53 protein-coding genes (2 of these 53 cut by a window edge) are annotated in these 56,652 nt (G+C 63.5%); 37 read left to right on the forward strand and 16 right to left on the reverse strand.

Annotated features, from left to right (window positions below; genetic code table 11):
* The 6 genes from dapF to ACFE70_RS00600 all read left to right on the forward strand — a co-directional run.
* On the forward strand, positions 1-535 hold the 3' portion of the coding sequence (dapF, locus tag ACFE70_RS00575) for a diaminopimelate epimerase (RefSeq protein ID WP_375415751.1). It extends 254 nt beyond the left edge of the window; the window shows 535 of its 789 coding nt (coding positions 255-789); its start codon lies off the left edge, out of view; it ends in the stop codon at positions 533-535.
* 23 nt (positions 536-558) lie between these two features.
* Positions 559-1,089, forward strand: a complete 531-nt coding sequence (locus tag ACFE70_RS00580) for a GNAT family N-acetyltransferase (RefSeq protein ID WP_375415752.1) — start codon at positions 559-561, stop codon at positions 1,087-1,089.
* Positions 1,090-1,511: 422 nt separating this feature from the next.
* Positions 1,512-2,747, forward strand: a complete 1,236-nt coding sequence (locus ACFE70_RS00585; protein WP_375415753.1) for a glycosyltransferase family 1 protein — start codon at positions 1,512-1,514, stop codon at positions 2,745-2,747.
* Positions 2,748-2,873: 126 nt separating this feature from the next.
* On the forward strand, positions 2,874-4,052 hold the full coding sequence (gene glf, locus ACFE70_RS00590) for a UDP-galactopyranose mutase (RefSeq protein WP_375415754.1): 1,179 nt from the start codon (positions 2,874-2,876) through the stop codon (positions 4,050-4,052).
* Positions 4,053-4,281: 229 nt separating this feature from the next.
* Positions 4,282-5,598, forward strand: a complete 1,317-nt coding sequence (locus ACFE70_RS00595; protein ID WP_375415755.1) for a family 1 glycosylhydrolase — start codon at positions 4,282-4,284, stop codon at positions 5,596-5,598.
* Between the two features lie 159 nt (positions 5,599-5,757).
* Positions 5,758-6,618, forward strand: a complete 861-nt coding sequence (locus ACFE70_RS00600; protein ID WP_375415756.1) for an SDR family oxidoreductase — start codon at positions 5,758-5,760, stop codon at positions 6,616-6,618.
* A 45-nt stretch (positions 6,619-6,663) separates the two neighbouring features.
* On the opposite strand, the gene ACFE70_RS00605 is transcribed toward ACFE70_RS00600, so the two are convergent.
* Entirely contained in the window at positions 6,664-7,560 is an 897-nt protein-coding gene (locus tag ACFE70_RS00605) for a PhzF family phenazine biosynthesis protein (RefSeq protein WP_375415757.1), read from the reverse strand.
* A 315-nt stretch (positions 7,561-7,875) separates the two neighbouring features.
* Between ACFE70_RS00605 and secA the strand changes: the two genes are divergently transcribed.
* From secA to ACFE70_RS00650, 9 genes are all read left to right on the forward strand, one after another.
* Complete coding sequence (secA, locus tag ACFE70_RS00610) at positions 7,876-11,298, forward strand: preprotein translocase subunit SecA (RefSeq protein WP_375415758.1); 3,423 nt, start codon at positions 7,876-7,878, stop codon at positions 11,296-11,298.
* Positions 11,299-11,511: 213 nt separating this feature from the next.
* Positions 11,512-12,696 (forward strand): AAA family ATPase, encoded by a 1,185-nt coding sequence (locus ACFE70_RS00615; protein ID WP_375415759.1) that lies wholly within the window; start codon positions 11,512-11,514, stop codon positions 12,694-12,696.
* Between the two features lie 3 nt (positions 12,697-12,699).
* Positions 12,700-13,251, forward strand: a complete 552-nt coding sequence (locus ACFE70_RS00620; protein WP_375415760.1) for a DUF4276 family protein — start codon at positions 12,700-12,702, stop codon at positions 13,249-13,251.
* Positions 13,252-13,285: 34 nt separating this feature from the next.
* The gene (gene deoC / locus ACFE70_RS00625; protein WP_375415761.1) at positions 13,286-13,954 is read left to right on the forward strand and encodes a deoxyribose-phosphate aldolase; all 669 of its coding nucleotides are present in this window, start codon (positions 13,286-13,288) and stop codon (positions 13,952-13,954) included.
* Positions 13,932-14,507, forward strand: coding sequence for a hypothetical protein (locus ACFE70_RS00630; protein ID WP_375415762.1), 576 nt, complete (start codon positions 13,932-13,934; stop codon positions 14,505-14,507). The genes deoC and ACFE70_RS00630 overlap by 23 nt, the downstream gene beginning before the upstream one ends.
* 156 nt (positions 14,508-14,663) lie before the next feature.
* Positions 14,664-15,848 carry a M20 family metallopeptidase gene (locus tag ACFE70_RS00635; protein WP_375415763.1) on the forward strand — a complete coding sequence of 395 codons (1,185 nt, stop codon included), beginning with the start codon at positions 14,664-14,666 and terminating at the stop codon, positions 15,846-15,848.
* A 41-nt stretch (positions 15,849-15,889) separates the two neighbouring features.
* Positions 15,890-16,723 (forward strand): hypothetical protein, encoded by an 834-nt coding sequence (locus ACFE70_RS00640; RefSeq protein WP_375415764.1) that lies wholly within the window; start codon positions 15,890-15,892, stop codon positions 16,721-16,723.
* Between the two features lie 254 nt (positions 16,724-16,977).
* Positions 16,978-17,421 (forward strand): Hsp20/alpha crystallin family protein, encoded by a 444-nt coding sequence (locus ACFE70_RS00645; RefSeq protein WP_375415765.1) that lies wholly within the window; start codon positions 16,978-16,980, stop codon positions 17,419-17,421.
* Between the two features lie 237 nt (positions 17,422-17,658).
* A complete protein-coding gene (locus tag ACFE70_RS00650) occupies positions 17,659-19,197 on the forward strand; it encodes a S1C family serine protease (RefSeq protein WP_375415766.1) in 1,539 nt (512 codons plus the stop codon).
* A gap of 182 nt (positions 19,198-19,379) precedes the next feature.
* On the opposite strand, the gene ACFE70_RS00655 is transcribed toward ACFE70_RS00650, so the two are convergent.
* Positions 19,380-20,333: a bestrophin family protein gene (locus ACFE70_RS00655; protein ID WP_375415767.1), complete on the reverse strand. Its 954-nt coding sequence runs from the start codon at positions 20,331-20,333 to the stop codon at positions 19,380-19,382.
* A 37-nt stretch (positions 20,334-20,370) separates the two neighbouring features.
* On the opposite strand from ACFE70_RS00655, the gene ACFE70_RS00660 reads away from it, so the two are divergent.
* From ACFE70_RS00660 to ACFE70_RS00670, 3 genes are all read left to right on the forward strand, one after another.
* Entirely contained in the window at positions 20,371-20,559 is a 189-nt protein-coding gene (locus ACFE70_RS00660; RefSeq protein ID WP_375415768.1) for a hypothetical protein, read from the forward strand.
* A gap of 170 nt (positions 20,560-20,729) precedes the next feature.
* A complete protein-coding gene (locus tag ACFE70_RS00665) occupies positions 20,730-21,605 on the forward strand; it encodes an energy transducer TonB (protein ID WP_375415769.1) in 876 nt (291 codons plus the stop codon).
* 128 nt (positions 21,606-21,733) lie between these two features.
* Complete coding sequence (locus tag ACFE70_RS00670; protein ID WP_375415770.1) at positions 21,734-23,263, forward strand: diadenylate cyclase; 1,530 nt, start codon at positions 21,734-21,736, stop codon at positions 23,261-23,263.
* A 601-nt stretch (positions 23,264-23,864) separates the two neighbouring features.
* On the opposite strand, the gene ACFE70_RS00675 is transcribed toward ACFE70_RS00670, so the two are convergent.
* The 9 genes from ACFE70_RS00675 to ACFE70_RS00715 all read right to left on the reverse strand — a co-directional run bounded on the left by ACFE70_RS00675 (position 23,865) and on the right by ACFE70_RS00715 (position 33,220).
* Entirely contained in the window at positions 23,865-24,170 is a 306-nt protein-coding gene (locus ACFE70_RS00675) for a hypothetical protein (RefSeq protein WP_375415771.1), read from the reverse strand.
* A 106-nt stretch (positions 24,171-24,276) separates the two neighbouring features.
* On the reverse strand, positions 24,277-24,780 hold the full coding sequence (locus tag ACFE70_RS00680; RefSeq protein ID WP_375415772.1) for a PaaI family thioesterase: 504 nt from the start codon (positions 24,778-24,780) through the stop codon (positions 24,277-24,279).
* A gap of 50 nt (positions 24,781-24,830) precedes the next feature.
* Positions 24,831-26,831, reverse strand: coding sequence for a DUF3857 domain-containing protein (locus tag ACFE70_RS00685; RefSeq protein WP_375415773.1), 2,001 nt, complete (start codon positions 26,829-26,831; stop codon positions 24,831-24,833).
* 224 nt (positions 26,832-27,055) lie between these two features.
* Positions 27,056-28,990, reverse strand: a complete 1,935-nt coding sequence (locus ACFE70_RS00690) for a DUF3857 domain-containing protein (protein ID WP_375415774.1) — start codon at positions 28,988-28,990, stop codon at positions 27,056-27,058.
* Between the two features lie 113 nt (positions 28,991-29,103).
* On the reverse strand, positions 29,104-29,544 hold the full coding sequence (locus ACFE70_RS00695; RefSeq protein WP_375415775.1) for a hypothetical protein: 441 nt from the start codon (positions 29,542-29,544) through the stop codon (positions 29,104-29,106).
* Between the two features lie 267 nt (positions 29,545-29,811).
* The gene (locus ACFE70_RS00700) at positions 29,812-30,267 is read right to left on the reverse strand and encodes a PPC domain-containing DNA-binding protein (RefSeq protein ID WP_375415776.1); all 456 of its coding nucleotides are present in this window, start codon (positions 30,265-30,267) and stop codon (positions 29,812-29,814) included.
* A gap of 137 nt (positions 30,268-30,404) precedes the next feature.
* Complete coding sequence (locus ACFE70_RS00705; protein ID WP_375415777.1) at positions 30,405-31,562, reverse strand: hypothetical protein; 1,158 nt, start codon at positions 31,560-31,562, stop codon at positions 30,405-30,407.
* 122 nt (positions 31,563-31,684) lie between these two features.
* Positions 31,685-32,449 (reverse strand): hypothetical protein, encoded by a 765-nt coding sequence (locus ACFE70_RS00710; RefSeq protein WP_375415778.1) that lies wholly within the window; start codon positions 32,447-32,449, stop codon positions 31,685-31,687.
* A gap of 192 nt (positions 32,450-32,641) precedes the next feature.
* A complete protein-coding gene (locus ACFE70_RS00715; protein ID WP_375415779.1) occupies positions 32,642-33,220 on the reverse strand; it encodes an RNA polymerase sigma factor in 579 nt (192 codons plus the stop codon).
* Between the two features lie 196 nt (positions 33,221-33,416).
* On the opposite strand from ACFE70_RS00715, the gene ACFE70_RS00720 reads away from it, so the two are divergent.
* From ACFE70_RS00720 to ACFE70_RS00745, 6 genes are all read left to right on the forward strand, one after another.
* Positions 33,417-34,487 (forward strand): NAD-dependent epimerase/dehydratase family protein, encoded by a 1,071-nt coding sequence (locus tag ACFE70_RS00720; RefSeq protein WP_375415780.1) that lies wholly within the window; start codon positions 33,417-33,419, stop codon positions 34,485-34,487.
* 21 nt (positions 34,488-34,508) lie between these two features.
* Positions 34,509-35,588, forward strand: a complete 1,080-nt coding sequence (locus ACFE70_RS00725) for an NAD-dependent epimerase/dehydratase family protein (protein WP_375415781.1) — start codon at positions 34,509-34,511, stop codon at positions 35,586-35,588.
* A gap of 54 nt (positions 35,589-35,642) precedes the next feature.
* Positions 35,643-36,410, forward strand: coding sequence for a glycosyltransferase family 2 protein (locus ACFE70_RS00730; RefSeq protein WP_375415939.1), 768 nt, complete (start codon positions 35,643-35,645; stop codon positions 36,408-36,410).
* A gap of 2 nt (positions 36,411-36,412) precedes the next feature.
* On the forward strand, positions 36,413-37,858 hold the full coding sequence (locus ACFE70_RS00735) for a hypothetical protein (protein WP_375415782.1): 1,446 nt from the start codon (positions 36,413-36,415) through the stop codon (positions 37,856-37,858).
* A gap of 148 nt (positions 37,859-38,006) precedes the next feature.
* Positions 38,007-38,210 carry a hypothetical protein gene (locus ACFE70_RS00740; protein ID WP_375415783.1) on the forward strand — a complete coding sequence of 68 codons (204 nt, stop codon included), beginning with the start codon at positions 38,007-38,009 and terminating at the stop codon, positions 38,208-38,210.
* A 5-nt stretch (positions 38,211-38,215) separates the two neighbouring features.
* Positions 38,216-38,506, forward strand: a complete 291-nt coding sequence (locus ACFE70_RS00745) for a type II toxin-antitoxin system RelE/ParE family toxin (RefSeq protein WP_375415784.1) — start codon at positions 38,216-38,218, stop codon at positions 38,504-38,506.
* A gap of 78 nt (positions 38,507-38,584) precedes the next feature.
* On the opposite strand, the gene ACFE70_RS00750 is transcribed toward ACFE70_RS00745, so the two are convergent.
* The 3 genes from ACFE70_RS00750 to ACFE70_RS00760 all read right to left on the reverse strand — a co-directional run bounded on the left by ACFE70_RS00750 (position 38,585) and on the right by ACFE70_RS00760 (position 41,308).
* Positions 38,585-40,189, reverse strand: a complete 1,605-nt coding sequence (locus ACFE70_RS00750; protein WP_375415785.1) for an aldehyde dehydrogenase family protein — start codon at positions 40,187-40,189, stop codon at positions 38,585-38,587.
* 238 nt (positions 40,190-40,427) lie between these two features.
* A complete protein-coding gene (locus ACFE70_RS00755; RefSeq protein WP_375415786.1) occupies positions 40,428-40,550 on the reverse strand; it encodes a hypothetical protein in 123 nt (40 codons plus the stop codon).
* A gap of 329 nt (positions 40,551-40,879) precedes the next feature.
* Positions 40,880-41,308 carry a hypothetical protein gene (locus tag ACFE70_RS00760; RefSeq protein ID WP_375415787.1) on the reverse strand — a complete coding sequence of 143 codons (429 nt, stop codon included), beginning with the start codon at positions 41,306-41,308 and terminating at the stop codon, positions 40,880-40,882.
* Positions 41,309-41,595: 287 nt separating this feature from the next.
* Between ACFE70_RS00760 and ACFE70_RS00765 the strand changes: the two genes are divergently transcribed.
* From ACFE70_RS00765 to ACFE70_RS00825, 13 genes are all read left to right on the forward strand, one after another.
* A complete protein-coding gene (locus tag ACFE70_RS00765; RefSeq protein ID WP_375415788.1) occupies positions 41,596-42,294 on the forward strand; it encodes an MlaE family ABC transporter permease in 699 nt (232 codons plus the stop codon).
* Positions 42,295-42,394: 100 nt separating this feature from the next.
* Positions 42,395-43,990, forward strand: coding sequence for an FAD-dependent oxidoreductase (locus ACFE70_RS00770; RefSeq protein WP_375415789.1), 1,596 nt, complete (start codon positions 42,395-42,397; stop codon positions 43,988-43,990).
* 122 nt (positions 43,991-44,112) lie between these two features.
* Positions 44,113-45,006, forward strand: coding sequence for a cyanophycinase (locus ACFE70_RS00775; RefSeq protein ID WP_375415790.1), 894 nt, complete (start codon positions 44,113-44,115; stop codon positions 45,004-45,006).
* A 192-nt stretch (positions 45,007-45,198) separates the two neighbouring features.
* Entirely contained in the window at positions 45,199-45,453 is a 255-nt protein-coding gene (locus ACFE70_RS00780; RefSeq protein WP_375415791.1) for a hypothetical protein, read from the forward strand.
* Positions 45,454-45,489: 36 nt separating this feature from the next.
* Positions 45,490-46,224: a hypothetical protein gene (locus ACFE70_RS00785; protein ID WP_375415792.1), complete on the forward strand. Its 735-nt coding sequence runs from the start codon at positions 45,490-45,492 to the stop codon at positions 46,222-46,224.
* Between the two features lie 30 nt (positions 46,225-46,254).
* Positions 46,255-47,850: a hypothetical protein gene (locus ACFE70_RS00790; RefSeq protein ID WP_375415793.1), complete on the forward strand. Its 1,596-nt coding sequence runs from the start codon at positions 46,255-46,257 to the stop codon at positions 47,848-47,850.
* Between the two features lie 220 nt (positions 47,851-48,070).
* The gene (locus ACFE70_RS00795; protein WP_375415794.1) at positions 48,071-48,337 is read left to right on the forward strand and encodes a hypothetical protein; all 267 of its coding nucleotides are present in this window, start codon (positions 48,071-48,073) and stop codon (positions 48,335-48,337) included.
* A 21-nt stretch (positions 48,338-48,358) separates the two neighbouring features.
* The gene (locus ACFE70_RS00800) at positions 48,359-49,324 is read left to right on the forward strand and encodes a YitT family protein (RefSeq protein WP_375415795.1); all 966 of its coding nucleotides are present in this window, start codon (positions 48,359-48,361) and stop codon (positions 49,322-49,324) included.
* A gap of 367 nt (positions 49,325-49,691) precedes the next feature.
* Positions 49,692-51,425, forward strand: a complete 1,734-nt coding sequence (gene kaiC / locus ACFE70_RS00805) for a circadian clock protein KaiC (RefSeq protein ID WP_375415796.1) — start codon at positions 49,692-49,694, stop codon at positions 51,423-51,425.
* A gap of 62 nt (positions 51,426-51,487) precedes the next feature.
* Positions 51,488-51,799, forward strand: coding sequence for a circadian clock KaiB family protein (locus tag ACFE70_RS00810; RefSeq protein ID WP_375415797.1), 312 nt, complete (start codon positions 51,488-51,490; stop codon positions 51,797-51,799).
* An 11-nt stretch (positions 51,800-51,810) separates the two neighbouring features.
* Complete coding sequence (locus tag ACFE70_RS00815; RefSeq protein WP_375415798.1) at positions 51,811-52,173, forward strand: circadian clock KaiB family protein; 363 nt, start codon at positions 51,811-51,813, stop codon at positions 52,171-52,173.
* Positions 52,166-53,920, forward strand: coding sequence for an ATP-binding protein (locus tag ACFE70_RS00820; RefSeq protein WP_375415799.1), 1,755 nt, complete (start codon positions 52,166-52,168; stop codon positions 53,918-53,920). The genes ACFE70_RS00815 and ACFE70_RS00820 overlap by 8 nt, the downstream gene beginning before the upstream one ends.
* A 45-nt stretch (positions 53,921-53,965) precedes the next feature.
* The gene (locus ACFE70_RS00825; RefSeq protein WP_375415800.1) at positions 53,966-54,388 is read left to right on the forward strand and encodes a response regulator; all 423 of its coding nucleotides are present in this window, start codon (positions 53,966-53,968) and stop codon (positions 54,386-54,388) included.
* A gap of 211 nt (positions 54,389-54,599) precedes the next feature.
* Here ACFE70_RS00825 and ACFE70_RS00830 read toward each other — a convergent pair whose 3' ends face one another.
* Both ACFE70_RS00830 and ACFE70_RS00835 read right to left on the reverse strand, forming a co-directional pair.
* Complete coding sequence (locus ACFE70_RS00830) at positions 54,600-55,379, reverse strand: hypothetical protein (protein WP_375415801.1); 780 nt, start codon at positions 55,377-55,379, stop codon at positions 54,600-54,602.
* A protein-coding gene (locus tag ACFE70_RS00835; protein ID WP_375415802.1) for a hypothetical protein crosses the window boundary here: on the reverse strand, positions 55,376-56,652 show its 3' portion. Its footprint extends 199 nt past the window's final position; the window shows 1,277 of its 1,476 coding nt (coding positions 200-1,476); its start codon lies off the right edge, out of view — the gene reads right to left on this strand; its stop codon occupies positions 55,376-55,378. Before ACFE70_RS00835 ends, ACFE70_RS00830 begins: the two co-directional genes overlap by 4 nt.

Genomic DNA, 56,652 nt, shown 5'->3' on the forward strand with positions numbered 1-56,652 from the left:
GCTCGGCGTCATCGGCCAGAAAGCGAGGTTTATGGCCGCCGACGGCCCCCACGAGGCGCTGGTGGAAGCCGACGGCACGGTGCGCCTGAAAATGAGTGACGTGGCCGCCGCCGAGCCTATAGCCGCGGAAGCCGGCGACGTGTTTCTGGATACCGGCTCGCCGCACTACGTGCGTTTCCTACCCCCCGGTGCGGGCGCGGCGCTGGCCGAGCTGGACGTGCTGGCCGAGGGCCGCGCCCTGCGCGGCAGCCGCCCCCACGGCACCAACGTCAATTTCGTAGAAGCGCCGGCCACTGCTTCGCAGCCTTGGGCGGTGCGCACCTACGAGCGGGGCGTGGAAGATGAAACCTACTCCTGCGGCACCGGCGTGACAGCCGTGGCCCTGGCCGCCGCCGGGCGCGGGGCGGCCTCGCCGGTGCGCCTGCGCACGCCCGGCGGCGAGCTGGAAGTCGCCTTCGAGGCGCGGGCCGATGGCTCATTTGCCAACGTGTGGCTCAGCGGGCCGGCCGTGCTGGTGTTTCAAGGCCGGCTGTAGCACGGCGTTCTTTGCTGCTCAGCATGACATTCTTTCACGCAACCCCTCCTGTTTCCCTCCGTGCCCTCGAACCCGATGACCTGGAATTTCTCTATTCCCTGGAGAATGACCCGGCCATCTGGGCGGTGTCGGACACGCTGGCGCCGGTCTCGCGCCACGCCCTGCGCGAGTACCTACGCCACGCCGGCACCAATTTTTACGAAGCCCGGCAGCTGCGCCTGCTGGTTTGCGTCGGGCCGGAGCGCCGGCCGGTGGGCACAGTAGACTTGTTTGAGTTCGAGCCTTTGCACCAGCGGGCGGGGGTAGGGATTACAATTCTGGCGGCCGAGCGGCGGCGCGGCTACGCCCGCGCTGCTTTGGCCCAACTGCTGCTCTACGCCCGCCAAACCCTGCGCCTGCACCAGCTTTTCTGCACCGTCGGAGCCAGCAATCGGGCCAGCCTGGCCCTGTTTCGGGTGGCGGGGTTTCGACGGGTGGGCGTGCGGCGAGAATGGCTGCGCGGCCCCACTGCCGGGCAGTGGCTCGATGCCGTGGAGCTGCAATGCCTGCTCTGAGGTGGGCTTGAATAGGGGGGGTAGGGATTGGGGCGGCGGCCCATTGAGTGAGCGAACGCTAAAAATTCAGGCGCTGCCAGCTGGCCAATATACTTAGCATCAGGTCAGATTGCAGAAGCAGTCAATGGCCCGAACACGCCCCGCTCAGAGCCCGACTATTGCCGGAGAAAGATATTTTAAATCAGAATAGTAGTCAGGTCGACCGCCGAGGTGTTTTAAGGATACAAAAAAAGCGAATTTATCAAATATATTATCATATCAAAGCCTGTTTGCCTGAAATAGCGTGAGCCACTGTGGCGCTGGCGGGAGAGGGAGCTGTATCCTTTTTGGGGGCTGGACCGTAAAAGTCGGGCAGGTGTCCCCGGCGGGCAATTATCGATAGCAAGCCGGCGGGGCGCTGCCCTTTTCCTACCCCCCTTCTCATGCCGCTCTCTACTCTGGCGGGGGCATCGGTGCGCCCCCAAGCCGCCGGGCCCGTGTCCACCGAACCAACTCCGTCTTATACCCTGCCCGACCTTGTGTGCTTCGCGCACCTGCACTGGGACTTTGTGTGGCAGCGCCCGCAGCATCTGCTTTCCCGCTTCGCGCAGCACGGCCGCGTTTTTTACGTCGAAGACCCGTTCGTACACCCCGACCAGGTAGCGCCGCACCTCGAAATCAAAGAGCGGCAGGATGGTAAGATTAAAGTGGTGGTGCCGCACCTGCCGGCGGACCTGAGTCAGGAAGAATCGGAGCAGACGCAAGAAGAGTTGCTGACGCGCTTTTTTAGGGAACAAAAGATAGAACAATATATATTCTGGTACTACACTCCCATGTCCATTGGCCGCTCGCGCAGTTTCCGGCCGGTGCTGACGGTGTACGACTGCATGGACGAGTTGGCGGCCTTCAAATTTGCGCCGCCCGAGTTGCGGTCCCGCGAGCAGGAGTTGTTTAGGAAGGCTGATTTAGTGTTTACCGGTGGCCAGACCCTCTACGAAGCCAAAAGCCAGCAGCACGCCGACGCCCACGCCTTTCCGTCGTCGATTGACAAAGAGCACTTCGGCCAGGCGCGGCAGCCCGGCGACGACCCCGTTGACCAGGCTAAAATTGCGCACCCGCGGGTTGGCTTTTTCGGCGTGGTAGATGAGCGGCTCGACATCAAGCTGCTGGGCGAACTGGCCACGGCCCACCCCGAATGGCAGTTCGTTATTATCGGGCCGGTGGTAAAAATTGATAGGGCGGATTTGCCCCAGAATAAGAATATTCACTATCTCGGAGGCAAGGATTATAAGGAACTTCCGGGCTACTTGCGGGGTTGGGATGTAGCGACGCTTTTATTCGCTGATAATGAAAGCACTAAGTTCATTTCGCCTACCAAAACCCCTGAGTATCTGGCCGCTGGCAAGCCCGTGGTCAGCACCCCCATCCGGGACGTAGTGCGGCCTTACGGCGAGTTGAACCTGGTACAGATTGCGGCGGACGCGCCATCATTTGGAGGGGCTATTACCCAGGCGCTGGCCCAGCGCGATGACCCGGACTGGCGGCGTCGCACGGATGAGTATCTGGCGACGATTTCCTGGGACCTGACCTGGCAGGCTATGGTGAGCCTGATGCAAGAGCGCCTAGCCGCCAGGTCCGGCCAGCCGGCCGATGCTACGGTTGATAATTCGCTTAGCTGACTAAGCTTTGCCTAGCTAGTGCGGAAGAGCTACGATATTTAATATTTAAGTCTTCTGGTCTAACAGTTCGTTCTTTAGTTTTGTCCCTTCCCATTACTTCTCTACCACCTTCATCACCTCCAAACTATGTTTGACTATCTCATCGTCGGGGCCGGATTTGCCGGCAGTGTGCTGGCCGAGCGGCTAGCAACCCGCTCCAACAAAAAAGTGCTTGTAGTCGATAAGCGCAACCATATTGCTGGTAACGCCTACGACCACTACAACGAAGACGGCATTCTCATCCACAAATACGGCCCGCATATTTTCCACACCAACTCCAAAGACGTATTCGACTACCTGGGCAACTTCACCGATTGGCGCCCTTATGAGCACCGCGTGCTGGCGTCCGTCGATGGCCAACTCGTGCCGATGCCCATTAACCTCGATACGATTAACAAGCTCTATGGCTTGTCGCTGACCAGCTTCGAGCTGGACGCCTTTTTCGAGTCGGTAGCCGAGCAGGTGCCCGTCATCCGCACGTCGGAAGACGTGGTAGTGAGCAAGGTGGGCCGGGAGTTGTACAACAAGTTCTTTAAGAACTATACCAACAAGCAGTGGGGCCTCGACCCTTCGCAGTTGGATAAGAGTGTGACGAGCCGTGTGCCGACCCGCACCAACCGCGATGACCGCTACTTCACCGACACGTTTCAGGCCATGCCGCTGCACGGCTACACCCGGATGTTCGAGAAGATGCTCGACCACCCCAACATTAAGGTGATGCTCAACACCGACTACCACGACATCATGGACTTCATTCCGTTCAAGGAAATGATTTTCACGGGCCCCGTGGATGAGTATTTCGACTTTAAGTTCGGCAAGCTGCCCTACCGCTCGCTGGAATTCAAGCACGAGACGCTCAGCACCGAAAAGCACTTGGCCGCGCCGGTGGTAAACTTTCCCAACGAGCATCCCTACACTCGCATCACCGAGTTCAAGGCGCTCACCGGGCAGCAGCACCCCAAAACGGCCATCGTGTACGAGTTTCCGCAGGCCGAGGGTGACCCCTACTACCCCGTGCCGCAGCCCGAAAACGCCGAGCTATACAACAAGTACAAGAAGCTGGCCGACGAGACGCCCAACGTACACTTCGTGGGCCGCCTGGCGACTTACAAGTACTACAACATGGACCAGGTAGTCGCCCAGGCCCTGACGCTTTACAAGAAGCTGACGGAGAAGTCGGAGGAAGCCAAGGCGAAAAAGCCGGCTATTTCGGGTACCACCTCGCTGGTCGATAAACTGGTGAGCCGTGCCCCGCAGCAGGGGTAGCAGCCTGAAGTCTGCCGGAGGATAAGCACTGACGAATAGGACGCTGTGAATGCGACAAGCAACTATTTGTAACCTTCGAGTGCTAGTTTTTCGTTATTTAGTACACTTTCTCGTATCTGTCATCCTCTACTCGTGCGCCACCGGCGCCGAGTTGGGGATGACAGATTCGTTTCGGGCGTTACCAACCTCCACACTAGACGCTCGCTATCCTTCCACCAACCCTGAAAATATGACTGACTTACAACTCTGGGGCGGCATTGAATGCAGCCATTGCCGAGTCGGCGACACTTGGTCGGACCAGCTCACGCGCAACGGCCACCGCGACCGGATTTCGGACTTGGATGCCATTGCTGACCTCGGCATCAAGCGCCTGCGCTACCCCGTGCTGTGGGAGCACACCGCGCCTGAGCACCCCGACCAGCGCGACTGGCGCTGGGCCGACGTCCGCCTACCCCGCCTGCGGGAGCTGGGCATCGAGCCTATTATCGGGCTGGTGCACCACGGTAGCGGCCCCCACTACACGGCGCTTCATCAGCCTAATTTCGCCCCCGGCCTGGCCGCTCACGCCGCCGCCGTGGCCCGCCGCTACCCCTGGCTCACCGACTACACGCCCGTCAATGAGCCCCTGACTACGGCCCGCTTCAGCGCCCTTTACGGCCTCTGGTACCCGCATACCCACGACGACCGCACGTTTATCCGGGCCTTGCTCAATCAGTTGCAGGCCACGAAGCTGAGCATGAAGGCCATTCGGGAAGTAAATCCGGCCGCCCGGCTTATTCAGACCGAAGACCTGGGGCAGAGCCACGGTACGCCCGCCATGCGGAGCCAGGTTGAATTTGAGAATGACCGCCGCTGGCTCAGCTTTGACATCCTGGCTGGCCGCGTAAACCGGGAGCATCCGCTCTGGGACTACCTGCGCCACCACGGCGCCGAAGAAGCCGAACTGCTGGCCTGGACCGACGACCCTCTACCCCCCGATGTGATGGGCATCAATCACTACCTGACCAGCGAGCGGTTTCTGGACGAAGAGTGGGAGCGCTACCCGCCCGCCAACTGGGCCGGGCAGCCCGCCCGGTACGCCGACACCGAGGCCGTGCGCGTTGACTTTGGCCCCCACGGCGAGATGTCGGGTGTCCAGCGGCTGCTCAGCGACGTATGGCAGCGCTACGGCCTGCCCATCGCCGTGACCGAAGCTCACCTGGGCTGCACCCGCGAGGAGCAGCTGCGCTGGCTTCAGCACGTGTGGCAGGCCGCGCAGGCCGCTCGGGAAGAAGATGGTGCCGACGTACAAGCCGTTACGGTGTGGTCATTGCTAGGCACTTATGATTGGAACAGCTTGCTCACCCGCGACGCGGGCTACTATGAAACGGGCGTGTTTGACGTGCGCAGCGGGCAGCTGCGGCCCACGGCCCTGGCCGGACTGGTGCGGGCGCTGGCCACGGGCGCGCCCTATCGCCACCCGGTGTTGAGCGCGCCCGGCTGGTGGCAGCGCGACGAGCTGCGGCTGCACTTCCGCCACCACGCCGAGCAGTTGGTAGCGGTGTAGCGCCCCGTTCTGCTAATCACTTAATCAGGGCAGTTCCCTACCCCCTCATTCCGGGCGAAAGAGGGGGTAGGGAATCGTCCTAACCGATAAAGCTTAAGGTGCTGACTAGCAGGCACAGAGCCTGGCATAGCTTATTTCCTACCCCCTCAATTACCTATTATGGCCGCCAAACCTCTCCTCATTACCGGTGCCCACGGCACCCTGGCGCGCGCCTTTGAGCGGATTTGCCACACGCGGGGCCTGGCCGCCGTCACGCTGGCGCGGGCCGAGCTGGACATTGCCGAGCCGGCCAGCATTGCCGCCGCGCTGCGCCGTCATAAGCCCTGGGCAGTGGTGAATACCGCCGGCTACGTGCGCGTCGACGAAGCGGAGGCCGACGAGGCGCGCTGCTTTCGGGAGAATACCGAGGGCCCGGCCGCGCTGGCCCTGGCCTGCGCCGCGCACGAGCTGCCGCTGCTCACGTTTTCTTCCGACCTCGTGTTTGATGGCCAGCAGGCCGAGCCCTATGTCGAAAGTGCCCCGACCAGCCCGCTCAACGTGTATGGCCGCAGCAAGGCCGAGGCTGAAAAGCAGGTGCTGGCGCAGCATCCGGACGCCCTGGTGGTGCGCACCAGCGCCTTTTTCGGGCCCTGGGACGCTTATAATTTCGTGTGTTCGGCCTTGCAGGCCGGGCGAGCCGGCCAGCCGTTTGCCGCGGCCGACGACGTGCGCATCAGCCCGACCTACGTGCCGGATTTGGTGAACACCAGCCTGGATTTGCTGATTGACGAGGCCAGCGGCATCTGGCACGTGGCCAACCAAACAGCCTGCACCTGGGCCGAGTTCGCGCAGGCCGCTGCCCGCGCCGCCGGCCTGCGTCCCGATTTTATCCGGCCCCAGCCGATGGCCAGCTTCGGCCTGCCCGCTGCCCGCCCCGCCCAAACGATGCTCCTGAGTGAGCGTGGCATGGTGCTGCCCTCGCTGGAAGATGCCCTGGGCCGCTGCGTGTGGGAAATGCGCCTGGAGGGCCAGTTGGCGTAGCCCAGCCTCTTTGACTTTGGTCGGCCGAAGGGAGGTAGGCGCAGCTCACGGGCGCAGGGTGCCCTCGACCACGACTACGCCCGTGCCGCTAATCTGCACGCTCTCAATAGCTTCGCGCGGCCCATTAACCCGCACGGCAATGGTGCCGGGACGGCCGAGCCAGTGGCCTTGCTCGGCCATAAAGCTGGGCTCTTGCAGGTAGCCGTAGTGCCACAGATAAGCAGCCATGCTGCCGGTGGCCGAGCCGGTGACGGGGTCTTCGGCCAAATCGGGGGGTAGGCCGAACTGCCGGGCAAACGTGGCGCCCGCCGGCGTAGCGCCGCCCAGGCAAAACAGGTGGGGGCTGAAAAAACCCGAGGTGGCGCGGTAGCGGGCCAGCGCCGCCGGGTCGGGCACGTGGGCGCGGCGCAGGGCCGCGTGGTCGCGCACGAAAAGCATGAGCATGGGCGTGCCGGTGCTCACGGTTTGAATAATGGAATCTGGGTAAATGTCGGCCGGCGTCAGGCCGAAGAGCGGCGCTACTACCGCCGGGTCGTGCACGGCGCCAAACACTGGCCTCCGCTGCGTCATCTGAATTTGCGGCAGTGGATTAGCGGGCGTCGGCGCCCGCACGTCGATACGAATGGGGCCGTGCCGCAGCTCCAGGTGCAGGGTGCTTGGCGTGCCGGAGAGGGGTAGGCGGCCGGTGTGCAGCAGCGCGGCCACCACGGCAATAGTGGGGTGGCCAGCGAGTGGAATCTCCTCGGCCGGCGTGAAGAAGCGCACGGCAAATTCAGCCACGGCGGAGCGGCGCACGAAGGCCGTTTCCGCCTGGTTGAACTCGCGGGCCAGGCGCTGCATCTGCTCATCAGTGAGGTCGTCGGCGTCGAGCACTACAGCGCAGGGGTTGCCGCCGAGGGGGGTAGGGGTGAAGGCATCGACGAGCAGAAACGGGTAGGGCATGGCAGTTGATAAGTGGGGTATTGGCGCGGGGCTCTGCCCCGTGCCGGCTTCTACCCGGCTCCTGGCCGGGCCGCGCCGTTAGGTTGGCTGTTCAGGTATCGGTCCGGCGTTATCGTTCTTCCGGCCAGAGGCCCGATAGTAAACAGTCACGGGGCAGAGCCCCGCGCCATTGTTCTGCCAAACTTACCGCTCGCTTAACTGCGCACTCTTTTTGCCGCCAGTCTGTTTCCGCTTGTGCTTCAAAAAGCGGTTTAGGGAAAAGACCGTAATTTTGGGCAGCGCCGTGGCGTTAATTCTAAAGGTAAATAGCCTCTCATGTTAGATTTTCTAGGGAAAACCATCGCCAAGGTATTCGGCTCCAAGTCGGAGCGCGACTTGAAGGAGATTGTCCCATACGTGGCGCTGATTAACGCCGAATATGCCAAGCTGGCACCGTTGTCTGACGATGAGCTGCGCAACCAGACCCGGCAGGTGCGCGAGCGTCTCAGCCAGCGCCTGGCGGGCATCGACGGCCAGATTGGCGCGCTGCACCAGCGCATCGCCGACGAGCCCGCCCTGCACATCGACCAGAAAGAGGCCATCTTTTTGCAGATTGACGCCCTCGAAAAGCAGCGGAACAAGGAGCTGGAAGTGGTGCTGCTCGAAGTCCTACCCCCCGCCTTCGCCATCGTGAAGGAAACCGCCCGCCGCTACGCCGAAAACGGGCAGCTTACGGTCACGGCCACGGACTACGACCGCGACTACGCCCGCCGCAAGGGCAACTGCACGATTCAGGGCGAGCAGGCCATTTGGTCGAATAAGTGGACTGCCGGCGGTGCCGAAATCACCTGGGATATGGTGCACTACGACGTGCAGCTGATTGGCGGCGTGGTCTTGCACCAGGGCAAAATCGCCGAAATGGCCACGGGGGAGGGCAAAACGTTGGTTTCGACGCTGCCTGCGTTCCTGAACTCGCTCTCCGGCCGTGGCGTGCACGTGGTGACGGTGAACGACTACTTGGCCAAGCGCGACTCGGAGTGGAACGCGCCGCTGTTTGAGTTTCACGGCATCACCGTCGATTGCATCGACAAGCACCAGCCGAATACCGAGGAGCGCCGCCGGGCCTACCTGGCCGACATCACCTACGGCACCAACAATGAGTTCGGCTTCGACTACCTGCGCGACAACATGACGCGCGAGCCCGAAGAGCTGGTGCAGCGCAAGCACCACTACGCTATGGTGGACGAAGTGGACTCGGTGCTGATTGACGATGCGCGCACGCCGCTCATCATCTCCGGCCCGGTGCCGCGCGGCGACGAGCACGAGTTCTACCAGCTCAAGCCGCGCATTCAGCGCCTCGTGGACGAGCAGAAAAAGGTGGTGCAGAACTACCTCGTGCAGGCCCGCAAGCTCATCGCCGACGGCAAAACCGGCAGTGAGGAAGGCGACAAAAACGGCGAAGGCGGCCTGATGCTGTTCCGCGCCTACCGCGGTTTGCCCAAAAGCAAGCCGCTGATTAAATACCTGTCGGAAACCGGCATCCGGGCCGTGCTGCAAAAGACGGAAAACTTCTATTTGCAGGATAACTCCCGACAAATGCCGAAGGCGGATATGCCGCTGTTTTTCACCATTGACGAGAAAAACAATCAGATTGAGCTGACCGAGAAAGGCATCGATTTGATTACGGCGCAGGGCGAAGACCCGCAGCTGTTCATCATGCCCGACATCGGGGTGGAAATTGCTAACATCGAGAAAAACGCCAGCCTCACGGCCGAGGAAAAGCTGCACCAGAAGGAGCAGCTGATGAGTGAGTACAACGACAAGTCGGAGCGGGTGCACACCGTCAATCAGCTCCTGAAGGCCTACACGCTGTTCGAGAAGGACGACCAGTACATCCTGACCGACGACGGCAAGGTCAAGATTGTAGACGAGCAAACCGGCCGCGTGATGGAAGGCCGCCGCTACTCCGACGGCTTGCACCAGGCCATCGAGGCCAAGGAAAACGTGCGCATCGAGGACGCCACGCAGACCTACGCCACGGTGACCTTGCAGAACTACTTCCGCATGTACCACAAGCTGGCGGGCATGACCGGCACGGCCGAAACGGAGGCGGGCGAGTTCTGGGAAATCTACAAACTCGACGTAGTGGTTATTCCCACGAACCGCGCCATCTCGCGCCAGGACTCTGACGACCAGGTGTACAAGACCGTGCGCGAGAAGTATAACGCCGTGGCCGACGAAATTCAGAAGCTGGTGGCCGCCGGCCGGCCGGTGCTGGTCGGTACGACTTCGGTGGAAATCAGCGAATTGGTTAGCCGAATGCTCAAGTTCAAAGGCATCGAGCACCAGGTACTAAATGCCAAGCAGAACCAGCGCGAGGCCGAAATTGTGGCCGGCGCGGGATATCCCGGCACCGTGACCATCGCCACCAACATGGCGGGTAGGGGCACCGACATCAAGTTGCGCGAAACTTCACGCGGGTCGGGCGGTCTGGCCATTATCGGCACCGAGCGCCATGAAAGCCGCCGCGTGGACCGCCAGCTGCGGGGCCGCGCCGGCCGCCAGGGCGACCCCGGCACCTCGCAGTTTTTCGTCTCGCTTGAGGATAACCTGATGCGCTTGTTCGGCTCCGACCGCATCGCCGGCCTCATGGACCGCATGGGTCTGGAAGAGGGCGAAGTGATTCAGGCCCCGATGATTACCAAGAGTATTGAGCGGGCGCAGAAGAAGGTGGAGGAAAACAACTTCGGTACCCGCAAGCGCCTGCTGGAGTACGACGACGTGATGAACTCGCAGCGCGAGGTGGTGTACAAGCGCCGCCGCAACGCCCTGCACGGCGAGCGCCTAGAGCTGGACTTGCTCGACATGATATTCAGTCTAAGCGACGACCTCGTTTCGGCTCACAAAGCGACTAACGACTTCGAGGACTTCAAGCTGGCTATCATCCGCGTCTTCGGCTATGACACGCACCTGACGGCCCAGCAACTCAGCGCCACGCCCGCCCCACAGTTCACGCAGCTGCTCTACGAAGAGGCGTTGGGCTACTTCCAGAGCAAGAATGAGCACATCGCCGGCAACGCCCTACCCCTGGTTAACGACCTGCTGAGCCAGCACGCGCCCTACGAGAACTTGGCCGTGCCCTTCACCGATGGCCGCAAGCAGGTGCAGGCCATTGCTAATCTGAAGAAAGCCCAGGCCAGCGGCGGCGCCGAGATTCTGCGCTCGATGGAGAAGATTGTGGTCCTAAGCACGATTGACACCGCCTGGACCCAGCACCTGCGCCAGATGGACGACCTCAAGCAAGTCGTGCAGAACGCGGTGTACGAGCAGAAGGACCCGCTGCTGGTGTACAAGTTCGAGAGCTTCGAGCTGTTCAAGCGCATGATTGCCAAGGTCAACGAAGAAACCGCCTCGTTCCTGTTCCGCGCCGACGTGCCGGTGCAGGAAGACATGGTGGGCACCAACGACGAAGCCGACATGTACTTTGAAGAGGAAGAGCACCAGCCGCAGCTCACGGTGCAGAAAGAGGTATCATCGGTTTCGCTCGGCGCCGGTCCCGAAGACCTCGACGACCGCAACCCCGTGGGCATCGCGCCCGCGCTAGTACTGGAAAAGCAAACGCCCGTCCGCAGCCAGAAAGTCGCCAACCGCAACGACAAGGTCAGCGTGCAGTACATGGACGGCCGCATCGTGCGCGACGTGAAGTATAAGACCGTGGAGCAAGACGTGCTGAGTAATAGGTGCGTGCTGATGGACTGAGAAGGGTTGGATGTCGAGTTTTGAATTGAAAAGGCGGCTTTCCCGGTGTGGGGGGCCGCCTTCTTGTTGGGGGGTAGGGGCGAGGCTTGTCCCCGCCCGGCGTCCGCGCTGAGATAACGAATCGTTGAATCGTTCAGGCACCGGGCGGGGGCAAGCCCCGCGCCCTGCCCGTATCTTCGCCGTAGCCCGTTTAGCCGCCAAAGTGCACCCGCCATGATTAAGTCCGTCCGCCTCGTCAACTTCTTCAGCTTCGGCGACTGCACCATTGAGTTGGAGCCTGACCTGAACGTGCTGGTCGGCATCAATGGCAGCGGCAAGAGCAATTTCCTGCGTGCTTTTCAACTGCTGAAAGCGGGAATGGAAGGTCGCTTGCAGGAGCAGATTGCGCAGTGGGGCGGAATCGATGAAATCCGGCAGAAGAACACGGTTAGGCCATATAAAAATCATCCGGTTGAGCTACAGTTCACTATCTCCGGAGAATGGAAAGGGCAAGGTGGAGATGGATATGAAGGCGACATTACTTACCGAGTATTTCTGATTAATCAACCTAATAATAAGTTTACAGTTGACGAGACCGTGTCACGAGTAGATAATAAAGTTTATTTTGATTCCCTTGGAGGCAACATATTTGAGTCAGAAATTGCTGCGGGGGACAATGATTTAAAAGGGCGGACACAATATGGTGAAGCAAATGAATTGTGGTTACCCCTAATTGCTGCTAGTGGAACATTTTGGCAGTTGTTTTCCATTTACCGCTTCCTCCGCAGCCTCGACATCTACCGCCTCTTCAACACCACGGAAGAATCCCCTATGCGCACCACAGTCCGCGCAACTGGCGTGGATAAATTGCTGCCCAACGGTGACAATATGTTTCAGGTGCTCAACGTCACGGGCCTGAAATCTACGGCTGCATATGATGCTATCGAGGCGGGTTTGCACGACGTGAACGAGCATTTCCAGCGGTTTCGGATGAATGTGTACGGACAGGGCAGCGTCGAATTCTACTTGCAGGAAAAGGGACTGGAAACGCCTATTCACGCGGCGCAGGTGTCCGACGGCACGCTCTCGTATCTGTGTCTGCTCGTGGCGTTACATCAGCCCGGTCGGGGGCGCGTGGTCATCTTTGACGAGCCGGAGCGCAACCTGCACCCCGATATGCTGCTGGAATTGGGCAAGCAGTTCGAGAAAGCCAGTGAGCAGAGCCAGCTAATCGTGACTACTCATGCGCCGGGCTTGCTCAATCAGTTTCCTTTGCGGGCCGTGCGGGTGTTTGAGAAGGACGAAAACAACCAAACCCAGGTGCGGCAATTCACTGAAGAAAGCTTTGCCGGCTGGTATGAGGAGTTCGCGCCCGGTCAAATGTGGCGCGACGGCGCATTAGGCGGCAACCGCTACTAGCGCATGGCGGACTGCGTACTCTTCGTGGAAGGCAGCAGCAAGACCGATAATGGCGACTTGCGCAACGGATTCGGGCGGCTGTTGGGACAGGCTAATCTGCGTCAGAAGCCGCTTATCGTTATGTGCAATGACACGGATGGGGCTATCCGTAAATTTCAGCAGGAAACTGCTAAACCGAACTCAGCCTTCCGGCGCGTACTGCTGTTAGTTGATTTAGATGGCCCGGATAGCACCCGTGCCGCCTGGCTGGCCGCGAAGAAATTAACTGGTTACGAAGACCAAGTATTTTTCATGGTGCAGAAAATGGAGGCTTGGTTTCTGGCGCAGCCTACTATTCTGCACGAATTCTACCAGCCTAAACTAACGCACGTCCTGCCCGCCACAGCCGCGCCGCTGGTACCGCACCCCGACCGGGTGCTAGAGCGCTGCACCACGGATACTCGTAAAGGCCGGTACCATAAGACCGGGCACGGCGCGCGCCTGCTGGCTTTGTTGCAGCTAACCGAGTTGCAGACCACCTTCCCAGACGTGGCGCGGCTGCTAGCTTCTTTATAAACTCACCAGCCCGCCGTTCAATTATCTCTACGCTATGACCCTGGCCCCCTACCTCGACCACACCCTGCTCCGGCCCGACTGCACGGCCGACCAAATTCGGCAGCTTTGCCAGGAAGCCAAAGCGCACGGTTTTGCCGGCGTGTGCGTGCCGCCCTGCTACGTGGCGCTGGCGGCGCAGGAGTTAGCTGGCACCGCCGTAGCCGTGGGCACGGTGATTGGCTTTCCGCTCGGCTACCAGGACACGCGCACCAAGTTCCGGGAGGCGGAACATGCCATCGAGGCCGGCGCCACGGAGCTGGATATGGTGCTGAATATCTCGCTGCTCAAATCCGGGCAGTTGCCGCAAGCGGAGCAGGAGGTGGAAGACCTGGCCGACCTCGCGCACTTGCACGACGTGCTGCTGAAAGTTATCATCGAAACGGCACTACTCACGGAGGCTGAAATCATTCAGGCGGCGCAGCTTTGCGCCGAGGCGGGCGCCGATTTGGTGAAAACGTCCACGGGCTTTGCCAGCCGTGGCGCTTCAGTCGAGGATGTTGAGTTGCTGCGGCGCAGCCTGCCGGCCACGGTGCGCATCAAGGCATCGGGCGGCATTCGCACGCGGGCGGCGGCGCTGGCCCTGATTGCGGCAGGCGCCGACCGCATCGGCTCGTCTAACGGCGTAGCTTTGCTAAGTGAAGATGATGCAACAAGTTCTGTGTAAGGTGCTGCTGGCCGGGGCCGGGCCGCTGCTGAGCGCCTGCGCCGCCGCGGCGCCCGCCGCCCCGGCCGGGACTACGGCGGCCCCGGCCGACACCATCCGCCGCCCGGTCCCGGCCGGCGCGCTGCCCGCCGAGGACGTGCGCAGGTACCGCCCCGCTGCCGCCACCACGCCGCCCCGACCGACAGCGGCGCCTACCCCCCCTTCCTTTACCAAAGCCCCCTTCGTAGCGCCCACCAGCCAGGTGAATGAGCGCATCGAGCAGCGCCTGCGCGACCAGGCCTACACGAACGAGAAGGTCAGGTACACGCAGGGCTACCGCATTCTGGCCTACGTGGGCCTGGAGCGCGACAAGGCGATGGCCATCCGCCGTGCTGTCATCAGCCGTTACCCCGAGGAAACCGATTATATTACCTTCAAGCAGCCCATCTACCGGCTCTACATCGGTGACTACACCAGCAAGCTGGAAGCGGCGCGTGCCATGACGCGGGTGCGCCCGCTGGTGCCCAAGGCCGAGTTGGAATCGGCCTCAGTGGTGCTAAATAAGACGCCGTAATCCGGACCACGGATTTATCGGATTAGTCGGATTTTGGGGACGGTTTTCTATAATAAACAGAAGAAATTTTCTCGCCAGTGGCTTCAATCTTTCCGAAGGGGGTAGGGATTCTAAATTGAGGCCCGAATAGAATCGTCCCCGAAATCCGACTAATCCGTGGTTCAGACAATCAAAGCCCTTGCCGCCGCCCTTGCCGCCGACCTCGCCGCGGTACGCCGCCACCTGCACGCCCACCCGGAGCTGTCGTTCGAGGAAACCGAAACGGCCGCCTTCGTCACGCGGCAGCTGCGCGAAATGGGCCTTCAGCCCCAAACGATGGCCGAAACCGGCGTCGTGGCCCTCATCGAGGGGCGGCCCGGCGGCCCCACCCTGGCCCTGCGCGCCGACATGGATGCGCTGCCCATTCAGGAGCTGAACGAGGTGGCTTACAAATCGACCCGCCCCGGCGTGATGCACGCCTGCGGCCACGACGTGCACACTACCTCGCTGCTGGGCACGGCCCGCATTCTCAATCAGCTGAAAAGCGAGTTTCAGGGCACCGTAAAGCTGATTTTTCAGCCCGGCGAGGAGGTAGTGCCCGGCGGCGCCTCGCTCATGATTCGGGATGGCGTGCTGGAAAATCCGGCGCCGCGCGCGGTGCTGGGGCAGCACGTGTTTCCGAAGCTGCCGGTGGGGCAGGTCGGCATTCGCAGCGGGCGCTACATGGCCAGCGCCGACGAGCTGTATATGACCGTGCGCGGGCGCGGCGGCCACGGCGCCATGCCGGAGCTGAACCTCGACCCGGTACTGGTGGCGTCCCATATTATTGTGGCCGCCCAGCAGATTGTGAGCCGCCGCGCCAACCCTAAAATGCCCTCGGTGCTTTCCTTTGGCAAGGTCATCGCCAACGGCGCCACCAACGTCATCCCCGATTCGGTGTACCTCGAAGGCACCTTCCGCACGCTTGATGAGCAGTGGCGCATGGAGGCGCTGGGCCATTTGCGCCAGCTCTGCGAAGGGCTCGCCGCGAGCATGGGCGCCGTGTGCGAACTGGAAATTCGCCGTGGCTACCCCTGCCTCGACAACGAGCCCGCCCTCACGGCCCGCACGCGCGCCGCGATGGCTGCCTACGTGGGCGAAGAAAACGTCGTCGACCTCGACCAGTGGCTGGCGGCCGAAGACTTTGCCTACTTCTCCCAGGCCGGTCCGGCCTGCTTCTACCGCCTCGGCACGCGCAGCGCCGACGGCAGCCGCGGCACGGCCTCGGTGCACACGCCGACCTTCGACGTGGACGAAACCTGCCTGGAGCTGGGCCCCGGCCTGATGGCCTGGCTCACGGTGCAGGAGCTGGCGGCGCAGTAGCCATTTGCTTATTCAATTCCCTACCCCCTCTTTTTTCTGCAATGCCTCACCTTTTCCGTTTTGTGCTGGTAGCCGGCGGTCTGCTGCTGACCACCGCCGTCACCGCGCAGCGCCGCAATGTGGCCGACGCGGTGCTCGTGCCGGAGGCGCAGGTAGAGCTGGCGTTGAAAGGCGATGATTATCTGCTGGGGGGGGTTAATCTGGTGGCCGCAACCAACAGTGGAGGCAGCACGTTTGCCGCTGGTCAGTTGCGGTTAGGCTACGAGCATTTCTGGAGCAAGCAATGGAGCGGCGGGGCTACTCTGCGGGTGTCGGCGGCAGGGGAAGGTTACGGAGATGTACTGGGCCTAGTAGGTAATTTCATACCGGGGCTGTTGCTGCGACATACTAGCAAACTAGGCTCTTTCAACTTCGGCCAACGGCTGGGAGTAGAAAATGCGATGACAATAAGCGGCGATGGGAGCAGCAACCCCGACCGCGTCCTTGCCCGCCTCCGCCTCGACTTGGAGCGCCTTTTACCCGTGAGCGAAAAACTAATCTTGCGCCCACGCCTGGCCTACGAAACGGCCGCTTATCTGCGCTTCCAGCGCGACGAGGACCAACCCAAAGAGCGGGTGCTGGATTTCGGCAGTCTGCGGGCCGAACTGGGCCTGCGTGTCTCGCCGCAAATCGACTTCACGCCCTACATGGCTTGGCAGACTAGCTACATCAACGCCCTGCCCCAGTATATGGACGACCCCAACGGTAACCGAGTCCAAACCGGCGGTGGCCGCACTAATACAGTGGTGCCCGTCGTGGGCCTGGACCTGCGCTTCACCCTGCTGCCGAAGCAGGGGGTAGGGAATGAGCGGCGGCAGCTGCCCACGCAGCACTAGCTGGTGGTGATTATTTTTCGGACACTATGTCCTGGTCTTAGGTAGTAATAAGGAGGCAGGAAATCCGCTGACGCAGCGTTGGAAGGCGTATTTCTTTGATTTAATAGTTTAACGGCGACGAGCAATCTATTGAGATTATGACTTTTTGACATTAAGAAAGCAGTCCAAAGCGGTTGGTATAGAATCTGTAAAAAGCCCGGTGTATCTGACTGAGATGGTACGCCAAACGCTACTTACTTTTAACTTCTATACCCATGAACACGCTCGTTTATAACCGCCCGGCTTTGCGCCCTGCCCGCGCTTTCAACATCTTGTTTGGCGAGCTGCTGCGCGACACGCTGCCCGCCGCCCCAAACGCTCCCTCCACGGCTTTCCACCCCGCAGTTGATATCCTGGAAACCGAAGCTGGCTTTGAGTTGCAGCTCGCGTTGCCCGGCGTAGCCAAGGACGCCGTGAACATCGACTTTCAGGAAGGCCAGCTTGTGGTGAGTGGGGAACGCAAAGCGCCCCAAGCCGGCGAAAACACCCCTAAATTCCGCCGCGCCGAAACGGCTTACGGCTCGTTCCGCCGCGCTTTCCGCCTGCCCGAGACGGTCAGCGTGAAGGCCATCAGCGCGGAGCTGACCGACGGCATCCTGCGCGTGAGCCTGCCCCTGGACCCCGAAAAGACGACGAAACAGCACATTGAGGTGCGCTAATTTGACGACCCGCGGCGCATCCGGCCGCAAAAATGTCCGTAAAAAAAGGCACCTTCGCGGGTGCCTTTTTTCTGGTCTGCGTGTTGTAATACCAGCCGGCCGGCCCTGCGGGGCAGGCAACCCCCGAACACGAAACAGCTTCTTTGGCGCGTTGGCGGCCCGGCGTCCGCTTGTGGTTTGCAGCGGCCCATTTAAATTAGAATCCTTCTTCTCACTTCTCTCATCATTCTTCTATCCATGCAGACAAAACAAATGATGCTTGGCCTGCTGACTTCGGCGGTCCTCGGCGGGGGCGTGGCCGTGGGCGGCTACAAGCTGCTGGAGCCCGACCCGGCGACGGCCCCGCAAGCCATCCTGGCCGCTGACCCCAACGTGCGCTATACCTCCGAGCTGCGCAGCAGCCGCTACACCGTGCCCGAAGGTCTCAACTTCGTGGCTGCCGCTGCTTCGGCCACGCCGGCTGTGGTGCACGTGATGACGGAGTACGCGCCCTCGCGCAACGAAAGCGCTCAGATGCAGATGGACCCGTTTCTGCGGCAGTTCTTCGGCGACCAGTTGGAAAAGCAATATGAGCAGTACCACGGCCGCGGCGGGCGAGGCGAGATGGCGCCGCGCGGCGGCGAAGGCTCCGGCTCGGGTGTGATTATCGCCGCCAACGGCTACATCGTGACCAACAACCACGTCATCGAGAAGGCCTCCAAGATTACGGTCGTGCTCGACGACAAGCGCAAGTTTGACGCGGAGTTGGTCGGCACCGACCCCAATACCGACATCGCCGTGCTCAAGGTGAAGGCCGACAACCTGCCCTTCATCAAGTACGGCAACTCCGACGAAGTGAGGGTAGGGCAGTGGGTGCTGGCCGTGGGCAACCCGTTCAGCCTCAACTCGACCGTGACGGCGGGTATCGTGTCGGCCAAGGGCCGCAACATCAACATCCTGCGTCGTGAAGACAACATGAGCATTGAGTCGTTCATCCAGACCGATGCGGCGGTGAACCCCGGCAACTCCGGCGGCGCGCTCGTGAACCTGAACGGCGATTTGATTGGCGTGAACTCGGCCATCGCCTCGCAGACCGGCTCCTACGTGGGCTACTCGTTTGCCGTGCCCAGCTCCATCGTGAGCAAGGTGGTGGATGACCTGCTCAAGTATAAGGTGGTGCAGCGCGCCCTGCTCGGCGTCAGCATCCGCGAAGTCGATGCCGCCCTGGCCTCGGAGAAGAAGCTCAACACCCTCAACGGCGTGTACGTGATGGGCCGCAACGATAAAAGCGCCGCCGCTGCCGCCGGCATTAAGGAGGGCGACATCATCACTGAAATTAACGGCGTGGCCGTCAACACGTCCTCGCAGTTGCAGGAGCAGGTGGCGCGCTTCCGACCCGGCGACAAGATTAAGGTGACGTATCTGCGCGGTGAGAGCCGCAACACCACGACCGCCGAGCTGCACAACGCCGCCGGTACCAACGCCGTGGTGCGCGAGACGCCCGCTGATGCCGTGGTGAACTACGAGGGCGCCAAGTTTGCCCCCGTGCCCGCCCGCACCCAACGCTCGCTCGACCTGGAAGGCGGCGCTCAGATTTCGGGCGTAAAAGGCTCGAACTTCAAGGAAACCGGCATCGCCGACGGCTTTATCATCACGCGCATCGATAAGCGCGCCGTGACCAAGCCCGCCGACGTGAAGCGCTACCTCGAAGCGGCCAAGGACAACTCCGGTGCCCTGGTCGAAGGCGTATATCCCGACGGCCGCAAGGCATATTATCCCATCGGGCAGAGCGAGTAGGTTTCGCAGAGCTAAATAGCTAATTGAAAAAGCCCCGCCGTGTGAACGACGGGGCTTTTTGCGTGGAAGGGGGGTAGGGAGCGGACTTGCCCCCGCCCGGCGTAAGCGCCGTTTGCCTGGCAAGCCATTGCTTGTTGTTTGGCCGCCGGGTGGGGGCAAGCCCCGCTCCCTACCCCCCTCGTTTAGTACAGTACGTCGTTCACGGCTTCAAGCTTGGTAGGCAATTCTTTTTCCCCCAGCAACTCGCGCAAATCAATCTCGATGGTGCGGCAGATGCTGGACATGGGTACGTCGTTGATGGTGTTGTCGAACGGGTTTTCGCTCGTGTGGCCCACCACCTCGATGGTGTTGAACACCCAGGCCACGAGCATGGCCACGGGCACCGTAAGCCAGACGTGGTTGGGCCCCATCTTATCGAACTCTTCGACCAGGCCCAGCGGCAGCACGGCCGCGAACACCCGGACGAAGACGTAGCTGAAGTAAGCGTATTGGCGCGGGAAGGGCGTGTTTTTGATGCGTTCGCAGCCGCCTTGGGCGTGAAAGAGGTCGCGGAGCGTATCGACGAGCGACACTTGGCGCCACACCGCCAGCAGGCCCCGCTGGTGCAGGTGGCGCAGTTCTTCGCTTTGCTGGCGCAACAGGTGGGTGGGCGGGTTGTTGCGGTCGCGGGCGGCGGCGCTGTCGGCCAAGCTGAGGAAGGGCGCCACCTCGGCATCCCAGCGTTCGGCGGTCTGGCGGCGCAAGTGCAGGCGCAGGGCATTAACCCAGGCCAGCTGGCGGTAGAGCAGGCGGCGGTGCAGCTCGCGCACCTCGGCCGGGTCGGGTATCACCTCGTCGGGGGCAGGCTGCACGTAGTCAGAAATGCTGATGGCCCAGAGCCGGCTCAGGTTGGTGATGACGCCCCAGAGCTGGCGGCCCTCCGAAAACCGGTCGTAGGAGCCGTTGTTCTTGAAGCCGATGTAGAAGGCCACGGCCGTGCCCAGCGTGGCCACCGGCGCCCAGGGCAGGTCGAGGGCCCGGACGCCAAAGTAGCCGTAGAGCAGGCAAATGAAGCTGTCGTAGAGAAAGCAGACCAGCAGCGGCCACCAGGAATAAGACCACCAGACTTTAAAGCGAATATTATTGCGGACGTACATGATGGGCTAATGGGTAATGAAGAATGGGTAGTTCGCAATGAGCAATCTAAACGATATTATTCAATGCTCATCACTGCAAAGTGTTCGGCAAGAGCCGGTTGCAGGTGGCGAAGTCGGCTGGCAGGCTGGTCAGAAACACAGTCACGGCCACGAAGTCTTCTCAGCGGACGCCGGCTTCTTCAAGGATGAAGCGCACTTCCCGGAAGGGCGCGACGATGACGAGTAGTAGGCGGCCGGCGAGGCGGCCGGAACGGGTACGGAGTCAGCACAGTTCATGGCGGGAAAACGGGCTTAGGAGCGCGTCGGGCAGCTGGGCCGCTCAGCGCAGCTAGAACGATTATTGTTTGCCAGCTGAACGAGAGTCGGCGGCCGGCGGCAGCTGATTCCCTACCCCCCTTGATTTTCAAAACCTCTAAAAAGCGCTTTACGCGCCACTCCTCGTTTATGACGCCTTCGGCTCCCGCCAAAGCCCTGCCCGCGCTGCTCATGCTCAGCTTGCTGAGTTTTTCGGCCGCCGCCCAGACCAAGACCAAGCTCAAATACCCTAAGCCTGATGCCCGCGAGGTGTTCGACTCGGTGGCCGCGCCGGCCGTGCCGCTAGGCGGCACCCGCGCCTACGCTGAGTTTCTGGCCGCCCATCAGCGCTACCCCGGCGCGGCCTTGCAGCAGGGCTTGCAGGGCACTGTGCCGGTGAGCTTTATCGTGGAGAAAACCGGCGCCATCAGCGAGGTGAAGGTGGACCAGCCCCTGGCGCCGGAGCTGGACGCCGAGGCCCTGCGCCTGATTCGCAGCGGCCCGCGCTGGACGCCGGCCCGGCACCGCGGGCAGGTGGTGCGCCAGCGCGTGCGCGTGCCAGTCTCGTTCGTGCTCTCGCCCGGCTCGGCGGAGGTAGTGAAGCGGCCCGCGCCGGCCGCTGCGCCGGCGGGAGCGCCCGCCAACTCGGCGGCGGACCCCGACGCGCCCCTCGCCGTGGCGCCCGACGTGCCTACCCGCCCGGTGGGCGGCACCGAAACGTTTTTCGACTGGATTCAGCAGCACCAGGTCTACCCCCGGCTGGCCCGGCAGCGCAAGATTCAGGGCCGGGTGATGGTCGAGTTCATGGTGCAGCCCGACGGCTCGCTCACCGATGCGCGGGTGCTGAAAAAGATGGGCTCGGGCCTGGATGAGGAAGCGCTGCGGCTGATTAAGACGGCGCCGAAGTGGGAGCCGGCCACCTATAAGGGTCGGCCGTTAAAGCAAAAGATGGTGTTGCCGGTTATCTTTCAGTTGTAGAATTTTCTGAAAAAATAGCCCGTGAGCAGGAGGAAGTTGGGCCACCGGGCGGCGGCCGATGCAACATTGGCCGCCGTCAGCCGACTACCTATATCCCTACCCCCCTGCTGCTCGCCCAACCCCTCGCCGTGACCCCAACGCTGCTTCCCGCCCTGGCCACCATCTGGCCCCACCAGGCCCGCTACCGCAAAGCGGCCCAAACTGTCGCCGAGGGCCTTTTCAATGCCCTTGACGATGACCTGCGGCCCTACGTGCTGCTGCTGGCCCTGCCCGCTGCCGCGCGCCCCGAAGCCGACGCCGAGGGCCCGGCCATCATCCTGGAGCCGGCCGACGCTGAGCTGCCCACCGCCGCTTTCGTTGATGCCGTGGCGCGGGGCCGGGTCCAACAGAATACTGCCATCTCGCCCTACCCCGAGCGCGAAGACGTGAGCCCCGAAATGCTGCGCCGCAAGCACGAGGGCATCGGGCTGCGCACGGCCGTGCAGCAAACCCTGGACGAGCTGGACGGCCACGGCAATCACCAGCATTTTGCCAGCTGGGCCATGCGCATCGACGGCCATTTCGTGCTCACTATTCTGCGGGTGCGCCGCCGGCCGCTGCGCGCCTACCCCTCGCTGCGCCCCCACCGCTACTATACCGACGGCCGGCCGCTGGCGCCTTCGCTGCTGGTGGCGGCCATCTACCGCTTCAATGAGGAGTGCATGAAGCTGCTGACCGATGTCGAGCCCGGCGCCGGCCTGCTCACCCGCCCCCGCGATACCGACGAGTTGCTGCGCGGCGCGGGCAAGTCGCTCATGGACACGCCCGCCCAGGCCCTGGGCCTGGCGCCGGGGGCGGCGCGGCTCTTCGACACGCTCAACACCATCTCCTCGCTGCGCTACGAGGGCGCCGAGGGGGTAGGGAAACTGCTGCTGGCCCGCCGCGGCCACCCCAACCTGGAGGAGGTTTTCGCCCTGACCTGCCCCACCGACCTCGACGACTTCCGGGCCGTGCGTAAGCTGCTGGAAATGACCACGCCCGACGTGCACTTGCTCGGCGACGGCGACAAGGTGTACGCGCTGGGCCGGCAGATTGGCTCCTACGATGCGAGCCGCGAGGATTTGTTCGTTATCAACTTCATCACCCACTACGCCTGGGAATTCGGCCACGGCGCCCACGTGCTGCTGCGCGCCCACTACGGCCTGCCCGGTCTGCCGCGCACCCGCCTCAACAAGGCCCGTTTCCGCCGCGATTTGCGCCGCACCTTCGAGCTGCACGACCCGGCCAAGGTCGAGCGCCTCTGGGAAGTGGTGCTCGAAGCCAGCCGACAGGCCCACGGCACCATGCTCGTCATCACCACCGAGGCCCTGGCCGAGGCCGACCGCCTCAAGCTCCAGTGCACCCTGATTGAGCCCGTGCGCCTGACGTCGCTCATCACCCGCCTCGTCACCAGCATCGACGGGGCCGTGCTGCTCGACCCCGAAAGCTACTGCTACTCCATCGGCGTCATCCTCGATGGCCGCGCCAGCGGCCGGGGCAACGCCACGCGCGGCGCCCGCTACAACTCGGCCGTGCGCTACGTCGAAAGCTCGGCCTGGCCCTGCCTGGCCATCGTGGTGAGCGAAGATGGTCTGGTAGACGTGCTCTCGAAGGAGAACCTGGCCGAAGAAGCCACCTGAGGCTAGCTAGCAGGGGGTAGCCTGGGCGTCTCTTATAAGAGATGCAGATGAGATGTAGCGGGGAATACGTCTGACGTCAAACTGCGCCGGGAGGAGAGCAAAATCGGGACGTTAGGAAGTTTACAAAACTCATCCTCTTTATGAATTTTGTAAACTTTGAATGATAAACGAGTTTCTTAAACTCGCCCGGCGCTACGACAGCCCGCTCGGACTTGGCGCCGGAAAGCCGCTAGACGTTCAGTAAAAGGAGGGCTAAATCTTACGCCTCATTGCAAACTGACCGAATAGGAGTATCAGGGACAAGCCTATAACTATGTGTGGGATGAATGTCGGCCAAGCATCTGTGAAGTATATGGTGCCTATAATGGCTAAGGATAATCCAGTGGCCAGCAAAATAATCAGTGATAGTAGCCAGCTTGACCATGTTCTGATTTGAATTGACCATTTTAGGGTTTGATAAATCATCAGTAGACCTACGATTGTTGGCAACACAAACCAGATGAGTGTTTCTATTTTCATGCTATAGGATTGAAGGTAGCCCATTAGAATTGATACCCAACCCGATACTACTATTTGCGGACTCGTTCAAGAAAACGGTGGTTCAAGTGTCATTGGATGAGGTTGTTTTCTTTTCCATAATCTTAAAAATTGGCAGGAAAACGCTGAATGTTATTCCATAGACAATGAGGAACATCACGGCCTGCCCTGCCACTGCCCAGAACTTTCCACCGCCATATCCAAGCGCAAACCCCAGAAAGTAACCAGGCGTAAAAAAAGTATCAAATCCCTCGCCCAGGGGGAAAATTCCATTGCCTCCGATTAGATTCAACAACTGAATTGTCCCAGTACCGATGTACAGGACTGCTACGATTAGAGAAACAACCTTTGCCTGTTGAACAGAGCTCATTGATAGCGATTATACTTAGAAAAAGGGTAACCTGAACCCACTAACGAGTATGCTATATAATACTTTTCACTGGTAACACCCGTTCGCCTAAACGGTGGTCTAATATCTACTTCCGCGCCCGAAACGACCACGTCACCCGAAACACGGCCACGGGGTCGCCGGCCTCGTCGAGGCCGGTGCTCGTAGCCACTACGGTACGGCCCTCGCCGGTGGCGCGGCTCTCGGCAATGGCTTGGGCAATGCGCGGTCCATCTTCGCAGGTGAAGGCAATCAGGCCGGTGGCTTTCTTGGTGAAATCGGCGTCCAGGTGCGTGACCAGCATCGAAACCGGCGAGCCGCTGCTCACGTGCATCATCGCCTGAATGCCGCTGGCCAGCTCGGCGGCCATGCCCAGGCAGGCAAAGTAGATGCTGCGAAATGGGTTCTGGGTCAGAAACTTATAGCGGATCGTAACCGTGGCCGCCTCGGGCGTGAGCCGGGTCAGGCGCAGGCCCGCCAGCCAGGCCATCGGCAGCTGCCGCAGCAGAAACAGGCGCAGGTTGCGCGGCTGGAGCACGCGGGCGCGGAAGGCCGCCGCCTTGGGTGTGTCGAGGGGGGGTAGGGAATCCATCCGGTAAAAGTAGCCGCGGGCCGCAGTGGTCCGGCCCGCGGCGCAGTTTCCTACCCCCTCTTTTCCAGCACGAGCACCACTTTGTTGAAGTTCGCCGCCGCATTCACCACGGCGCGGAAGGCCTCGAAGTCCGCCTTGGGCCAGCGCACCTGGCGGTAGTTTTCGCTGATGGTGACCGTGACCTGCTGGCCCTGCTGGGCGTAGCTGGCGCGGAAGTCGAACGCGGGCTGCGTGGCGTCGGCGGCGCCGGGCGCGGTTTTCACGTCCACGTTCAAGTCCTGCAAGTTGCGCACCGAGTAGCCCGCCGGCAGCTCGAAGCGGATGACGCGGTGGTAGCTGCGGTTGTGGGCATTCTCGACGTCAAACTGCCGGGCTTCCTGCTGGTACAGCTCGGTCTGGGGGCCGAGCAGGGTGCCGATTTTAAACAGGTAGCGCGGACCGGCCTTGTCGAGCAGGGCGGCCGATTCGAGCTGGCCCTCCACGACGAAAGGGTCGGTGAGCGGGTTGACGCCGCGCTCGGTGCCGCGCACGGTTAGCTTCTGGAAGTTAGTGGCATCGGGTACCACGCCCTTCTGCATTTCCTGCATCACTTCGAGGCGCTTGGCGTCGGGAATTTGCGACCAAAAAGGTTGAATGACGGTGGCCGCGTAGCCGCCCAGGCTCTGGCGCAGCTGCACGGTGCTGCGGCTTAAGTCGGGGGCGAAGGCCACGCTGATGTCGAGGTCCTGCGGGCTTTGCTCGGCGGTGAGGGTAGGAACTTCGCGCACCGTGCCGATGGCCGACTCGGTGCTGCCGAGCTGCACGCTCTTCACAAACAAGGCGGGCGTGGCGGTCCACTCGGCCGGCAGCATCCCGGCGCGGTAGTCGGGCCGGCCGGGTGCCACGTACTGGCCCGTGGCCGGGAAATAGAGCGCAAACCGGTTCAGATAGGCCCAAGAGTCAAACCCCGCATCGAGCGGCACCTCGTCGCGGGGCGAGGTCACGACCAGCTCCGGCACCGCGCCAAGCTTGCGCGAAAGGGCCGTGAGCAGGCGGCAGAAGCCCACTTCCGAGGCGTTGCGCGTGGCCAGCACCCGGCCCAGGTCGTTGCTGGCATTGTCATCGAGGTTGAAGGTGAGCTTGACGTAGTTTTCCAGCGCCGCGATGCGCGCCGGCAGCGGGCCGCCGCCGGGCACCTTGGCCGCGGCCAGGATTCTGTCTACCGCCCTGGTTTCGTCCTTGCTGAGCGCCGTCATGCTGCGGTAGGTGAACTGGCTGGCATCGGCGAAGGTGAACTGCCGCACCTGCCCGCGGTTGCGCATGTAGGCCAGCTTGTACTCGATGCGCAGCTGCTGAGGCTTGAGGTGGGCAAAGGCTTCTTCGCGCAGGCCCGCCACGGTGGGCAGGCTCAGCCGCAGGATGCGCCGGCCCCGGACGGTGGTGTCAATCAGCGCCTGTGGGCCGTGGTAGGTGCGGGCCTCGAAGGTGAGCCCATCGGGGGCAATCAGCTCAAAGGTGACGTTGCGGGCGGGCGTCTCGGCTTGCAGCACCTCGCGCCCGAAGTGGTTGAAGGGCTTCTCGCGGGTGTAGTAGTACTCCACTTCGCTGCCCTTTTCCACGCCGTCCACGGCCAGGACCCGAAAGCCGCGGGTGCCATTCTCATCCTTCAACTCCTTCATGTCGGCCGCCCGCACCTCGCGCACCTCGCCGCGCGGGCTGATGGTGCGCGCTTTCACTTCCACGTTGCCGCCCGATTCCAGCACCGGCACCACAATCTTATTGTAGCGCTCAATGCCCTCCGATGTGTTCACGCGCACAATCCGGTGCTCCGTGGCGAAGAGGCGCAAATCCTTTTTACCGGCCGGGTCGAGGTAGTATTCCAGGCTGGTGAAGTCCTTGAGAATGAGCGCCGGCAGCTCGGCCTCGGCTGCCGACACGGGCAGGCGCTGGCGCCGCTGGGCGTCCCAGCGGTAGCCCGCGTGCACTAGGCCCGGCGGGATGGTTTGGGCGCGCAGGCTCAGCGTCAGGCCCAGCAGCATTGCCGTGAAAAGGGGGGGTAGGAATAATCTCATGTATAGCTAACTAATGTTCGACACTTAATTTTAAATGACGGTCATGCTGAGCGTAAGCGAAGCACCTCGCTTGCGGCAGTAATTAATCAAAAAGGCCGTCATGCTGAGCTTGCCGAAGCATCTCGCGTGGTGAGCTAATTCAATCGTTGTTACCGTGGATTACTTCCCCACGCGAGATGCTTCGGCAAGCTCAGCATGACGGCCTTTTTAGACTAAGTGTGCGCTTATTTCTTGCGCTTTAAAATCACGACTTCCCGGTAGGAATTGCCCAGCTGCCCGACCACCTTGTTCCAGGCGCCGAACTGCTGGGGCTTGAGCAGCAGGTAGTTCACGTACACCTCGCGGTCCTGCACGATGCGGTTGCCCTTTTGCTCGTAGCTCACCTTGAAGCCCAGCGCCTCGCCCTGGCTCTGAGCGGCGGGGGGCAGGTAGCTCACCTCGTAGCCGGCCGGAATGGCCAGCTCGGTGCGGGTGTGGTTGGTGTGGGCAAACTCGTTGTAGCGCGGCAGGCGGCGGGTGAGCGAGTCGAGGCGGTCAGTGGCGTAGGGCCGCTCCAGGCTCAGGTTCACGTACAGCTCGTCATCGACCTGCTGCACGTAGTCCTGCAGGCGGTAGTCGTAGGCGATGGTCAGGGGCCGGTCGCGGGCGTCGAGGTTGGTGATGGCGTATTTATCGACGAAAAATTTGTTGTTGCCGCGCTCCAGCAGCGCCTTTACATATTTCGGCTCGGCCACCCGGTCCAGCCCGTCGAGGCCGTAGCTCTGGTTGACTTTGGCGTAGCCGGAGAGTTGCAGCTGGCCCTGCCCGCGCAAAGCCGTGCCGTCCAAGGTCAGCACCGAGGCATCCACGGCCCCGCTGCGGCGGCGGTCCATTGCCGGGATGGGCACCACGCGGCAGTTCTGGCCATCCAGCGCCAGCAGGCCTTCCTTGCCCTGAATCATGCTGCTCGGCATCCCGTAGGGCGTGTGCTTGCTCGTCGCGTCGAGGAAAACGTACTCGCCCGGCTTCGGCTCGTAGGTCGCAATCATATGATTATCAACGCCGGGCGTGGCCAGCTCGGCGTATTTGTAGGGAATATCGCGCGTGCCAACCCAGGTCAGGTAGGCGTTCTTGACGCCGGCCAGGTGCAGCATCTCGTTGGTGAGGTTGGCCATGTCCTTGCAGTCGCCGTAGCGGCGGCCGTACACCAGACCTGCATCGTGCGGAATAAAGCCGCGCAGGCCCTGCTCGAAGGCGATGTAGCGCACGTGGTCCTGCACCCAGTAGTAGATGCGCTTGACTTTCTCGGCCTCAGTGGCGGCGCCGGCCACCAGCGAGTCGACCTGCTGCTTCAGGGCCGGGCTGGGCTGCCGGTCGATGCGGCGCACGAAGTCGGCGTACATGGCGTACAGCTCCGGTACGCCGGCTAGCAGCTTGCGCGCCTGCCCGGCCACGGCCGCTTCTTCGAGGTAGAAAACCAAGTGCGGCAGGTAGTAGCTAGCCTGCGGCGCGTCGGAGTCGCGCGGCGGCGAGGGCAGGTTGTCGACCGTCCAGCGGTGCACTATTTGGTCGCCTTTGGCCAGGGTGGTGTACTTCACCGGCGTGTTTTCGGCGTGGAAGGTCTTGTAGCCGATGCGCACGCCCTTGGGCGCGGTGATGGTCAGCTCGGCGTGGCGCACGGGCACGTAGGAGCCCAGGTAGAATGGCAGCACAAACCGCGCATCGACGTGGCGTACCAAGTAATCGGTGAGGGTGCGGGCCCCAGGGCCCACGGCCGGAAACGAGAAGCTGGTTGACCGCGAGTCATCGAAGAAAATGCCCGCCTGCATCTCAAACGTCTCCTTGAAGTCCGTCACTTTCACCGGCTTATACTTGTCGCCGCTGGGCACCAGCGTGCGGGCTTCCAGCTTTTGCAGGCGGCTGAAGTGGGAGCTGAAAACTTTATCATTGGCGTAGGCCACCGAGCCGGGCTCCAGGTGCAGCATGTCGGCGTGGTGGCGGGCCAGCACCTGCACCGAGTCGTGGATGATTTGCACCGTCAAATCCTGGCGCAGCTCCAGGTAAGCGGCTTTCTCCCCTGGAAACTGCTTTTGCAGCTCGGCCACCAGCTGGGTCGGGCTCTGGGCCTGGGCAAAGGGGCCAGCCAGCAGCGCGGCAAGGAGTAGGGTATAATTCACCATCAAATAGGGGGGTAGGGATTAGCGTTTAATGCAAGCGCGGGCGGTATTTCGCGCCGGGTTTCGCAGGGTCATTATCACGTTAGGGTCCCTGCGAAACCCGGCGCAAAAGCTACTTAGCACGATGATGGTCCACTATTTTCCGTCATATACTCCTGCTTCAGGAGCTTGCCGCCGGGCCAGAAGCTTTCGTGCCGGCCGCTGCGCAGGCTGCTGTCGGCGAAGCTGGCGCGCTCGAATACCTGGCCCGGGGTCTGGGGCTCGTCGGGATTCAGGGCCAGAGCGCGGCGGGCGGCGGCTATGGCTTGCTCGTGCTGGCTGGCGGCTCGCAGCGACAAAGCCAGCTCGCTCTGGGCCAGGGCATAGGTTGAGTCGCCGGGCAGCGCGGCCCCGTACTTGGCCGTGGCGCCGGCGTAATCGGCTTTGTCGTGCAGCGCGATGCCCTCGCGCACCAGCGGCATGGGCACGGGCCAGACGGGCGGCGTGAGCCGGGCCCGGCTACGCACGGGCGCCGCCGCGAGCAAGGCCAACGCGACCCCGTGAATTGTGCTATTCATAGAAATAAAGGGCGGCATCAAAGATGCCGCTCACGCTGATAATCTTCCTGTTACAATAATACGCACGGGTTGCCTTACTTAATACAGGCAATTAAAAACGAATAAACAGGTGCTTCGACCCGACAGCCTGGGTTGGGCCGCTTGGTTCCCGCCAGCGCTGTTAGCGCAGGTTAAAAATGGTGTTCTGCCGGCACGCACTGACGACGACCGGCCGGACGATTCGCGTCGTCGGGCCGGACTGCCCGGCGACGCGAGATTCCCTGCCCCCTAGCTTTTTTTGAACGGCGTAGCCGGCGCGGCCGGGCGCACCGTCAGCTCCTGATAGCCAAACGCGGGGTCGGTTTCGCGCCCGAACTCCAGGGCCGGCAGCTTGGCCAGCACCAGCTCGGCGGTGGTGTAGATGCGGCAGCCGTCGAGCAGATGGCCGCCCAGGGTGCGGCCGGTCGAGTCGGCCACCGCCAGGTGCAGGTGCGAGCCCGCCGTGCTGAGCGTGCCCACGAGCGAGACAATCTCGAAGTGGCCGCGGTAGGTGGTGGCGCCATCCTGATTGGCCAGACGCAGCGCCACCTCGGTGAGGCTGCCCACGCAGGTGAGCACCACGCCCGCCCGGAAGTGGTTGGCCTTTACAAAAGCCGTCAGCTCCTGCCTTAAATCCTGGCCGGGGCGCAGGCGCAGGGCGTAGGCATTGAGCAGAGAGGAGGGGGTAGGGATGGCGGCAGGCACGGGCAGATGAGCGGGATAATGTGAGCGCGGGCTTGGGTAACGGGCAACGCCAGCCGGCCCCGCCCGGCCGCAAACGGCGCGTCATAGCGCCGAAGATACCGGCCTGCTTAGAGACTAAATCCCTACCCCCCCCCCTGCTAGCGGCTGAAGCGCACCGTGCCGTGGCGCACCTTCACATTCACCTTGCCGGGAGCACGAGCCGGGCGGCGGGCGCGGGCCGTGGCCGGGCCGTAGACGCCCAGCACGTCGGAGCGGCGGGCGGTGCTTTCCTCGCTCAGCACCTGCACCAGGTGGCGGTCCACCAGCAGCTGGCCCTGCTCGGTGCGCACGTCGAACTCAAAGCCCGGCGCCTCGGCGAAGCCCAGGCGAATGGTGCTGAAGCCGCCGTCCAGCGTCACCTGCCGGAAGTCGGGACCGAAGCCGCGCACCTCGAAGTCGGGGCTGTAGAGCACGTCCATGTCCAGCTCCTGGCTCAGGTGCTCGACGCGAAAGCGCGAGTAGCCACTCTCGCCGCGCAGGCGCTGCACCTGGCCCAGGGCCACGTCGCCGTACTTGCTGTGGATGGTCAGCTCCTCGACGGTGCCGATGCTGATGTCGGAGTAGTTGTTGCGCAGGTCTACGCGGCGGCCCTCGTCGAGCTGCAGGCGGGCAAAGCGGGCGTCGAAGCTGGCCTGCCGGGCGTAGGCAATGGCGCAGTCGCCGTTGCTGATGCGCACTTGGTTCTGGGGGCCGTCGAGGCGGCTGGTGCGCAAGGTGCCGTAGTCCACGGCCAGGTCGGTGGGGCCGCGCAGGTCGCCGCTGATGCTCACTTCGCAGAAGGCGGCGGCCAGCCGCAGGCTGGTGGTGGCGGGCAGCCAGATGCGGTAGTTGACTTCGTAGCGGCGGCCGGCGCCGCTGCCCCCGCGCAAGGCCGGCCCGAACTGCGAGGCCACGGCCACGCCGCCCCCGGTGTGGGCATCGTAGTCCAGAAACTGCACCCCCAGCGCGTCGAGTACCTGCCGGGCGCCGGCCGGCGTTTCGGCGCGGCCCACCAGCTCGGCCTCCACCCGGATTTCGGCCTTGTTCCAAACCGTGAGCTGCACCTGGCCGTAGCGCGCATCCAAGGCCAGGGGCCTACCCCCCGTCGGCACGGCAAAGCGCCGCAGCACCGCCCGACGCTGCTCTACGCGCCAGCGGCAGCCGGCGGGCTGCTCATCCAGGCCCGGGTCGGGCTGAGGTATTGCCGGCACCAGCACAACCAGCCGCGGCGCATCAGCCCCGAGTAGGGAGCCCGCGGCCTGGTGTTGGTAAGCCACCACGGTTTGCGCCCTCAGCCTCCCACCACTCAGGCAACTCAGCAAAAGCAACAAACTCAGCAGGCCCGGCCCGAGACGGCGCCCAGCCGCCCTACCCCCCTCTGACAGGAAAAGGCGCTGCTTCACGGCTGCGAGCGGCTGTCGGCCAGGCTGACCATCGTGCCGCCGGGCAGGGCCGCTGGGTCGGGGGCGGTGGCGCGATGCTCCAGCTGCTGGTCGAGGATGTCGAGGCGAATTTGCAGGTTGCGGTTCATGGCCGTGAGCACCACTTCGGGCTGCGGGTGGTGGGGCAGCTCCTCCTTGAGCTGCTGATAGCTCGAGTCCAGCGAGGCCAGCTCGCGGGGCCAGTCGGTGCGCTCGGTGCGGGCGTCGAACCGCCGCAGCTCGGCCTGGCGGGCGCTGAGCTGGGCGGCGTAGTAGGTTTCCATGCCGCGCACGGCCACGGCCAGGCGCGGCTCGGCCGGCCCGAGGCGCTCGGTGGCCGCCAGCACGGCCGGCGCGGGGCCGAAGGCGACGACATCGGCGGGCGCCGCGCCGAGCGGCGCGTCAGTGGGCGCCATCGCGGCAACGGCGGCCGGGCGGTGCGCCTCGCTCAGCACCGCCGCCACCACGAGCGCGGCCAGGGCCGCCGCCACGCCGTAGCGGCGCCACGGGGCCGCACCCCGCGGGCGGGCCGATGCATTGGCCGTGGGCTTCTCGAAAACAACTGCTTCAGGAGCCGCAGCCGGGCTTGCTTCGGCCAGCAGCACCGGGCCCACGCCGGGACCGGGCTGGCCGAGCTGCTGCTCCAGCCGCGCCCACAGCTCGGGGCCGGGCTCGTGGGCGTCGAAGTCGGGCCGGTGCCGCTCGATAAAGGTTTCCAGCTGGGTTAGTTTCTCAGTAGACATGATAGGGTAGTAGTAAGTAGTAGGTGATAAGCTGGTAGGAGGGGGTAGGCGGAATAGGGATAAGTAGCGGGTAAGAGGTTGTGAATAGCGGATAGCGCTGTAGCCGTATGTACGTAGTCAAACTCAAAAAAGGAAGTTCTGGCCTCGCCAGCTTATTCCGCAGCTGCTCAATCGGCTTCCCTGCTGCCCCGCCTACGACAGGCCCCGCTGCCCGGCCAGCTCGCGCAGGCGCTGGCGGGCGCGGCTGTACTGCGACTTGGAGGTGGACTCCGAAATGCCCAGGATGCCGGCGATTTCGAGGTGGTCGTAGCCTTCGAGCAGATACAACGTGAGCACCACGCGGTAGCCGTCGGGCAGCTCCTGGATGCAGCGCCGCAGCACGTCGGCGCGGTAGTGCTGCTCGGTGGCTTCGTCGGGGTCAGCGGGACTCGGCGCGGCGTCGGCGTGGGTGTCGTGCTGCTCGGCCAGCGGCACCAGGGGCAGGCGGCGCTGGCGCAGGCAGTTGATGCTTTTGTTGACCACAATGCGCTTGAGCCAGGCCCCGAATGAGGACTCGGCCTTGTAGCTGGGCAGCTCCCGGAAGGCGCTCAAAAACGACTCCTGAAGCACGTCCTCGGCCTCGGCATAGTCGCCGGTGATGCGCAGGGCCGCGTTGAACATGGCCTTGCTGTAGCGCCGGTACAGCTCGGCCTGCGCTTGCCGGTCATGGAGGCGGCAGCGCTCGACGAGCGGGGCGTTGATGTCGACGTAGGCGGTGTGCAGGGCTTCCATGCAGAAGAGGGGGTAGGGAGGAGCGGCGGGCGTAAGGTAGGGCAAAGACCAGCGGGGGCCTGCCAGGGTTGCAGGAGCCAGCAGCCGGATTAGCGTTTCATTAGTGCCTCGCTGCGACAATTTATTTAGTAAAGCTCTACCATAAACTTTCCAGTTCTCCGCCTTTAACCTTAATTTTACAGCCTACTAATACTGCATGGCGGCCAATTCTATTCTTATCACGGGCGGGGCGGGCTTCGTGGGCTCGGCCCTGGCTTTGCGCCTCAAGCAGGCTTACCCCGACTGCCGCGTGCTGGCCCTCGACAACCTCAAGCGCCGCGGCTCGGAGCTGAACCTGCCGCGCCTGCGGGCCGGCGGCGTCGAGTTCGTGCACGGCGACATTCGCAACCAAGAAGACTTCGACGCCCTACCCCCCGTCGAGGCCGTTATCGAAGCCTCGGCCGAGCCCTCGGTGCTCGCCGGCCTGACCTCGGCACCCGACTACCTGATTAATACCAACCTGAGCGGCACGGTCAACTGCCTGAATTATGCCCGCCGGCACGACGCGGCCTTTATCTTTCTGTCCACGAGCCGAATTTATCCGATTAATCAGATTGATAAAATCCAAACCGAAGAGGCCGCAACGCGCTTTGAGATTAGCTCGGAGCAAATCTTAGCCGGCATCTCGGCGCGCGGCTTGGCCGAAGATTTTCCGCTCGAAGGCTACCGCTCGCTCTACGGCGCCACCAAGCTGTGCTCGGAGTACCTGATTCAGGAATACCACCATTTTTATAACCTGCGCACGGTCATCAACCGCTGCGGCGTGCTCACCGGGCCCTGGCAGATGGGCAAGGTGGACCAGGGCGTGGTGGTGCTGTGGGTGGCGCGCCACTTCTGGCAGCAGCCGCTGAGCTACGTCGGCTTCGGCGGCACCGGCAAGCAGGTGCGCGACGTGCTGCACGTCGATGACTTGTTTGATTTGATTGATTATCAGCTCGCTAATTTGGATAAAGTAAACGGCCGCACCCTCAACGTGGGCGGCGGCCGCGATATCAGCGTGAGCCTGCAAGAGTTAACGGCCGTGTGCCAGCGCGTGACGGGCCACACCGTGTCCATCAGCGCGCAGGCCGAAACCCGGCAAGCCGATATTCAGCTCTATTTAACTGATAATGCCCGAGTTACCCAGCTCACCGGCTGGCAGCCGCGCCGCCTGGTCGAGCAAATCGTGACCGATGTTTATAACTGGCTGCGCGAAAATGAAGCGCAGCTCAAACCTATCCTGGGCTAAGCCTGGCCCCTTAAACCTACTATGAAAGTTGCCCTTATCACCGGCGCCGGCGGCCTGATTGGCTCCGAAGCGGTGGAGTTCTTCGCTTCGAAATTCGATGTCGTGGTCGGCATTGACAACAACCTGCGCCAGTACTTCTTCGGCGAGCAGGCCTCCACCGACTGGAACCGCGCCCGCTTGCAGGAGCAGTTTGCCAACTACCGCCACTACGCGGTCGACATCCGCGACTTAGCGGCGCTGGAAGCCATCTTCCAAGAGTACGGCGCCGATTTGGCGTTGGTGGTGCACGCCGCGGCCCAGCCCAGCCACGACTGGGCCGCCCGCGAGCCGTTCACCGACTTCACCGTGAACGCCAACGGCACGCTCAACCTGCTGGAAATGACCCGCCAGCACGCTCCGGACGCGGTGTTCGTGTTCACCTCAACCAACAAAGTTTACGGCGACAACCCCAATTCCCTACCCCTCATCGAGCGGGAAACCCGCTGGGAAATTGACGAGAGCCACCCGTATTTTGAGCGCGGCATTGATGAGCAGATGAGCATCGACCACACCACGCACTCGCTCTTCGGCGCCTCCAAGGTGGCCGCCGACGTGCTGGTGCAGGAATACGGCCGCTATTTCAACATGAAGACGGCCGTTTTCCGCGGCGGCTGCCTCACCGGGCCGCGCCACTCCGGCGCCCAGCTCCACGGCTTTTTATCGTATTTGATGAAGTGCGCCCTGACCGGCGACCACTACACCGTGTTTGGCTACCAGGGCAAGCAGGTGCGCGACAACATCCACGCCTACGATTTGGTGAACATGTTCTGGCACTTCTACCAGCAGCCGCGCACCGGCGGGCAGGTCTACAATGCCGGTGGCAGCCGCTTCGCCAACTGCTCGATGCAGGAGGCCATCGTGCTGTGCGAGGAAATCACGGGTAATAAAATCAGCCACTCATACTCGGCGCAAAACCGCGTCGGCGACCACATCTGGTACGTGTCCGACGTGAGCCGCTTTCAGCAGCACTACCCCGGCTGGCGGTTCGAGTACGGCCTGACGGCCACGCTGACCCAGATTTTCGAGGAGCTGCGCCAGCGTCAGCCCGTGCCGGCCCTGTAACCGTAAGCGGACGAGCTGATGAGTTTCCCTACCCCCCCCCGCCCGCTTGAACCCCTGAAGCTGAGCGTCGTCATCCCGGCTTATAATGAGGAAGGCAGCATCGCCGAAACCTTGCGCACGCTCTACGCCGCGCTGCGGCAGGAGCAGATTGCGCACGAGATTGTGGTCACCAACGACAACTCCCGCGACCAGACTCTGGCCCGTTTGCAGGCGCTGGCCCTGGAAATTCCGACTCTCACCTACTACACCAACGCCGGCCCCAACGGCTTCGGCTACGCCGTGCGCTACGGCTTGGAGCGCTATACCGGCGACTGCGTGGCCGTGATGATGGCCGACCTCTCCGACGACCCCGCCGACCTGGTGCGCTACTACCGCAAAATGCAGCAGGAAGGCTACGACTGCGTGTTCGGCTCGCGCTGGAGCCGCGGCGGGCGCGTGGTGGACTATCCCGGCCCCAAGCGGCTGCTTAACCGGCTGGCCAACGCCATCATCCGCTTCAGCTTCGGCCTCAAATACGACGACTGCACCAACGCCTTCAAGCTCTACCGCCGCGAGACGATGGACGGCCTCAAGCCCTTTCTCTCGCCCCACTTCAACCTCACGCTGGAGTTGCCGCTCAAGGCTATCGTGCGCGGCTACAGCTACGCCGTGGTGCCCAACTCCTGGACCAACCGCAAGTACGGCGAGTCGAAGCTCAAAATCAAGGAGATGGGCAGCCGCTACTTCTTCATTATGATGTACTGCCTGATTGAGAAGTACTTCTCGCGGGGCGACTTCCGCAAGCAGCCCGCCGCGGCCGTCCCGGCCGAAGTCAGCCGCTAGCCATGCCGCCCACCCTTATCACGCAGCTGCGGCGCGGGCTGGCCGGCCGGCGCCTCTTCCTGGCTCTGCTGGGGCTGAACCTGCTGGTGTCGGCGCTGGTGTTCTTCGCCTTCCGAAACCAGGTCAGCGGCGACCACTACACTTACCTCGGCTACGCCGAGGGCCTGGCGCGGGGACGCTACTCGTACTGGTATTTCCTGCCCGAGTACGTGCCCGACACGTTTCGCAACCCCGGCTACCCTTTGTTTGTGCTGGCAGTGCGCACCCTCACCCAGAGCGTGCTGGCGCTGAAGCTCCTACAGCTGGTCCTGTATTTCGGCGCCGTGGCCCTGACCTTGGCGGCGCTGCGCCGGCTGAGCGCGCCCGGTTCCTGGCGGAGCTGCAACCTGTTTTTGCTGCTGCTGCTGCCCAACATTCAGGGCGCCTACTTTGCGGCCCTGGTGTTTCCGGAGGTGCTGGTGGGCTTTCTGCTGCTGCTCTACTTCCACGTGGCGTTGGTGCGCGCGCCGGGCAGTTGGGTGCGGGCCGCGCTGCTGGCCGGGCTGGCCGGGGCGCTGGTGCAGGTGCGGCCCATGTTCATCTTGTTTCCGCTGGCGCAGGTGGCCCTGGACTGGGGCTGGCAGCGGCGGGCGTTTCGGCGGGGGCCGGCGGGGGGCTTTCTGCTGCTCTTCGGCCTGACCCTGCTGCCCTACGCGGCCTGGAACTACCGCCACCACGGCACCTTCAAGGTCACTTCGCTCGAGGGCGGCGGCGGGGTGCTGCAAATCGGCTTCTGGGCCCTGCGGATGCCCGGCTACCACGAGCAGCGCTACTGGGGCAACACGATGGGCGACGAGCTGGTGCAGTTCGCGGCGCCAACCCAGGTGCCGGGCTACATCCGCGCCTTTAATCAGGAGTGGGACGAGATTGAGCGGCAGTGCGCCCCGCTGCTCACCCGCCGCGACTCAACCTACCTGCCCCGGATGCGCCAACGACCGGAGCTGTTCCCCACCTACAGCAGCGCCTACACCCGCCGCCGCGAGCAGCTGCTGGTGCGCTACACCCTGGCCCACATCCGGGCCGAGCCGGGCTACTTCCTCCAAACCCGCCTCTACACCCTGGTGCGCCTGTGGGTGACGGGCGTGCAGCGCCGCGACTGGGCTGCGGCCCCTACCCCCCTGGCCCGGCTCAAAGTGCTTTATCCATTTCTGAGCAGCGCGGCCACCTTTCTGCTGGCGCTGGTTTGCATTCCGTGGGCGCTGGCCCGGCGCGGGCTGGGGCGGGTGCCGGCCTTCGCGCTGGCGCTGGCCCTGGTCGTTTACTTCGGGGTGATGCACCTGCCATTCGCCATCCAGGCCCGCTACACCGTGCCGGCGCGACTGCTGCTGCTCTTCTGCGTGGCGCAGGCCATCAGCGCCCTGCTGGAGGTGCCGGCGGCGCGGGCAGCAGGAAAGCGGGTTAAAGCTTAGAAGCTATTTGAGTTGTTTCTTCTTTACGCAGTCGGCTCGGTGCAATGAAATTCTGTGTGATAAAAGGCGGGTTTCGCTAACGAGGGCAGGCACTGGGCAGAGGGTCGGAAATACAGCGTATCTTAGTTCGTCTCAACACTAAACTGGCATGACGAAAGAACAAATAATCGAAACCGTACGGCAGTTACCCGACGGTTTCGAGCTAGATGATTTATTTGAGCGACTACTACTTATCAGGCGCATTGAAGAGGGTATTCGCCAATCTGAGAGCGGCGAAACCGTTGGCGAAGCCGAAGCGCGAACCTATCTGAATCGCTGGCTGGTGGGCGCCGGTGCGGCGGTTAGCCGCTGAGGCTTATGCTGGTTCACTACACTACGCGCTTTATCCACGAGGCCGATGAACAAGCCGAGTACTTGGCGCAATACTCGCCGGTCCGCGCCGGGTTATTTATCGACAGCATTTTTCGACAGCTTGACTTACTTAAAGCTCATCCGCGCCTTGGACGAGTGGTGCCAGAGTTTACTGATGAAGCCATCCGTGAACTGCTATTTCGGCAATACCGACTGATTTATCGGCTGATTTCAGAAGACAGAATTGACGTGCTGACTATCCAGTCCGGGCTACGGCCCTTGCAAGGGCCTCTGTAAGAGGCCAAGAAAACAAACCGGCCCGCCTGAAGCTTCAGGCGAGCCGGTTTGTTTTCTTGACTCAAGCCACAGCTGGTGCTACACGTCAAACTTAATGCCCTGCGCCAGCGGCAGCTCTGTGGAGTAGTTAATGGTATTCGTCTGCCGGCGCATGTAGATTTTCCAGGCGTCGGAGCCGGACTCGCGGCCGCCGCCGGTTTCCTTCTCGCCACCGAAGGCGCCGCCGATTTCGGCCCCGCTCGTGCCGATGTTCACGTTGGCAATGCCGCAGTCCGAGCCCGTGGCGGCTAGGAAGGCTTCGGCCTCGCGCATATTCAGGGTGAAGATGCTGCTGCTCAGGCCCTGGCGCACGCCGTTTTGCAGGGCAATGGCCTCGTCCACGCCGCCGCTGTACTTAATCAGGTAGAGAATCGGGGCGAAAGTTTCCTCCTGCACGGTGGGGTAGGAATTCTCGGCCTCGACCAGCGCGGGCTGCACGTAGTGGCCGCCGTGCAGCTCGGCCGAGCTGACGACCTGCCCGCCGGTGAGCAGGCGCCCGCCCTCGGCCTGCACCCGTTGCAGCGCATCCTCAAAGCCGGCGACGGCCGCCGCATCGATGAGCGGGCCGACCAGCGTGCCGGCCTGCAAGGGGTGGCCGATGGGCAGCCTGGGGTAGGTGGTCAGCAGACGATTTTTGATTTCCTCATACACCTCGTCCTCAATAATGACGCGGCGCGTGGTGGTGCAGCGCTGCCCGGCCGTGCCCACCGCCCCGAACAAGATGGCGCGAATGGCCAAGTCCAGGTCGGCGTTTTTGGTGACGATGATGGCGTTGTTGCCGCCCAGCTCCAGCAGGGCGCGACCCAGGCGGGCGCCCACTACCTCGCCCACCTTGCGGCCCATGCGGGTGCTGCCCGTGGCCGACACCAGCGGCACGCGCGCGTCGGCGGCCAGCGCGGCGCCGATTTCGGCCTCGCCAAGCACGAGATTGAAGATGCCCTCGGGCAGGTCGTTGTCTTCGAGCACTTGGCGGATGATGTGCTGCACGGCCACGGCCGCCAGCGGCGTCTTCTCCGACGGCTTCCAGATACACACGTCGCCGCAAACGGCGGCTAGCATGGCGTTCCAGCTCCAGACCGCCACCGGGAAATTAAAGGCCGAAATGATGCCCACGATGCCCAGCGGCTGGTACTGCTCATACATGCGGTGCAGGGGCCGCTCCGAGTGCATGGTCAGACCGTGGAGCTGGCGCGAGAGGCCCACGGCAAAGTCGCAGATGTCAATCATCTCCTGCACTTCGCCCAGGCCCTCTTGCAGAATTTTGCCCATCTCGTAGCTCACCAGTTTGCCCAGGTTTTCCTTGTGGCGGCGCAGCTCGTTGCCAATCTGGCGCACAATGTCGCCGCGCCGGGGCGCCGGTACCAGCCGCCACTGAGCGAAGGCGGCCTGCGCGGTTTCCACCACCCGGTTGTAATCCTCGGTGGTGGCCAGCGCCACAGTCGCAATCGGCTGGCCATCAGCGGGCGAAACCACCGCGCGGACGCGGGCGTTATCCTGGCCCTGCCACTGCCGGCCAGTGCTGGTGGCGGGGTTGTGGGGCTGCACACCCAGCGCCCGCAGCACATCCTGGATGCCGTGGGGGTCGGCGTGCGGCTGCGCCACCGTTACGTCGGGCGCGGTGGCTTCTTCGAGGGCTTGCTTCATGGAAAGGGGGTAGGGAACGGGATAAGGGCGGGGTGGGAGCGGGCCAGCGGAAGTAGCGCCGGGCAAAATTAGCTTAAATCCGGTGCGGGCTGGCCACGAGCAGCTTAGCCAACCCAGCCGCTCTCCGATAACCTTGAGATACGGTCAGTTAGGTTGCCGTTGGTTTCCGTTAGTTGCCGTATATTTGCTGGCCAGCAAAAAGTAAGGGACCCGGCCTTGCGGCCCGGCCCCTTACCCACTACCGCTGGAGCAGGTAGGTCAGCAACGCTAGGCCAATAGCCTTGGCGGCGCCACTCATCAGCCCCAGCAGGACCGCCTCAGCAGCGGCCCGTAGTAGCTTCAACGCACGTTTCTTCACCATTTGAGGACAAGAAGAAAGGGTGCTTTACTCACCCACTTCTTGAAACCCCGGTTGTTCCTGCAACCGGGGTTTCGCCTTTTCAGGGGCCACCGTGTTGGCGGGAGACTACCGTACGCTTAGCTCAAAGATACGGGAGACAACTCAAATGCTAATGATATGAGCTTACATCTTACTCAAAAAATTAGCATATCGCCCTGACCTTGCCATAGTAGCCGTGGCAGCGCTCAGCTTTAGAAGCTGTTTAACCTAGGAGTTGAAGCGCCGAAACCGAGGTGAGGACGCGTTAATTTGCGTCTCCACCTCGGTTTCGGCCAACTTAAAACAGCTGTTTAGTCGTGCTTCTGCTGGTCGCGCAACCAGTTTAAGGCGGTAGGCTCGTCCTCGAAATAATTAGGAAACACTTCCTCGGCCGCGGCGGCCCGCAGGTGCTGGTCCATAGCCACATTTTCAATGGCCGGCCACTGGCCCGGCGTCACCACAAAGGCTACGAACACCGGCCCGCCCAGAGCAGGATACAGCTGGGGGTGCAGCACCTGGCGCGCCCAGCGCCGCAAGGCCGGCCCGGCAATAGGCCGCCGGCGCGCGTCAAGCAGCCAGTAGCGGCAGTTGGCGTAGCGCTGCGCGGCCGTCAGCAGCTCCAGCAGCGTGGCCTGCAACTCCTCATCGGCCAGCGGCTGAAGCCAGCAGGCCCGCAGCAGCTCGCGCTGCGCGTCGTAAGCTATGGTGAAGGTGTCGGTAGCAGAAACAAAAGCAGACATAGAAAGCAGCAAAGCCGAAGTGCGCGCTAACCAACTCTGCCCGAGGCCAGGCAAGTTCCCGGCGCCTGCCCCGCGCTGCGGGCGTAGGGTAGGGATTAAAGTAAAAGCGGGGGGTAGGCGTCAGCCTGGGTTGGTGGCGCTGCCCGAATGCCGCCCTTCGGCCGCCGGCCGCGCCAGTACCTTTGCGGCGCGGTCAGCCTGGCTACGGTCCTGGCGCTGCCTTTTTCAGCATTATGCGTTATTCCGGACCCCGACCCGTCAGCGCCTTCGGGCGTTTTTTACTGTTGATGCAAGCCATGCTGTGGCGCCCCGAGCGGCTGGCCGTGGTCTGGACCCGGACCTTCGAGGAGGCCGTGCTGCTGGGCGTCGATTCCATCTTCATCGTGAGCCTGGTGTCGGCCTTTATCGGGGCTGTGACCTGCGTGCAGATTGCCTATAACATGATTAGCCCGCTTATCCCGATGTCGACGGTGGGCTTCATGGTGCGGGAGATGACCATTCTGGAGCTGGCCCCCACCATCACCAGCATCGTGCTGGCGGGCAAGGTGGGCTCCAGCATCGCCGGCGGGCTGGGCACGATGCGCATCACCGAGCAGATTTCGGCCCTCGACGCGATGGGCATCAATTCGGCCTCGTACCTGGTGTTGCCGCGGGTGCTGGGCGCGCTGCTCACCTTCCCGCTGCTGGTGGTGCTGGCGATGGTGCTGGCCCTGGTGGGCGGCTACGTGGCCGGCGTGGTCTCGGGCAGCCTCACCGGCGCCGAGTACATCGAGGGCCTGCGCTACGCCTTCAAGCCCTACACGGTCTTTTTTGCTTTGGTGAAGTCAGTGGTGTTTGCCTTTCTGGTGGCGGCCATCTCGGCCTACAAAGGCTACACGATGAGCGGCGGCTCGCTGGAAGTGGGCGCGGCGAGCACGGCGGCCGTCACCAACTCCATTATCGCCATTCTGGTGGCTGATTACGTGCTGGCGCAAACGCTGCTGTAAGCCAATTTGTCATCCTGCGCAAGCTTCAGGATGACAAATTGGAATCAACTCTTAACTCCTATCGGCGTAAGGAAAAGCTCCCACTTTTTCCCTACCCCCTATGCCGACGCCCATGCCCACGCTGCCCCGCACCAACCCCGCCCACAGCTCGGCCCGCACCGAATCGTCCTGGTTCAGCACGGCGCCCGCGCTGCCTGCTTTTGCGCCGTTGCGCGAAGACCTGCGGGCCGAAGTGGTCATCGTGGGCGGCGGCATCGCGGGCCTGACCACCGCTTATCTGCTCAGCAAGGAAGGGCGCGACGTAGTGCTGCTCGAAGATGGCGAGCTGGCCTCAGGCGAGTCGGGCCGCACCACGGCGCACCTCTCCAACGCCCTCGACGACCACTATTTCAACCTGGAGAGCCTCTTTGGGAAAGAAGGCGCCCGCCTGGCGGCCGAAAGCCACTCGGCGGCCATCGACCGGATTGAGCAGATTATCAAAGACGAAAAGATAGCCTGCGACTTCGCCCGCGTCGATGGCTACCTGTTTTTGCACGAGGAAGGCAACGCGAAGGACTTGCGCAAAGAGCTGGACGCCGCCCACCGCGCCGGCCTGCGCGAGGTGGAATACCTGGCTGATGCCGGCGACGTGGGCTTTCGCACCGGCGAGTGCCTGCGCTTTCCCAACCAGGGCCAGTTCCACATTATCAAGTACCTGAGTGGGCTGGCCCAGGCCATCACCAGGCACGGCGGGCGCATCTTCACCCAAACCCACGTCACGAAGGTGGCGGGCGGCGGCGAGGCCTACGCCGAAACTACCGAGGGCCACACCGTGCGCGCCTCGGCCGGCATCGTGGTAGCCACCAACACGCCCTTCAACGACCAGGTGGTGATGCACACCAAGCAGGGCTCTTACCGCACTTACGTGATTGGGGCGCGCGTGCCCAAGGGCAGCGTGGCGCCGGCCCTGTTCTGGGACATGGGCGACCCCTACCACTACGTGCGGGTGCAGGGAGGGCCGACCGGCCTGCGTGGCGGCGCCGACTACGATGTGCTGCTGGTGGGCGGCGAAGACCACAAAGTCGGCCAGGAAGACCACCCGGAGGGCGCTTTCGACCGCCTCGAAGCCTGGACCCGCGAGCGGTTTCCGTACCTGACCGGCATCGACTTTCGCTGGTCGGGGCAGGTGCAGGAGCCCTCCGACAGCCTGGGGTTCATCGGCCGCAACCCGCTGGATGATGACAACGTGTTCATCATCACCGGCGACTCGGGCCACGGCATGACCCACGGCACCATCGGCGGGCTGCTGGTCACGGACCTCGTGCTGGGCCGCGAAAACCCCTGGGCCCAGCTCTACGACCCCGGCCGCATCACGCTCAGCCTGGAAAACGCCAAGGAGTTTGTGAAGGAAAACGTGAACGTAATGGCCGAGTATACCGAGCTGCTGACCGGCGGCGACGTGTCGAAGGAAGAGCAGATTAAGCCCGGCGAGGGCGCCGTGCTGCGCCGCGGCCTCACCAAAGTGGCCGTGTACAAGGACGAGGCCGGCGCCACCCACGCCTGCTCGGCCATCTGCCCGCACCTGGGCTGCGTGGTGCACTGGAACGGCCTGGAAAAAAGCTGGGACTGCCCCTGCCACGGCTCCCGCTTCGACGCCTTCGGCGCCCTGGTCATCGGCCCGGCCAACTCCGACCTGACGCCCGTGGGTGAGGAGTAAGCTCGCCGGGGATATAGCACGCTACGCAAGCCTTCAAGGGATTTTGACCCTTGGAGGCTTCGTTGCTTCCGGCCCGCGGCCCTGGTTCAGCTTGCCAATCATCCTTTTTCCTTTCAGCTCCTATGCCCACCCGCAAACAGCCCGCCGCCAGCCCAGTCCCTACCCCCCCCTTGAGCCCCTATGCCTGCCCGGCGCCGCGCGGCATCCTCATTGCCATCGGCGGGCGGGAAGAAAAGGTGTCGCCCACCGGCGCCGACAGCGACCACACCTCCAACGCCATCCTGCGGCGCTTTGTGGAAGAGCTGACCCTGCCGGGGCCGGTGCTGGTGGTGCCCATTGCGTCCGAGTTTCCGGAGGCCGCTGCCGCTGACTACCTCACCGTGCTGCGCGAGCTGGGCGTGGCGCGCGTGGAGGTAGTGGACGTGCGCGAGCGGCCCGAGGTCGACACCGACGAGCACCTGCGCCTGCTGGAGGAAGCCGCCGGCCTGCTCTTCACCGGCGGCGACCAGCTCCGCCTCACGGCCCTGCTCGGCGGCACGCGCTGGCTGCGCCGCCTCAAGGAGCGCCACGCCCGCGAGGCTATTGTGATTGCCGGCACCTCGGCCGGCGCGGCGGCCATGAGCACGCCCATGATTTACCAGGGCCGCGACAACGGTGGGATGCGCAAGGATGAGATTCACGTCACCACCGGCCTGCAATTCTTGCACGACGTGGCCATCGACACCCACTTTGTGCGGCGCGGGCGCATCATCCGCATGGCCCAGATTATTGCCACCAACCCCGGCTGCCTGGGCCTGGGCCTGGAAGAGGACACCGGCGTCGTCATCCGGGAAGGCCGCGAGCTGGAAGTTATCGGTTCGGGCGTGGTCACCATCGTGGAGGGGCAGGCGGGCACGGCCACCAACATTCACCGCATCAAGCCCGGCCAGCCCTTCACCATCCGCGACCTGCGCCTGCACATCCTGGGCGGCGGCGAGTGCTACACCTTGCCCGTGCAGGAATGGCTGCACGGGTAGGGCGGGGGTAGGGGGTAGAAACGCCGCGACGGGCCGCTGCTGCTGTTGGTGCGCCCGGCCCGCGGCAGTTTCGCCGGCTGATTAAATTCCCTACCCCCCCTTCCGGGCCGGAAGCCTACTGAGGAACAAACCTGCTCTTGCTCAACCCTTACGCCGCCAACTCGTTAGCCCCAACATCCTTGCCTTGCTGCCATGCGCCACGTTGCCGATATTCCGCATTCTACCGTAAAAATCACGCTCCTGGCCTGGAACGGCAAGTTCTTGCTCAAGCTGGAGCAGGGCAGCCTGGAGCAGACCTACAAGGTGGCCGAGCTGGACCTGCTCACGGGCACCGACGCCGAGGTGCGCGAATTGCTCGACGACGAGTTTATGGCCGCCGCCGTGGCCCGCTTCGCCGCCATGCGGGCCGATTTGCAGGCGGCCTTCGCGCGGCAGGAAGTACGCTGAGCCGTGGCACTTGACTTTCACTTATTTCCTACCCCCATGCTGAAATTTACCTCCTCCCTGCTGCTGGTTCTGCTGCTGACGGTGGCCCGGCCGCCGCGGGCTGCCGCCCAGCTCTACGACGTGCGCGCCGGCACCGTCAGCCACGAGAAGCGCGAGCGCCCGGCCCTGAAAGTGCAGGTCGACGGCTCGGCCAACGACACCCGCAGCTACTTCCAGGACTGGATGAAGGACGGCTACAACGTGCGCTTCAAGGGCGGCGGCATTGCCGGGCTGGGCAAGTCGACCACGCTCACGGCCAAGCAGGCGTCGGTTTCAACCCTGTCGGGCAAACTCGTCAACCTGTACGCCACCGTTATCGCGCCCACCGACTCGACGGCCGAAGTGGCGCTGTTCGGCGGCCTTGATGACAACACCTTTTTCGACGAGACGGGCAGCCCGACCGAGTATGGTGCTATGCGCACGCTGCTGCAAAGCTTCGCCAGCGCCGCCCGTCCGCGCGCCTACCGTGCCGCCATCGACGAGGCCGGGAAAAAGCTGCGCGAGGCCGAGCGCGACAAGGAAAAGCTGGAGCGCAACGTGCAGCAGCGCCGGGCCAGCACCGTCAGCAACCTCAAGCGCATCGAGGACTTGAAAAAAGAAAACACTCAAAACAAGCAGCAGGTAAGTCAGGATTCGGTGCGGCTGCTGCAAAACGTGGATGTGCGCCGCGCCGCCGACCTGCGCCTGCAACAGCGCCGCGCCCGCCTCTCGGCCCTGGGCCAGAAAAACTAGCTTTCGCAGTTCTTTTTTCGTTTAGGGACCATGACCCCTTCGCCCATCGACCCTACTTCGCAGCCCGAGGTGCTGCGCCAGCTCAAGGCCCTGCTCGACCAGGGCGCCATCACCGCCGCCGAATACGCCATTCTCAAGCACCGGGCCGTGGCGGCCCCCCCGGCGGCGCCCGCGCGCCCGCCGGCTGGCCCCCCGGTGTCCGCGCCGGCGCCGGCGCCACCCCTGCCCCCGCCGCCTGTGGCGGCGCCGTCCGCGGCGGCGCCCGCCGCTGAGCTGCCATCGCTGCTTGATATGTACCAGCAAGCGCCGGCCGCCCCGACCCCGCTCGCCCCCGCGCCACCCCCGGCGGCCCCGGCGGCACCCGGGGAGATGCCGCCACCCCGGTTGGTGCCGGTAGCGCCGGTGGTTGTGGCGCCGGCGTCGGCTACGGCTGCGCCTTCTGCCCCGGTGCCGGCCAGGGCCGCGGAAGTGACTTTCCTGCCCGTCACGCCCGTACCCGCCGCGCCGCCTCAGGTGCCGTCGCAAGTGCCGCCCACAGTTGATTTCTTGCCGCCAGTTGGGCCGCCCGTACCCGTCGCGCCCGTCCTACCCCCCCCGGTGACCGCAACACCCGTCCCGGCGCCGGCCGCGTCACTTGGTGGCTTGGCTGAGGCTCAGCGCGCGCCGGTGCCGATGGAGCCGGTCGCCGTGCGGGCCGCCGCGCCCGAAATGGCACCGGCGCCGGACTTCCAGCCCGTGCCCTCATCCAAGCGCCCCAGCCGGGCGCTGCCCACCCTGCTACTGGCCCTGGGCGGTCTGGCCTTGCTGCTGCTGCTGGGCTACTTGTTTCTGGGGCCCGACCAGGGCGATGAGCATCTGACCAGCCGCAGCCGGACCGCCGCCGACTCGGTGGCTGTGGGCCCCGAAACCGGCCCGCAGGCTGGCCCGTCGGCTTCGGCGCCTACCCCCCCCGCGCCGGAAGAAGACCTTTCCAGCCCTCCGGTAGCGGCAGCGGCGCCCCCGCGCGACTCGGTGGTCAGGCCCGCCCCGGCCCCAAAGCCGGTTATCACGGAAGCTGAGGACGCCGTTTTCCCCAGCGCGCCGGCCCCTGCTAAGCCGGTGCCCACCCCGCAGCCGGCGCCGGCTGCTGCTACGCCGCCCACCGAGGAGCCGGCTGCGGCCCCGGCGGCCAGCCCGCAGGCCGGCGCCGATGATTCGGCGCCGGCCGCCGCGCCCGAAGAAGGCGACGACGAGGCCACTACCCGCGTGCGCCAGGCCCTGAGCAGCTACTACACCGACTTGCAGGTGCCGCCCTTCAACGCCCGGCAGCACTTCGCGCCGGTGGTCGAGCGCCTCTACACCCGCCAGAACCTGACGCCGGCCGCCATCGAAAGTGAGCTGAATCAAAGCATGTTTCCGGAGTTTAAGCAGCTGAGCACCACCGTGGTGCCAGGCACACTGCGCGTGGCGCCCGCCGCCGCCGACGGCACCCGCACCGTGACCTACATCGAGCGGAGCCGGGCGTTTCGGGTTTCGCGGGGCAAGTACCAGCGCACCCGCACCCAGGTGCGCGTGCGCTTCGACCCGGAGTATAAGATGACTTATATGCGCCAGGAAAAGCTGCTGGAAAACGCCTTTGAGGAGTAACAGAATTTCTTCGCCCAGTTGCCAGCAACCCAAGCCCGGCGGTTCGCCTTCTGCGTAGAGGATGAGCCGCTGGGCTTGACTCTTGAGCAGTAAACCCAGGGGACGCTACCCGGCAAAGCAGCCAGCGCATGGCTGAGCAGGCTCGAAACTGCATACACAAAGCTCAGGGCGGCTCCCGGCAGCGGGCCGTTCGAGTAGCTCTTGCACAGCTGACAACTCTATGAGACCTTTTCTACTCTTCAGTCTGCTGGTCCTTGGTCTTGGTGCGGGCTGCGAAGAGTCGCCCAGCAGCCGCGGCAAGCGCGTCGAGGAAGCCCGGCGCCGCGTGCCGCCCGACTACCGCGTGGTCACAATTGAGGGCTGCGAATATTTGCGCGTCGAAGTCACCCACGGCTACGCCACGCTCACCCACAAGGGCAACTGCCGCAACCCGATTCATCCCTACCAGGACACGAGCGGCCGACGCGCGGCCCGCCCAGCCCGCTAGCGCGCCGCTTCGCCCTCATTTATGTTGCTGCCCCAACTCATTCTGCTGCGCAAGCTGCGCCAACGCTCTCCCAGCTCCGCTATGGAAGATATGGACGAATCATCACCCGCCGGCGGCGCGCCCGTCGCCGATTTGCTCTCCGGCCTTAAGAATTTCGGCCTCATCGGGCTCGGCATCCTGAGCGCGGGCATGGGCATCAGGGGCTTCTTGCAGTCCAGCCACTTCATCGACGGCGGCGTGACGGGCGTCTCGATGCTGCTTTCAGCCGCTTTCGACATTCGGCTGTCCTGGCTGCTGCTGGTCATCAACCTGCCGTTTCTGCTGCTCGGCTACCGGCAGCTGGGCCTGGCCTTCGCCCTGAAAAGCGCCGCCGCCATTGCCGGCCTCTCGCTGGCCATTGCCGTAGTTCCCTACCCCGACGTGACGCCCGATTTGCTCCTGACGGCCGTGTTTGGCGGCGTCTTTATCGGGGCCGGCATCGGGCTGGCCATGCGCGGCGGGGCCGTGCTCGACGGCACCGAAATCGCCGCCCTGCTCGTGAGCCAGCGCACGCCGCTGCTGAAAGTAAGCGACGTGATTCTGCTGGTCAATATCGTCATCTTTGGCGCAGCCATGCTCGTGCTCGGCGTCCAGGCCGCCCTCTATTCCATCCTCACTTACGTGGCCGCCTCCAAAACCCTGGACTTCCTGCTCAACGGCATCGAGCAGTATACGGGCGTAACCATTATCTCCGAGCGCAGCGAGGATATTCGCTTCGCTATCACGCACTTGCTGGGCCGGGGCGTCACCATTTACAAGGGCGAGAGCGGCTACGGCAAGCGCGGCGAGCAGGGCCAGGAGATGAACATCGTCTTCACCGTCGTCACCCGCCTGGAACTGCCGCAGGTGCGCCAGGAAGTCAAGCGCCTCGACCCGCACGCCTTCCTGGTGCAGCACAGCATCGACGACGCCGTGGGCGGAATGCTCAAGCGCCGGCCTTTGCATTAGGCAGGGGGGTAGGGAATAAGGCGATTAAAGGGCGGTCATGCTGAGCAAAGCCAAGCATCTCGCCAGGGGAAGTAGTTTAAATAAAAGGTGAAAGGCGGTCATGTCGAGCAACGCGAGACATCTTGCGTGGGGAAGTAATCAATGGCAACCAATGATTGAAGTACTATGCTGCCAGGATGCTTCGGCAAGCTCAGCAGGACCACCTGAGGGTTGGATTACTTTCCCACGCGGAATGCTTCGCTCCGTTGCGCGGCGCGCGGCATGACGTCCTTTTAGCCTGCCCGTCCCCAGCCATTCCCTACCCCCCCCGATTCCGCGTAGCTTTGCCTGGCCCAGCTCTACCCGCCCTTGCTTTCCGCAACCTGCAATGCCTTACCGTTCCGCTCCCGCTTCTGCCGACCCTGTCCTGCCCACGCTGCCCAAAGCCCTGACCGGCATCGACGGGCTCGATGAAATTACGGAGGGCGGGCTGCCGCTGGGCCGGCCCACGCTGGTGTGCGGCAGCGCTGGCTGCGGTAAGACGCTCATGGCTATGGAGTTTCTGGTGCGCGGCGCCGTCGAGTTTCAGGAGCCGGGCGTGTTCATGGCCTTCGAGGAAACGGCCGACGAACTGACCGCCAACGTCGCCTCGCTGGGCTTCGATTTGCCCGATTTGCAAGCCCAGAAGCTCCTGCGCCTCGACCACGTGCACGTCGACCGCGCCGAGATTGAGGAAACCGGCGATTACGATTTGGAAGGCCTGTTCATCCGCCTCGGCTACGCCATCGACTCCATCGGGGCCAAGCGCGTGGTGCTCGACACGATTGAGAGCTTGTTCAGCGGCTTCTCCAACGAGGCCCTGCTGCGGGCCGAAATCCGCCGCCTCTTCCGCTGGCTCAAGGATAAGGGCGTCACGACCATCATCACTGCTGAGCGCGGCGAGGGCAGCCTGACCCGGCAAGGCCTGGAGGAGTACGTGTCGGACTGCGTGATTCTGCTCGACAACCGCGTCATCGACCAGATCACGACCCGCCGGCTGCGCATCGTCAAGTACCGCGGCAGCACCCACGGCACGAATGAGTATCCCTACCTCATCACTGAGGACGGCATCTCGGTTTTGCCCGTCACGTCGCTCAAGCTTGAGCACGAAGTTTCCGACCGCATCGTCTCGTCGGGCATCCCGGCCCTGGACGAGATGTTCGGGCTCAAGGGTTTCTACGAGGGCAGCAGCATTCTCATCACCGGCACGGCCGGCACAGCCAAGACCACGCTCGCCGCCGGCTTCGCCCACGAAATCTGCCGGACCGGCGGGCGCTGCCTGTTTTTCGCCTTTGAAGAGTCGCCCAAGCAGCTCATCCGCAACATGAAGTCCGTGGGCCTGAATCTGGCTCCCTGGGTAGAGGCCGGCGCGTTGCGCATCGAGGCCGCCCGGCCCACGCTCAACGGCCTGGAGCGGCACCTGGTCACGGTGCACAAGCTGGTCCGGGAGTTCGAGCCCACGGCCGTCGTCATCGACCCCATCAGCAACCTGATTTCAGTCGGCAATATCAACGAGGTGCGCTCGATGCTCACCCGGCTGATTGATTTTTTGAAAGTAAACAGCATAACGGCCCTGTTTACTTCCCTGCTCAGCGGCACCAACCGCAGTGAGGAGATGACCGAAGAAGGCGTCTCGTCGCTGGTTGACACCTGGATTAGCGTCCGCGATTTGGAGGGAGTAGGCGAGCGCAACCGCGGACTGAGCATTCTCAAAAGCCGGGGTATGAGTCACTCGAACCAGGTGCGCGAGTTCGTCGTCACCGAGCGCGGCATCGAGCTGCTCGACGTCGTGATTGGGCCCACGGGCATCATTACCGGCGCCAGCCGCCTCACCGAGCAGCTGCGCGAGCAAGCCCAGGCCGCCGCCGCCCAGCAGGAGCTGGCCCGCCGCGACCGCGAGCTGGAGCGCCGCCGCCGCACCCTGGAAGCCAACATCGGCAATCTGCGCACGGAATTTGAGAGCGTCGAAGAAGAGCTGCGCTTCATCAACAGCGAGGAGCAGCTGCGCCAGCAGGCCGCCACCCGCGACCGGGCCGCACTCCACGGCAGCGGCACGCCGCTGGCCGAGTCGCGTCAGTCATAGGGGCCGGTGGGCCGTACAACCAAGTATAGCTGCCAGCGGTTTGTTGGCCTAAAGTTCTCCTGATGGAAGTGGAAGACGTCGATGCGAAGGAAACCTGGGAGCTGCGCCTCTACGTGGCGGGCCAGACGCCGAAGTCGGTAATGGCGCTGGCCAACCTGCGCCGCTACTGCGACGAGCACTTGGTGGGCCGCTACCAGCTGGAAGTGATTGACTTGCTCGAAAATCCGCAACTGGCCGAGGGCGACCAGATTCTGGCCATCCCGACCTTGGTGCGCAAGGTGCCGGTGCCGATTCGCAAGATTATCGGCGACTTATCTAATGAAGAGCGGGTGCTGGTTGGGCTCGATATCCGGCCGGTGGCCAAAACCGCCTAATCTGCGCCCAGATGATAATTGTTGGAGAGTCGGTCGGAGAAGATGACGGCCCGGAGTATCTGCTGCACCTCTACATCACGGGGGCCACGCCCAACTCGACGCGGGCGGTGCGCAACATCAAGGAAATCTGCGAAGAGCACCTGAAAGGGCGCTACGAGCTGCTCATTATTGACATCTACCAGCAGCCCGAGCGCGCGGCCGACGAGCAGATGATTGCCGCCCCTACTTTAATTAAGAAGCGCCCCGGCCTGGTGCGCCGCCTCGTCGGCGACCTCTCGGACCGGCGCCGGGTGCTGGTAGCGCTGGGCCTGCCCGCGCCCGAAACTGATTTCCCTACCCCCCCCGCCGCGCCCAACGGCCCCAGCAATGGCTGAGCCAACGGGGAACGGGTTGCCCCACCTGCAAGCCCTGACCCAGGAAAATGAGGAGCTGCGCCACCAGCTTCAGGAAGCGCAGGAGCTGATTGAGGCCGTGCGCACCGGCGCCGTCGATGCGCTAGCCATTCAGGGTGCCGACGGGCCGCGCATCTTCACGCTCGAAGGGGCCGACCAGGGCTACCGCACCCTGATTGAGCGCATGAACGAGGGCGCCCTGCTGCTGAGCCCCGACAACACGATTCTGTACTGCAACGCCTGCCTGGCGGGCTGGCTGGAGCTGGGGCTGGAAACGGTGATTGGCAGCTCTTTCGACGCCTTCGTACCCCCCACCTTCGGGGCCTACTGGGCCGGCCTGCTGGGCCAGGGCTGGGCGGGCTGGAGCCGGGGCGAGCTGCCGCTGGGCGCGCGCGGCGGCACCCAGCGCCCGGTGGCCGTGTCCATGAACGTGCTCATCTTCAACGAGGCGCCGGTGCTGGCCGTCATCCTCACCGACTTGTCGGCCGAAACGGAAGTGAAGGCCATCCGGGCGCGGGTGGCCGAGCAAAACCAGCTGCTGGAGCAGCAGAACGAGGTGTTGAAAATGCAGGAGGCTGCCCGCCTGGTGGTCGAGCAGGCCGCCGCCGAAGCCCGCCGGCTGCTGGAAGGCATCCCCCAGATTGCCTGGACCGCCGGGCCCGATGGCCGCAACACCTACCTCAACTCGGGCTGGTTTGACTATGTGGCGCCCCAGGGCGAGCGCAGCCGCGACGAGTGGCTGCGCAGCGCCATCCATCCCGACGACCTGGCGGCCGGCGCCGCCGCCTGGCGGCAGTGCCTGGCCACCGGGCAGGCCCTGGAAGTGGAGTGCCGCATCCGCAACGCCGCCGGCCACTACCGCTGGATGCTGGGCCGCGCCCTGCCCTCGCGCGACGAGCAGGGCGCCATCATGCAGTGGGTTGGCACCTACACCGATATTCACGAGCACAAGCTGGCCCTGGCCCGCATCGACGAGGCCCAGCGGGCGCTGCAAGCCAACAACGAGCAGCTCACCCGCGCCAACGTGGATTTGGACAACTTCATCTACACGGCTTCCCACGACCTCAAGGCGCCCATCACCAACATCGAAGGCCTGCTCGACGCCCTGCGCTGGGAGCTGCGCGCGCAGCCGGGGGGGGTAGGGATTGCTGCCGACGCGCCGCCCACTGAGGTGGCGCCCATTCTGGGCATGATGCAGGACTCAGTAGAGCGATTTAAGCGCACGATTGAGCAGCTGACCGACGTCACGCAGCTGCAAAAGGAATCAGCCGCGCCCGCCGCGCCCCTCGACCTGGCCCGGCTCATTGCCGAGGTGCAGCTCGATTTGGCCCCGCAGGTGCAAGCCAGCGGCGCCGAGGTGCGGGTGGAGGTCGGGAGCTGTCCGCCGGTTTCGTTCAGCGAGAAAAACCTGCGCTCGGTGGTTTACAACCTGCTCAGCAACGCCCTCAAGTACCGCGCGCCGGCCCGCCCGCCGCGGGTGCACATCCGCTGCCGCCACGAGGGCGCCCATATCGTGCTGGAGGTGCAGGACAACGGCCTGGGCCTGGAGTTGCGGCACGGTGGCGAAGAAAAGCTTTTCGCCCTGTTTCAGCGCCTGCACGACCACGTGGAAGGCTCCGGTATCGGCCTCTTCATGGTCAAGAAAATGGTGGAAAATGCCGGCGGCCACATTCGGGTGCAGAGCGAGCTGGGGGTAGGCTCCACGTTTGCGGTGTACTTAAAACAATAGTCGGGGCGTGCCCCTTCCCAACCGAAAACCCCTACCCCCGCTGCCGTGCAAAAGCTGAACTGCGTGCTGCTGATTGACGACGACCAGACCACGAACTACCTCAATCAATTGCTGCTGCGCCGCCTGCACGTCACCGAGCACGTGCTGGTGGCCGGCAACGGCCGCGAGGCCCTGGCCCTGCTGGCCGAGCACTGCGGCGAAGCTGGCGCCGGCCACTGCCCGGCCCTGATTCTGCTCGACGTAAACATGCCCGTCATGAACGGCTTCGAGTTTCTGGAAGCTTACGCCGAACTGCCCGCTGCCCAGCGCCAGGCGGCCGTCGTGGTGATGCTCACCACCTCGCTGCACCCGCAGGACCTGGAGCGGGCCCGGCAGCTCGAAGTAGCCGGCTTCCTGAGCAAACCCCTGACCCGCAAGGACCTGAGCGAAATTCTACGTACTCACTTCCATCGCGAGCTGGAGGAGTAAACTAGTGCTTGGTGCGCAGTTGGGTAGTCAGCCCCAGCGGGGCGGCATAATGGTAGAAAATCGGCTCTCTCAACGTTCGAGCCCCCGCGGGGCGACACCTCCGGCTGCGCGGCCAAGGCGTCGCCCCGCGGGGGCTCTGGTATTTTCCTACCCCCTCTTTCTACCATTATGCCGCCCCGCTGGGGCTGACTACCCAACTGCGCACTTACCCCTATTTCACCTGCCCGATTTTCGGGATGATTTGAATGAGGAAGCGCTGGTTGCGCTTTTCCTCGGCATTGGTCACGCGCAGGTTGCGCTTCCGGGAATTATAGCGGCCGACGCCGCCGTAGCCGTTGCCAGCCAGGGCCAGCTCCAGCAGGCCGTGGTAGCGGGGGGCATCGAAGTCGGCGATGCGCTCCTGGCGCCAGAAGTCGTGCAGAGCCTTAGCGCGCTGGTAGCTCAGGATGTAGCCCCAGTTTTCGTAGCTGGTGTAGGCGTAGGTGTCGTAGCGCGGGGCGCGGGCGTCTTGCAGGTTTGAGGCGCTGCCTTGGATGAGCAGCACGTAGCTCACCTCGCGCAGGGCCGGGTCGTGGCGCTTGCGGGCCAGCAGCGAGTCCACGAGGCTGCGCAGGGCCCGGCCGGTTTGGCGCAGGTAGGTCAGGCTGGCAGCGGCCTGGGCGGGGGGTAGGCTTTGGCTGGGGCGGCGCAGGTCCCACTGCCCGCCCTGAAACTGGATGTCGCGCGCCAGCGTGTAGCGCCGGAACCGGGGCTCGTAGCGAAACAGGGTTTTGTCGCTCATCAACTGCTGCACCGAGCTTTCGAGGCGCTGAATGAGCTGCAACTGGCGCAGCTGCACCCGGAGCTGGTTTTCGCGCTCCTGAAAGCGGCGGTAGCTGAGCACGAACAAGACGAGCATGATGAGGAAGAGCGCCGTCATCAGGTCCACGTAGCTGAGCCAGAAGGGGTTTTGGCGGCTACCGGCGCCGGGGCCGTTGCGCTGCGGGCTCATCGGGTGGCTTTGGGGCTGGCAGGGGGGGTAGGGGCCGGGCCGCCGAACACCTTGGCCATCATGCGGCCCACGGGACCTTTAGCGGTGGCCTTTTCCAGTAGCTCGTTCAACGTGCGCATCTGCTCCGTGAGCTGCTGGTGCAGCTGGGCGTCGGCGGTGAGCTTCTGCAGCAGCTGCTCGTTGGTGCGGCCGATGGCTTGGGCCAGGATTTCGTGCTGCTGGTTGAGCTGAGCCTGGCGCTGGGGCAGGTTGCCGAGCGGCTCCATAAACTTCATGATGCGCTCGTAGATGTTGTCGCGGTTCAGGGCCTGGAAATGCTCCTGCCAGAGGTTAGCCGCCTCGGTGGCTTCCTGCTGAAAGTAGGCCATGCGGCGGCGCATCACGTCAGCCAATTGATGATACTGCTCGTCGAAAAACTGCCCGGTCTGGCCGGTGAGGCGGTCCATCTCGGCCTGGTTTTGCTGGAAAAAAGCCAACTGCGCCCGCACTGTGCCGTCGTGCTGCCGGAGCAGTTCGGGCACCTGGTTCAGGCCCTGCTCTAAACTGGTAAGCCGATTGAGCAGGTTTTCAACCCGCTCGGCCACGGCGCTGCCGTTGCGCAGGGTGGCGTTCAACTTTTCCTGGTACACCAGGAAATTCTCGAAGTGATGCGCGCTCTGCGCCACTTTTTCGAAGACGCGGATGCTGGCCTCGGCCATCTCAGTGTAGCCGACTTTTTGCAGCTCCGCCAGAAAATCCTTTTGGGTGCTGATATTCTCGTTCAGCGCCCCGACAATGGGCCCGAACTCGTAAATTTTGCTCAAAAACTCCTGGTTAAACGCATCGAGCACTGACTTGAGGTTGCCCAGGCTGCCGGCCATGTCGGAGTGCAGAATGGGCAGCAGCTCGACCTGCAAAAACGTGTAGTAGGCGTTGCGCCGCGCCTCGGCCTGCCGCCGCGCCGTGCGGTATAGTGCCCCGGCGTACTGCGTCAAGCCCAGCCCGCAGAGGCTGCCGACCATCGCAATGGCCACACCCTGCAAAAACGCCTGAATGGCCGCATCATCAAACTTACCGCCGCTCAACAGCAGGCTTGCCAGCCCCAGAATAGCGCCGCCAAATGTGCCCATCAACCCGATGTAGAGCGGAGCGGAGGTGCCGGCCTGCACTTCCTCATCGAGCGCAGCAGCGCGCCGCTCGGCAATGCTTTGCAGGATGTTGAAGTCGGCGGTGCCCTTGTTTTTGCGCAGGTAGGCGTTGGTGTCGGCCAGCAGCTCCCGGAAGTCGGGGCCGG

This window comes from uncultured Hymenobacter sp. (assembly GCF_964243305.1).
Lineage (GTDB): Bacteria > Bacteroidota > Bacteroidia > Cytophagales > Hymenobacteraceae > Hymenobacter.

What these genes read in the sequence shown, in the direction of transcription:
- ACFE70_RS00780 (WP_375415791.1), top strand. Translation starts at nt 45,199, where the DNA reads ATGCGCCACGTTGCCGATATTCCGCATTCTACCGTAAAAATCACGCTC.
- ACFE70_RS00660 (WP_375415768.1), top strand. Translation starts at nt 20,371, where the DNA reads ATGAGCAATCTAAACGATATTATTCAATGCTCATCACTGCAAAGTGTT.
- ACFE70_RS00615 (WP_375415759.1), top strand. Translation starts at nt 11,512, where the DNA reads ATGATTAAGTCCGTCCGCCTCGTCAACTTCTTCAGCTTCGGCGACTGC.
- ACFE70_RS00645 (WP_375415765.1), top strand. Translation starts at nt 16,978, where the DNA reads ATGAACACGCTCGTTTATAACCGCCCGGCTTTGCGCCCTGCCCGCGCT.
- ACFE70_RS00760 (WP_375415787.1), bottom strand. Translation starts at nt 41,308, where the DNA reads ATGTCTGCTTTTGTTTCTGCTACCGACACCTTCACCATAGCTTACGAC.
- ACFE70_RS00770 (WP_375415789.1), top strand. Translation starts at nt 42,395, where the DNA reads ATGCCGACGCCCATGCCCACGCTGCCCCGCACCAACCCCGCCCACAGC.
- ACFE70_RS00720 (WP_375415780.1), top strand. Translation starts at nt 33,417, where the DNA reads ATGGCGGCCAATTCTATTCTTATCACGGGCGGGGCGGGCTTCGTGGGC.
- ACFE70_RS00800 (WP_375415795.1), top strand. Translation starts at nt 48,359, where the DNA reads ATGTTGCTGCCCCAACTCATTCTGCTGCGCAAGCTGCGCCAACGCTCT.
- ACFE70_RS00735 (WP_375415782.1), top strand. Translation starts at nt 36,413, where the DNA reads ATGCCGCCCACCCTTATCACGCAGCTGCGGCGCGGGCTGGCCGGCCGG.
- ACFE70_RS00655 (WP_375415767.1), bottom strand. Translation starts at nt 20,333, where the DNA reads ATGTACGTCCGCAATAATATTCGCTTTAAAGTCTGGTGGTCTTATTCC.
- ACFE70_RS00715 (WP_375415779.1), bottom strand. Translation starts at nt 33,220, where the DNA reads ATGGAAGCCCTGCACACCGCCTACGTCGACATCAACGCCCCGCTCGTC.
- ACFE70_RS00710 (WP_375415778.1), bottom strand. Translation starts at nt 32,449, where the DNA reads ATGTCTACTGAGAAACTAACCCAGCTGGAAACCTTTATCGAGCGGCAC.
- ACFE70_RS00630 (WP_375415762.1), top strand. Translation starts at nt 13,932, where the DNA reads ATGATGCAACAAGTTCTGTGTAAGGTGCTGCTGGCCGGGGCCGGGCCG.
- ACFE70_RS00795 (WP_375415794.1), top strand. Translation starts at nt 48,071, where the DNA reads ATGAGACCTTTTCTACTCTTCAGTCTGCTGGTCCTTGGTCTTGGTGCG.
- deoC (WP_375415761.1), top strand. Translation starts at nt 13,286, where the DNA reads ATGACCCTGGCCCCCTACCTCGACCACACCCTGCTCCGGCCCGACTGC.
- ACFE70_RS00725 (WP_375415781.1), top strand. Translation starts at nt 34,509, where the DNA reads ATGAAAGTTGCCCTTATCACCGGCGCCGGCGGCCTGATTGGCTCCGAA.
- ACFE70_RS00755 (WP_375415786.1), bottom strand. Translation starts at nt 40,550, where the DNA reads ATGGTGAAGAAACGTGCGTTGAAGCTACTACGGGCCGCTGCTGAGGCG.
- ACFE70_RS00680 (WP_375415772.1), bottom strand. Translation starts at nt 24,780, where the DNA reads ATGGATTCCCTACCCCCCCTCGACACACCCAAGGCGGCGGCCTTCCGC.
- ACFE70_RS00815 (WP_375415798.1), top strand. Translation starts at nt 51,811, where the DNA reads ATGATAATTGTTGGAGAGTCGGTCGGAGAAGATGACGGCCCGGAGTAT.
- ACFE70_RS00640 (WP_375415764.1), top strand. Translation starts at nt 15,890, where the DNA reads ATGCCTCACCTTTTCCGTTTTGTGCTGGTAGCCGGCGGTCTGCTGCTG.
- ACFE70_RS00745 (WP_375415784.1), top strand. Translation starts at nt 38,216, where the DNA reads ATGCTGGTTCACTACACTACGCGCTTTATCCACGAGGCCGATGAACAA.
- glf (WP_375415754.1), top strand. Translation starts at nt 2,874, where the DNA reads ATGTTTGACTATCTCATCGTCGGGGCCGGATTTGCCGGCAGTGTGCTG.
- ACFE70_RS00750 (WP_375415785.1), bottom strand. Translation starts at nt 40,189, where the DNA reads ATGAAGCAAGCCCTCGAAGAAGCCACCGCGCCCGACGTAACGGTGGCG.
- ACFE70_RS00650 (WP_375415766.1), top strand. Translation starts at nt 17,659, where the DNA reads ATGCAGACAAAACAAATGATGCTTGGCCTGCTGACTTCGGCGGTCCTC.
- ACFE70_RS00820 (WP_375415799.1), top strand. Translation starts at nt 52,166, where the DNA reads ATGGCTGAGCCAACGGGGAACGGGTTGCCCCACCTGCAAGCCCTGACC.
- ACFE70_RS00585 (WP_375415753.1), top strand. Translation starts at nt 1,512, where the DNA reads ATGCCGCTCTCTACTCTGGCGGGGGCATCGGTGCGCCCCCAAGCCGCC.
- ACFE70_RS00775 (WP_375415790.1), top strand. Translation starts at nt 44,113, where the DNA reads ATGCCCACCCGCAAACAGCCCGCCGCCAGCCCAGTCCCTACCCCCCCC.
- ACFE70_RS00600 (WP_375415756.1), top strand. Translation starts at nt 5,758, where the DNA reads ATGGCCGCCAAACCTCTCCTCATTACCGGTGCCCACGGCACCCTGGCG.
- ACFE70_RS00765 (WP_375415788.1), top strand. Translation starts at nt 41,596, where the DNA reads ATGCAAGCCATGCTGTGGCGCCCCGAGCGGCTGGCCGTGGTCTGGACC.
- ACFE70_RS00580 (WP_375415752.1), top strand. Translation starts at nt 559, where the DNA reads ATGACATTCTTTCACGCAACCCCTCCTGTTTCCCTCCGTGCCCTCGAA.
- ACFE70_RS00675 (WP_375415771.1), bottom strand. Translation starts at nt 24,170, where the DNA reads ATGAGCTCTGTTCAACAGGCAAAGGTTGTTTCTCTAATCGTAGCAGTC.
- kaiC (WP_375415796.1), top strand. Translation starts at nt 49,692, where the DNA reads ATGCCTTACCGTTCCGCTCCCGCTTCTGCCGACCCTGTCCTGCCCACG.
- secA (WP_375415758.1), top strand. Translation starts at nt 7,876, where the DNA reads ATGTTAGATTTTCTAGGGAAAACCATCGCCAAGGTATTCGGCTCCAAG.
- ACFE70_RS00785 (WP_375415792.1), top strand. Translation starts at nt 45,490, where the DNA reads ATGCTGAAATTTACCTCCTCCCTGCTGCTGGTTCTGCTGCTGACGGTG.
- ACFE70_RS00740 (WP_375415783.1), top strand. Translation starts at nt 38,007, where the DNA reads ATGACGAAAGAACAAATAATCGAAACCGTACGGCAGTTACCCGACGGT.
- ACFE70_RS00830 (WP_375415801.1), bottom strand. Translation starts at nt 55,379, where the DNA reads ATGAGCCCGCAGCGCAACGGCCCCGGCGCCGGTAGCCGCCAAAACCCC.
- ACFE70_RS00695 (WP_375415775.1), bottom strand. Translation starts at nt 29,544, where the DNA reads ATGAATAGCACAATTCACGGGGTCGCGTTGGCCTTGCTCGCGGCGGCG.
- ACFE70_RS00620 (WP_375415760.1), top strand. Translation starts at nt 12,700, where the DNA reads ATGGCGGACTGCGTACTCTTCGTGGAAGGCAGCAGCAAGACCGATAAT.
- ACFE70_RS00790 (WP_375415793.1), top strand. Translation starts at nt 46,255, where the DNA reads ATGACCCCTTCGCCCATCGACCCTACTTCGCAGCCCGAGGTGCTGCGC.
- ACFE70_RS00810 (WP_375415797.1), top strand. Translation starts at nt 51,488, where the DNA reads ATGGAAGTGGAAGACGTCGATGCGAAGGAAACCTGGGAGCTGCGCCTC.
- ACFE70_RS00690 (WP_375415774.1), bottom strand. Translation starts at nt 28,990, where the DNA reads ATGGTGAATTATACCCTACTCCTTGCCGCGCTGCTGGCTGGCCCCTTT.
- ACFE70_RS00685 (WP_375415773.1), bottom strand. Translation starts at nt 26,831, where the DNA reads ATGAGATTATTCCTACCCCCCCTTTTCACGGCAATGCTGCTGGGCCTG.
- ACFE70_RS00595 (WP_375415755.1), top strand. Translation starts at nt 4,282, where the DNA reads ATGACTGACTTACAACTCTGGGGCGGCATTGAATGCAGCCATTGCCGA.
- ACFE70_RS00605 (WP_375415757.1), bottom strand. Translation starts at nt 7,560, where the DNA reads ATGCCCTACCCGTTTCTGCTCGTCGATGCCTTCACCCCTACCCCCCTC.